Origin of the sequence: Myxococcus virescens (assembly GCF_900101905.1) — a bacterium.
In the GTDB taxonomy this organism is placed as follows: domain Bacteria; phylum Myxococcota; class Myxococcia; order Myxococcales; family Myxococcaceae; genus Myxococcus; species Myxococcus virescens.
In genome coordinates this window covers 57,672-114,691 of the sequence record NZ_FNAJ01000011.1, presented here as the reverse complement: position 1 = coordinate 114,691, position 57,020 = coordinate 57,672, and the positions used below count along the sequence as shown (strand labels likewise).

49 protein-coding genes (1 of these 49 only partly in view) are annotated in these 57,020 nt (G+C 68.8%); 26 read left to right on the top strand and 23 right to left on the bottom strand.

Translation table 11 applies throughout. The annotated features are described in order from the left end of the window. From BLU09_RS27105 to BLU09_RS27095, 3 genes are all read right to left on the bottom strand, one after another. Positions 1–884: the 5' portion of an MlaD family protein gene (locus tag BLU09_RS27105; protein ID WP_090492533.1), read on the bottom strand. It extends 646 nt beyond the left edge of the window; 884 of the gene's 1,530 nt are visible here — the first part of the coding sequence; the start codon lies at positions 882–884; the stop codon falls past the left edge of the window. Between the two features lie 107 nt (positions 885–991). Next, the gene (locus BLU09_RS27100) at positions 992–1,729 is read right to left on the bottom strand and encodes an ABC transporter ATP-binding protein (protein ID WP_090492531.1); all 738 of its coding nucleotides are present in this window, start codon (positions 1,727–1,729) and stop codon (positions 992–994) included. Between the two features lie 41 nt (positions 1,730–1,770). Continuing rightward, positions 1,771–2,586, bottom strand: a complete 816-nt coding sequence (locus BLU09_RS27095) for an MlaE family ABC transporter permease (RefSeq protein WP_090492530.1) — start codon at positions 2,584–2,586, stop codon at positions 1,771–1,773. Between the two features lie 165 nt (positions 2,587–2,751). On the opposite strand from BLU09_RS27095, the gene BLU09_RS27090 reads away from it, so the two are divergent. Then, a complete protein-coding gene (locus tag BLU09_RS27090; RefSeq protein WP_186817823.1) occupies positions 2,752–3,333 on the top strand; it encodes a hypothetical protein in 582 nt (193 codons plus the stop codon). Positions 3,334–3,368: 35 nt separating this feature from the next. Next, positions 3,369–4,895, top strand: coding sequence for a hypothetical protein (locus BLU09_RS27085; RefSeq protein WP_167371167.1), 1,527 nt, complete (start codon positions 3,369–3,371; stop codon positions 4,893–4,895). A gap of 14 nt (positions 4,896–4,909) precedes the next feature. Here the strand turns inward: BLU09_RS27085 and BLU09_RS27080 are convergent, their stop codons facing one another. The 5 genes from BLU09_RS27080 to BLU09_RS27060 are packed head-to-tail and all read right to left on the bottom strand — an operon-like array spanning position 4,910 to position 11,185. Beyond that, positions 4,910–5,614 carry an RluA family pseudouridine synthase gene (locus tag BLU09_RS27080; RefSeq protein ID WP_090492524.1) on the bottom strand — a complete coding sequence of 235 codons (705 nt, stop codon included), beginning with the start codon at positions 5,612–5,614 and terminating at the stop codon, positions 4,910–4,912. Next, the gene (locus BLU09_RS27075) at positions 5,611–7,050 is read right to left on the bottom strand and encodes a M16 family metallopeptidase (RefSeq protein WP_090492522.1); all 1,440 of its coding nucleotides are present in this window, start codon (positions 7,048–7,050) and stop codon (positions 5,611–5,613) included. The genes BLU09_RS27080 and BLU09_RS27075 overlap by 4 nt, the downstream gene beginning before the upstream one ends. 29 nt (positions 7,051–7,079) lie before the next feature. After that, positions 7,080–8,393, bottom strand: coding sequence for a M16 family metallopeptidase (locus tag BLU09_RS27070; protein ID WP_090492520.1), 1,314 nt, complete (start codon positions 8,391–8,393; stop codon positions 7,080–7,082). A gap of 27 nt (positions 8,394–8,420) precedes the next feature. Beyond that, positions 8,421–9,086: a response regulator gene (locus BLU09_RS27065; RefSeq protein WP_186817824.1), complete on the bottom strand. Its 666-nt coding sequence runs from the start codon at positions 9,084–9,086 to the stop codon at positions 8,421–8,423. A 2-nt stretch (positions 9,087–9,088) separates the two neighbouring features. Beyond that, positions 9,089–11,185, bottom strand: a complete 2,097-nt coding sequence (locus BLU09_RS27060) for a serine/threonine-protein kinase (protein WP_244172065.1) — start codon at positions 11,183–11,185, stop codon at positions 9,089–9,091. Between the two features lie 380 nt (positions 11,186–11,565). Here BLU09_RS27060 and BLU09_RS27050 point away from each other — a divergent pair, with 380 nt between their 5' ends. Together BLU09_RS27050 and BLU09_RS27045 are read left to right on the top strand one after the other, a co-directional pair. Continuing rightward, the gene (locus BLU09_RS27050; RefSeq protein WP_090492512.1) at positions 11,566–13,275 is read left to right on the top strand and encodes an HAD-IG family 5'-nucleotidase; all 1,710 of its coding nucleotides are present in this window, start codon (positions 11,566–11,568) and stop codon (positions 13,273–13,275) included. Positions 13,276–13,391: 116 nt separating this feature from the next. Further along, positions 13,392–13,988, top strand: a complete 597-nt coding sequence (locus tag BLU09_RS27045; RefSeq protein WP_186817825.1) for a Uma2 family endonuclease — start codon at positions 13,392–13,394, stop codon at positions 13,986–13,988. Positions 13,989–13,997: 9 nt separating this feature from the next. Here the strand turns inward: BLU09_RS27045 and BLU09_RS27040 are convergent, their stop codons facing one another. Then, positions 13,998–14,861, bottom strand: a complete 864-nt coding sequence (locus BLU09_RS27040; RefSeq protein ID WP_090492508.1) for a class I SAM-dependent methyltransferase — start codon at positions 14,859–14,861, stop codon at positions 13,998–14,000. Positions 14,862–15,065: 204 nt separating this feature from the next. On the opposite strand from BLU09_RS27040, the gene BLU09_RS27035 reads away from it, so the two are divergent. Beyond that, entirely contained in the window at positions 15,066–17,291 is a 2,226-nt protein-coding gene (locus BLU09_RS27035; protein WP_373284016.1) for a di-heme oxidoreductase family protein, read from the top strand. A gap of 61 nt (positions 17,292–17,352) precedes the next feature. Here the strand turns inward: BLU09_RS27035 and BLU09_RS27030 are convergent, their stop codons facing one another. The 4 genes from BLU09_RS27030 to BLU09_RS27015 all read right to left on the bottom strand — a co-directional run bounded on the left by BLU09_RS27030 (position 17,353) and on the right by BLU09_RS27015 (position 20,877). Continuing rightward, positions 17,353–19,521, bottom strand: coding sequence for a sensor domain-containing diguanylate cyclase (locus BLU09_RS27030; RefSeq protein ID WP_090492504.1), 2,169 nt, complete (start codon positions 19,519–19,521; stop codon positions 17,353–17,355). Next, positions 19,518–19,799 carry an FtsB family cell division protein gene (locus BLU09_RS27025; RefSeq protein WP_011553721.1) on the bottom strand — a complete coding sequence of 94 codons (282 nt, stop codon included), beginning with the start codon at positions 19,797–19,799 and terminating at the stop codon, positions 19,518–19,520. Before BLU09_RS27025 ends, BLU09_RS27030 begins: the two co-directional genes overlap by 4 nt. 74 nt (positions 19,800–19,873) lie before the next feature. Continuing rightward, positions 19,874–20,389, bottom strand: a complete 516-nt coding sequence (locus BLU09_RS27020) for a TlpA family protein disulfide reductase (RefSeq protein WP_011553720.1) — start codon at positions 20,387–20,389, stop codon at positions 19,874–19,876. Between the two features lie 5 nt (positions 20,390–20,394). Beyond that, complete coding sequence (locus BLU09_RS27015; protein WP_186817827.1) at positions 20,395–20,877, bottom strand: Fur family transcriptional regulator; 483 nt, start codon at positions 20,875–20,877, stop codon at positions 20,395–20,397. Positions 20,878–21,321: 444 nt separating this feature from the next. On the opposite strand from BLU09_RS27015, the gene BLU09_RS27010 reads away from it, so the two are divergent. From BLU09_RS27010 to BLU09_RS26995, 3 genes are all read left to right on the top strand, one after another. After that, complete coding sequence (locus BLU09_RS27010; protein WP_244172064.1) at positions 21,322–22,476, top strand: hypothetical protein; 1,155 nt, start codon at positions 21,322–21,324, stop codon at positions 22,474–22,476. A 29-nt stretch (positions 22,477–22,505) separates the two neighbouring features. Beyond that, complete coding sequence (locus tag BLU09_RS27005) at positions 22,506–22,823, top strand: FmdB family zinc ribbon protein (protein WP_090492499.1); 318 nt, start codon at positions 22,506–22,508, stop codon at positions 22,821–22,823. A gap of 325 nt (positions 22,824–23,148) precedes the next feature. Beyond that, positions 23,149–23,895, top strand: a complete 747-nt coding sequence (locus BLU09_RS26995; protein ID WP_090492495.1) for a hypothetical protein — start codon at positions 23,149–23,151, stop codon at positions 23,893–23,895. A gap of 21 nt (positions 23,896–23,916) precedes the next feature. Here the strand turns inward: BLU09_RS26995 and BLU09_RS26990 are convergent, their stop codons facing one another. Both BLU09_RS26990 and BLU09_RS26985 read right to left on the bottom strand, forming a co-directional pair. Beyond that, a complete protein-coding gene (locus BLU09_RS26990; RefSeq protein WP_011553715.1) occupies positions 23,917–24,645 on the bottom strand; it encodes a PHP-associated domain-containing protein in 729 nt (242 codons plus the stop codon). Between the two features lie 62 nt (positions 24,646–24,707). Beyond that, entirely contained in the window at positions 24,708–24,983 is a 276-nt protein-coding gene (locus BLU09_RS26985; RefSeq protein ID WP_090492493.1) for a hypothetical protein, read from the bottom strand. A 229-nt stretch (positions 24,984–25,212) separates the two neighbouring features. Here BLU09_RS26985 and BLU09_RS26980 point away from each other — a divergent pair, with 229 nt between their 5' ends. Next, positions 25,213–25,422, top strand: a complete 210-nt coding sequence (locus BLU09_RS26980; protein ID WP_011553713.1) for a hypothetical protein — start codon at positions 25,213–25,215, stop codon at positions 25,420–25,422. Positions 25,423–25,481: 59 nt separating this feature from the next. Here the strand turns inward: BLU09_RS26980 and BLU09_RS26975 are convergent, their stop codons facing one another. Both BLU09_RS26975 and BLU09_RS26970 read right to left on the bottom strand, forming a co-directional pair. Further along, entirely contained in the window at positions 25,482–27,635 is a 2,154-nt protein-coding gene (locus BLU09_RS26975; protein WP_186817829.1) for an alpha-amylase family glycosyl hydrolase, read from the bottom strand. A gap of 91 nt (positions 27,636–27,726) precedes the next feature. Then, on the bottom strand, positions 27,727–29,550 hold the full coding sequence (locus BLU09_RS26970) for a serine/threonine-protein kinase (RefSeq protein ID WP_244172063.1): 1,824 nt from the start codon (positions 29,548–29,550) through the stop codon (positions 27,727–27,729). A 155-nt stretch (positions 29,551–29,705) separates the two neighbouring features. Here BLU09_RS26970 and BLU09_RS26965 point away from each other — a divergent pair, with 155 nt between their 5' ends. Beyond that, the gene (locus BLU09_RS26965) at positions 29,706–31,091 is read left to right on the top strand and encodes a sigma 54-interacting transcriptional regulator (protein WP_090492487.1); all 1,386 of its coding nucleotides are present in this window, start codon (positions 29,706–29,708) and stop codon (positions 31,089–31,091) included. A gap of 135 nt (positions 31,092–31,226) precedes the next feature. Next, on the top strand, positions 31,227–32,156 hold the full coding sequence (locus BLU09_RS26960) for a DUF4382 domain-containing protein (protein WP_244172062.1): 930 nt from the start codon (positions 31,227–31,229) through the stop codon (positions 32,154–32,156). 162 nt (positions 32,157–32,318) lie between these two features. On the opposite strand, the gene BLU09_RS26955 is transcribed toward BLU09_RS26960, so the two are convergent. Then, the gene (locus BLU09_RS26955) at positions 32,319–33,278 is read right to left on the bottom strand and encodes a hypothetical protein (protein ID WP_090492483.1); all 960 of its coding nucleotides are present in this window, start codon (positions 33,276–33,278) and stop codon (positions 32,319–32,321) included. An 11-nt stretch (positions 33,279–33,289) separates the two neighbouring features. Beyond that, positions 33,290–33,988 carry a hypothetical protein gene (locus BLU09_RS26950; protein WP_090492481.1) on the bottom strand — a complete coding sequence of 233 codons (699 nt, stop codon included), beginning with the start codon at positions 33,986–33,988 and terminating at the stop codon, positions 33,290–33,292. 193 nt (positions 33,989–34,181) lie between these two features. Between BLU09_RS26950 and BLU09_RS26945 the strand changes: the two genes are divergently transcribed. Next, complete coding sequence (locus BLU09_RS26945; RefSeq protein WP_090492479.1) at positions 34,182–34,538, top strand: hypothetical protein; 357 nt, start codon at positions 34,182–34,184, stop codon at positions 34,536–34,538. A gap of 61 nt (positions 34,539–34,599) precedes the next feature. Then, positions 34,600–35,238 (top strand): pentapeptide repeat-containing protein, encoded by a 639-nt coding sequence (locus BLU09_RS26940; RefSeq protein ID WP_090492477.1) that lies wholly within the window; start codon positions 34,600–34,602, stop codon positions 35,236–35,238. Between the two features lie 16 nt (positions 35,239–35,254). Here the strand turns inward: BLU09_RS26940 and BLU09_RS26935 are convergent, their stop codons facing one another. Then, entirely contained in the window at positions 35,255–35,854 is a 600-nt protein-coding gene (locus BLU09_RS26935) for a sigma-70 family RNA polymerase sigma factor (RefSeq protein WP_090492475.1), read from the bottom strand. Between the two features lie 220 nt (positions 35,855–36,074). Here BLU09_RS26935 and BLU09_RS26930 point away from each other — a divergent pair, with 220 nt between their 5' ends. The 5 genes from BLU09_RS26930 (at position 36,075) to BLU09_RS26910 (ending at position 44,372) form a co-directional block, all read left to right on the top strand. Beyond that, complete coding sequence (locus tag BLU09_RS26930) at positions 36,075–38,072, top strand: alpha-1,4-glucan--maltose-1-phosphate maltosyltransferase (RefSeq protein WP_090492473.1); 1,998 nt, start codon at positions 36,075–36,077, stop codon at positions 38,070–38,072. A 16-nt stretch (positions 38,073–38,088) separates the two neighbouring features. Further along, complete coding sequence (gene treS, locus BLU09_RS26925) at positions 38,089–39,744, top strand: maltose alpha-D-glucosyltransferase (protein WP_090492471.1); 1,656 nt, start codon at positions 38,089–38,091, stop codon at positions 39,742–39,744. After that, on the top strand, positions 39,741–41,075 hold the full coding sequence (locus BLU09_RS26920) for a phosphotransferase (RefSeq protein ID WP_090492468.1): 1,335 nt from the start codon (positions 39,741–39,743) through the stop codon (positions 41,073–41,075). The genes treS and BLU09_RS26920 overlap by 4 nt, the downstream gene beginning before the upstream one ends. Next, positions 41,072–43,276 (top strand): 1,4-alpha-glucan branching protein GlgB, encoded by a 2,205-nt coding sequence (gene glgB / locus BLU09_RS26915; RefSeq protein WP_090492466.1) that lies wholly within the window; start codon positions 41,072–41,074, stop codon positions 43,274–43,276. Before BLU09_RS26920 ends, glgB begins: the two co-directional genes overlap by 4 nt. A gap of 886 nt (positions 43,277–44,162) precedes the next feature. Then, entirely contained in the window at positions 44,163–44,372 is a 210-nt protein-coding gene (locus tag BLU09_RS26910) for a hypothetical protein (RefSeq protein WP_090492464.1), read from the top strand. Positions 44,373–44,576: 204 nt separating this feature from the next. Here BLU09_RS26910 and BLU09_RS26905 read toward each other — a convergent pair whose 3' ends face one another. From BLU09_RS26905 to BLU09_RS26895, 3 genes are read right to left on the bottom strand one after another with little or no spacing between them, the layout of a single operon-like run. After that, positions 44,577–45,098, bottom strand: coding sequence for a gamma-glutamylcyclotransferase (locus tag BLU09_RS26905; RefSeq protein WP_090492462.1), 522 nt, complete (start codon positions 45,096–45,098; stop codon positions 44,577–44,579). A 20-nt stretch (positions 45,099–45,118) separates the two neighbouring features. After that, positions 45,119–45,715 carry a GbsR/MarR family transcriptional regulator gene (locus BLU09_RS26900; RefSeq protein ID WP_011553697.1) on the bottom strand — a complete coding sequence of 199 codons (597 nt, stop codon included), beginning with the start codon at positions 45,713–45,715 and terminating at the stop codon, positions 45,119–45,121. Beyond that, on the bottom strand, positions 45,712–46,710 hold the full coding sequence (locus tag BLU09_RS26895; protein WP_090492460.1) for a polyprenyl synthetase family protein: 999 nt from the start codon (positions 46,708–46,710) through the stop codon (positions 45,712–45,714). Before BLU09_RS26895 ends, BLU09_RS26900 begins: the two co-directional genes overlap by 4 nt. A gap of 206 nt (positions 46,711–46,916) precedes the next feature. On the opposite strand from BLU09_RS26895, the gene BLU09_RS26890 reads away from it, so the two are divergent. The 8 genes from BLU09_RS26890 (at position 46,917) to BLU09_RS26855 (ending at position 56,996) form a co-directional block, all read left to right on the top strand. Further along, positions 46,917–48,407 (top strand): MFS transporter, encoded by a 1,491-nt coding sequence (locus BLU09_RS26890; RefSeq protein WP_090492459.1) that lies wholly within the window; start codon positions 46,917–46,919, stop codon positions 48,405–48,407. Positions 48,408–48,665: 258 nt separating this feature from the next. After that, positions 48,666–50,669 carry a M36 family metallopeptidase gene (locus tag BLU09_RS26885; RefSeq protein ID WP_244172061.1) on the top strand — a complete coding sequence of 668 codons (2,004 nt, stop codon included), beginning with the start codon at positions 48,666–48,668 and terminating at the stop codon, positions 50,667–50,669. A gap of 95 nt (positions 50,670–50,764) precedes the next feature. Then, positions 50,765–51,274 (top strand): TlpA family protein disulfide reductase, encoded by a 510-nt coding sequence (locus BLU09_RS26880; RefSeq protein WP_090492454.1) that lies wholly within the window; start codon positions 50,765–50,767, stop codon positions 51,272–51,274. A gap of 34 nt (positions 51,275–51,308) precedes the next feature. Continuing rightward, complete coding sequence (locus tag BLU09_RS26875; RefSeq protein ID WP_090492452.1) at positions 51,309–51,611, top strand: hypothetical protein; 303 nt, start codon at positions 51,309–51,311, stop codon at positions 51,609–51,611. 154 nt (positions 51,612–51,765) lie between these two features. Beyond that, entirely contained in the window at positions 51,766–52,035 is a 270-nt protein-coding gene (locus tag BLU09_RS26870) for a hypothetical protein (RefSeq protein ID WP_090492451.1), read from the top strand. Then, a complete protein-coding gene (locus tag BLU09_RS26865; RefSeq protein ID WP_090492449.1) occupies positions 52,036–53,595 on the top strand; it encodes an efflux RND transporter periplasmic adaptor subunit in 1,560 nt (519 codons plus the stop codon). Between the two features lie 5 nt (positions 53,596–53,600). Then, complete coding sequence (locus BLU09_RS26860) at positions 53,601–56,684, top strand: efflux RND transporter permease subunit (RefSeq protein ID WP_090492447.1); 3,084 nt, start codon at positions 53,601–53,603, stop codon at positions 56,682–56,684. A 42-nt stretch (positions 56,685–56,726) separates the two neighbouring features. Further along, complete coding sequence (locus BLU09_RS26855; RefSeq protein ID WP_026114134.1) at positions 56,727–56,996, top strand: DUF2277 domain-containing protein; 270 nt, start codon at positions 56,727–56,729, stop codon at positions 56,994–56,996. The last annotated feature ends 24 nt before the right edge of the window (positions 56,997–57,020 follow it).

Below are 57,020 nucleotides of genomic sequence, written 5' to 3'. Positions count from 1 at the left end.
ACCGCCTCGTCCGCCAGCAGCACGCCGGCGGCGCCCTCCCCGTCCTTCACCTTGCGGGTGATCTCCTCCAGGTTGCCCAGCGTGCCGTCCAGCTTCTTGAGCGTCTCCTTGAGGCTGGCGACGGTCTCCTTCACGTCGCCTTCACCCGTGCCCACGATGTTCTTCACGCTGCCGAGCACCTGGCGCACGTCGCGGGTGATGAACTCGATGTTGTCGATGATGCGGGTGATTTCCGCCTGGTTGCCCTGGGTGATGCCGCGCACGTCCGCGGAGATGGCCTCGACGTTGCCGACGATGGTGTCCAGGCGGTCCGCGTTGCGCCGGACCGTGGCATCCACGGAGTCCGACAGCCGCACCAGGTTCTCCACGATGCGCTGGAGCGACCCCGCACCACGCTCACCGCCGAGCACTTCCCGCAGCGCCCCCGTCACTTCCTGGATGTCGGCGGTGATCTGCGACAGCGACTCGAAGACGGCCTCCATGCCCTGGGTGTCGACGACGCGCCGGATCTGCCCACCCGACTCCAGGCTGGGGGCGCCCTCCGTGCCGGGGTTCAGGTCCAGCAGGTAGTCACCCAGCAGCGATTCGGAGCGCTTGGTGACGACGGCGTCCTCGCGCAGGTCCACGTCGTTGCGGATCTTCAACCAGACCTTCGCCCGCGTCCCCTCGAGCGAGATGTCGTCGATTTCGCCCACCGGGATACCGGCGATCTGCACGCGCCCACGCACGGCGAGGCCGGACGCATCCCGGAAATAGGCCCACACCCTCGTGGATTCGCTGTCGCTCAAACCACCTTTGCGAGCGAACAGGACGAAGGTGACGAAAAAAGCCCCCGCCGCGATGACCAGCAGGCCCACACGGAAGGGCGTGACGAGCTTCTTCACCTGTTGTGACTCCGAGAGCGACCGGCCGGCGCGACTCTAACGTTTTGCATCCTGAGTGCCACATTTTCCTAGGGGGCCCCCCGCCCTCCCGCCGCTCCGAGCCCCGGTCAGTTCTTCCCGAACCAGGTCTCCAGGAACACCTTCACCGCGGGGTGATCCGCCTCGCGGAGCTGCTCCGGCGAACCGCTGGCCACGATGACGCCCTTGGAGAGGAAGGCAATCTGGTCCGCCACGTTGAAGGCGGAGGAGATGTCATGGCTGATGACCACGCTGGTGACGCCCAGCTCCTTCTGGGCGGCCAGGATCATCTCGTCCACATAGTCCGTGGTGATGGGGTCCAGGCCGGTGGTCGGTTCGTCGTAGAGCACCACCTTCGGGTCCATGACGATGGCCCGCGCCAGGCCCACCCGCTTGCGCATGCCGCCGGACAGGTCCGCGGGGAACCGGTCCTCGACCTCCTTCTTCAGACCCATCAGGTCCAACCGCGCGCGGACCTTCTGGCGGATGACGTCCTCCGGATCCTTCGTGTGCTCCCGCAGCGGGAAGGCCACGTTCTCGAAGACGGTCATCGAGTCGAACAGCGCGGCGGCCTGGAACACCATGCCGAACTTGTTGCGCACCTTCTGGAGCGCCTCGACGCCCATGGGGACGATGTCCTCCCCGTCGATGATGACCTGGCCGCGGTCCGGCTTGAGCAGGCCAATCATGTGCTTCATCAGCACCGTCTTGCCGGAGCCGGAGCCGCCCAGGATGACGCAGGTGCTGCCGGCTGGCACGGTGAGGTTGATGCCGGTGAGCACCTTGTGGTCGCCGAATGTCTTGTGCAGGTCGACCACCTGGATCATCGGCGTGCCGGACGCCGGAGCGTTGGAAGCCGGGGGCGACATCAGAAGAAGAGGACGCCCAGGATGAAGTCGAGGATGAAGATGGACAGGGCGCTGGCCACCATCGCCTCCGTGGTGGCCTGCCCCACGCCCTTGGCGCCGCCCGAGGCGTTGAAGCCCTTGAAGCAGCAGATGAGGGACACCGACAGGCCGAACACGGCGCCCTTGAGCAGGCCCTGGAAGATGTCCTCGGGCGCCAGCCACTGCTGCGTCCGGGAGAGGAAGGTCCCGGGGGAGATGCCCAGGCCCCCGACGGCCACCACGTAGGCCCCGCCCATGCCCATGGTGTTGAAGAGCATGGTGAGCGCCGGCACCATGAAGAGGCCGGCCAGCACCCGGGGAACCAACAGGTACTGCACCGGGTTGACGGCCATGGTCTCCAGCGCGTCCACCTGCTCGGTGACGCGCATGGTGCCCAGCTCGGTGCACATGGCGGAGCCTGCGCGCATGGTCACCATCAGCGCGGAGAACACGGCCGCCAGCTCGCGGGTGAGCGTCAGCGCCACCGTGGGGCCCACCAGGCTCTCCGCGTCGAAGAGCTGAAAGGCGGTGGACGTCTGTAGCGCGAAGACCATGCCGGTGAACGTGCCGGTGAGCGATACGATGAAGATGGACCCCACGCCCACGAAGTCCAACTGGGCGAAGAGGTTGACCAGCCGGAAGGGGCGCCGCACGCTCCAGCGGAACACGGCCAGCCCCATGGTGATGATTCCGCCCAGGGTGCTGACAATGTCGATGAGGCCCTGGCCAAAGCTCGTGACGGCCTGGGTGATGGGCCCGGGCTCGCGTGCCGGCTTGCTGGGGGTCTGCGTGGTCATGCGTTCGGGGCTACTCTTTATGGCGGCCCGGAGGCCGGCACAAGGCCCGGGGAGGCAAGCGACGAAGACACTTCCTCCCTTGGAAGCGATGCCGTTATGTTCCGCGCCCCTTTACTCCCATGCCCGGCGGCGTCCCCTGCCGGGCAGAGAAACAGACGAACGAACATGGCAACTCATAAGGTCGGCGGCGAGGTGGATGCGCTTTGTACCCGCTGCAAGCTCACCCTCGCGCACACCATCCTGGCGATGGTGGGAACGAAGATTGCTCGGGTGCGCTGCAACACGTGTGGCGGAGACCACGCCTATCGCGCGGCGCCCGGTGCGACGGATCGCCCCTCGTCCAGCACCACCCGCACCCCGCGCTCGTCCTCCAGCAGCAGCTCGAGCGCGTCCGCGAAGGCGGAGAAGGTCATCATCTCCTTCGAGGAGCAGCTCGCTGGAAAGGATGTCGCCAACGCGCCCCGCTACAGCCCGAAGGACACGTACAAGGTGGATCAGGTCATCCAGCATCCCACCTTCGGCACGGGTTACGTGTCGGCCGTTCGCGGCGACAAGGTGGACATCACCTTCCGCACCGACACCAAGACGCTGGTGCACGGCCGTGGTGGCGGCCCGGTGGAGAAGCCGGTCTTCAACCCGCCCAACCGGCAGGTGACCGGACCCGCGGACAAGCCCCTGCCCGTCAGTGACAGCGCCGAGCCGGCGCCCGCTGACGGCGCCGAGCCGCCCCCCGCGTCGGAGGATTGACCAGGGCCGCACATTCATCAGGAGGGGCACGGACGATGACACTGCGCGCGCTGCCCCTCCTGATGGTCCTCGCCATGCCGGTGGCGGGGTTGGCGGCCACACCTGACGTCACCGTGTCCTGGTCGCCCGAGCGCATCGTGCTCGGCACCGATGCCCCGGTGACGTTGAAGGTCCGGGTCCCCGCCGGCACGGGAACCCTCCACGCCGCGGCATCCACGGGCACCTTCGACTCGAACCGCGTGGAGCGTGGTGCGGTCCGCCTCTTCCAGTGGCGGCCTCCTTCCGTTCGTTATCCCCAGGTGGCCGTCCTCCTCTTCTGGACGGACGCTCCCACCGCGGACGCGCCGCCCCCGGTGACGGTGGTGCGGCTGCCGCTGGTGGGACTCATGGAGCTCGATGTCGCCACGGCGGCGGGCGCGCACGTCGAGGTGGAGGTCGCGAATCGTCGCTTCGGCCCTGTTCGAGCGAACGCCCGGGGACAGGCCCGCGTGCCTGTCGAAGTCCCTCCTGGCGTCCGGCAGGCGCGAGTGCTGGCCACGCGAGGGACGCTTCGCACTGATGCAGCCGTTCCACTGGACCCGCCGCCGGACTCGCCGCTGGCCGCGGCACTCACGCCGCCTTCCCTGCCCTCGGTGGAGGGAGGCTGGCTACTGATGGCGGGCGAAGCGCCCCTGCACGCCAGTGACGTCGACGTGGTGGCGGAAGGCGCGGCGGTCGCCCTTCCCCATGAGGACATGCCGACATCAGCGGTGGTGGCCCCGACCTCCGAGGCCCCGCGGACGACGGGGCCTCCGTCAGATGCAGCAACGCGGACGGCACCCGCGAGAAGCAGCTCCACTCCGCCAGCACAGGAGCTTCCGACGGAAGATGCGCCCCACTCGGCCGACGTCGGAGCCAATGCCCAGGACGTGCTGCGTGTTCGCGTCGTTCCCGCTTCCGGAGCCAGGCGGGTGAAGGTGCGCGTCCGCCACCGGGACCAGGCGCACGCATCACACACCGAGGCCGGCGTCACCGTGCGGTCCACGCCCGTCACCGCGCCCGCATCCGAGGCGGTCGACACCTGGCGGAGTTCGTTCTTCCTGCTCGCGGGAGGCGTCATCGCGAGTAGCGCCAACACGGGTCCATCGGGCGGAGTGGGCGTCTCGGTCCTCACGCCTTGGTGGAGGCACCGCATCGCGGCGGAGCTGGAAGTCGGAGCCCGCACCGCCATGTACGGTGGCCCGGTCGAGGCGCTCGGAGCGGTCCGCTCGCAGGTGCTGGCCTTGCCCCTGCTGCTCTCCGCTCGCGCGGAGCTCTTCCGCCGTGGCGCGTTCTCCCTCCACGGGCGGGCAGGCGCCGGTCCCGTCCCCTTCCACCACTACCTCTCCAGCGAACTCCAGGGCGAAGTGAAAGAGAGCAGGGTCTCCGGCATGGGCTTCGTCTCCCTCCAAGCGGCCCATCGCTTCGGCCGCTGGAGCGCGTTGGCGGAGGCGCGAGGCGCCTGGGCGCCGGTGCACACGCCCTGGCTGGACAGTCAGCTCGGCGGGCTCGCGATGTACCTGGGAATGAGGTTCGAACCGTGAACCGGCCCTGCGCTTCAAAGTGAAGTGACGGACGCCCGCAGCAACTCGCGGGCACGGGCCATGTCCTCGGGCACGGGCGCCTCCACGGCGCGTGCCTCGACCCCTGCCAGGGCAGGCCACCCCACACGCGCGGCATGAAGCGGCGTGCGTGACAGCACCACCGAGTCCCCTTCCCCGCCCAGGTCCTTCTCCGTCAGCGGCGCCTCGCGGCCGTACTGATGGTCCACCAGCAGCGGGTGCCCCAGGGACAGCAGGTGCACGCGAATCTGGTGCGTCCGCCCCGTGAGCGGCTCGGCCTCCACCAGGGACGCACGCTCGAAGGTCTCCACGGGCCGCACGCGGGTGCGCGAGGCCTTGGCTTCCGTATCCCCAGGCCGAGCCACCCGCATGCGCCCCTTCCTGCCCGCCACCAGGGGCGCATCCACCATGTGCGGCGCTTCGACCCGGCCCTCCACCAGCGCCACGTAGCGCTTGCGCACCTTCCCCGTCTCGAAGGCGCCCGACAGGGCCCGGTGCACCGCGGCGTCGAGTGCGAACACGAGGGCCCCCGAGGTGTCCCGATCCAACCGGTGCACCACGAAGATTTTCTGGCGCCGCTGCGTCTCCAGCAACTCCCGCAGCGAGGGGCCGCCTTCGCGCCCGGGAATGACGAGCATCCCGGGCGGCTTGTCCACGACGAGCACGCCGCCGCCCTCGAAGAGGATGCGGACGTCCGTCACTCGTACTCCGACGCCGGCACCACGGTGATGGGGCCCAGGCCCTTGAGCTGCTTCTTCACCACGTCCGCCTTGCCCAGCACCACCACGGCGGGCGCCTGCGCGAAGCAGTACTTCTTGGCGGCGGCCACGACTTGCTTCGGCGTCACCGCGCGCAGCCGGTCCCGGAACCGCTCCACCCAGTCATCCCCCAGCCCGTGCAGGCGGGCCTCGGCGATGCTTCCGGCAATGGACTCGTTCGTCTCCGTCCGCAGCGGGTACAGGCCGGCGAGGTAGGCCTGGGCATCCGCCAGCTCGCGGGGCTTGAGCCCCTTCTCCCGGACGCCGCCAATCTCCGCCAGCGCCACGTCGATGATTTCGCGCGTGGACTCCGTCTTCGTGAAGGTGGACAGCGCGAAGACGCCGGCCGCGTTCATCGAGTCGAACCACGAGCTGACGCCGTACGTGAGGCCGCGGTTGACGCGAATCTCGTTCATCAGGCGCGAGGTGAACCCACCGCCCAGGGCGATGTTCATCGCCGTGGCGGGGAAATAGTCCTCGTGGCCCATGCGCATGCCGGGGCCGCCCAGCCGCACCTGCGACTGCGTCTGGTCCGGCTTGTCCACGATGATGACCCGCCCACCCAGGGCAATGCGCTCCGGCGCGGGAATGGCCACGGGCGCATCCGGCCCGCCCGTCCAATCAGCGAAGGCGTCTTCCGCCGCGGCAGCCACACGCTGCGGGTCCACCGCGCCCACCACGATGAGCATGGACACCTTGGGGCCCATGCGCTCCTGGTGGAAGCGCACCACGTCATCGCGCGTGAAGGTCTTCACGGTCTTCGACGAACCGCCCACGTCGTGGCCGTAGGGGTGGTTGCCCCAGAGCGCGCGGACCATGGCGCGGTCGGCGATGATGGACGGGTCGTCCAGGTCATTGGCGAACTGCGCCAGCTCGCGCTCGCGCGCATCGTCCACTTCGGACTGCGGGAACGTGGGCTCGCGCACCAACTGGCCCAGGATGTCGAGCATCTGCGCGAAGTGCTCGGACGGCGTGGTGAGGGCCACCGACAGCGTGTCTTCACTCACACCCACGCCCAGGCTGGCACCGACGAACTCCACCGCTTCGTCGATGGCCTGCGCGTTCAGCCGGCGGGTGCCCCGGCGCAGCAGCCGGGCGGTGAAGTCCGCCAGGCCGTGCTTGCCATCCGGGTCGGTGGCGCTGCCCGCGCGAATCACCAGCCGCACGGACACCATGGGCAGGGGGCCGCGCTCGGCGGCGATGACCTTCAGGCCACTGGACGTGGTGCTTTCGTGCAGCGTGGGAAGCGTGAGGGCGCTCGTCGTGGCGCGGGCCGCGCCGCGCTTCGGCGAAGCCTTGCGAGCGACGGGGGCCTTGCCGCCGGCGCGCTTCGCCGGACGTGCGGGGGACTTTCGGGAGGGGCTCTTGCGAGAAGCCATATCGGGAGGTTTCCTTGTACGGACCGGGCTCAGGCTTCGGTGGGCGCGGGAACCAGCGTCACCACGGAGCGGCGCTCGGGCGCGAAGTACTTCGCGGCCACAGCCTTGACCTGGTCGTTGGTGATGGAGGCGTAGGTGGAGGGCAGCGTCAGCAACCGGCGCCAGTCGCCGAGCAACGCCTCGTAGTGGCCCAGGGCATGCGCCCGGCCGCTGTTCGTGGCCAGCTCGCGCAGGTGGTCCGAGCGCAGGTTGTTCTGCGCCTTCTGCAGCTCGCGCTCGGTGATGCCCTCGCGCGCGATCTTCTCCAGTTCGGCGTACAGCGCGGCCTCCACCTTCTTCGGGTCGGAGTCCGGCTTCAGGGCCAGGTAGAAGAGGATGGTGCCCGGGTCGATGCGCCAGCTCCAGTCGAGCATCAGCGACACGGCCAGCTTCTGCTCGTACACCAGCGAGCGGATCAGCCGGCTCCCCTCCCCCTTCGTCAGCACGTACTGGATGACGTCCAGCACGAAGGTGTCGTCATCGCGCGCGGCCGGCCCCCGGAAGCCCAGCATCAGCGCGGGGGACTGTGCGGGGTGGCGGACCTCGGCGCGGCGCTCGCCCTTCTGCTCGGGCTCCGAGTTGAGCACCGCCGCGGGCGCGGGGCCCTTGGGGATGTTCCCGTAGTATTTGCGTACCAGCGCCAGCGTCTTCTTCGGGTCGATGGCCCCGACGATGTAGAGCACCGCGTTGTTGGGCGCGTAGTAGGTGCGGAAGTAGTCCTGGCAGTCCTCGCGGCGGATGGCCTCGATGTCCGCCATCCATCCAATGACAGGCCAGCGGTAGGGATGCGCCTTGTAGACGAGCGTGCCCAGCTCCTCGTCCATGAGGCCGAAGATGTCGTTGTCCACGCGGACGCGGCGCTCTTCCTTCACCACCTCGCGCTCGCTGGTGAGCGTCGCCTGGGAGATGCGCAGCGAGCGCATCCGGTCCGACTCCAGGTCCAGCACCGTCTCTAGCGCGTCGGCGGAGAAGTCGTCGTAGTACACCGTCAGGTCGGTGGACGTGTACGCGTTCGAGCGGCCGCCGTTGGACTCCAGCGTCTTGTCGAACATCTTGGGGCCGTACTTCTTCGCCCCGTTGAACATCATGTGCTCGAACAGGTGGCTGATGCCGGTGATGCCGGGCCGCTCGTTGCGGCTGCCGACCTGGAACACGGTGTAGAGACTGACGACAGGCGCCTGGTGGTTGGCGAGCAGCCGCACCTGGAGGCCGTTGGGAAGCGTGGCCTCGTGGACGTCGAACAGGGACTCGAGTGCGGGGTCCGCCACGCGAGTGGGTACTTTGCTCGGGGAAGCCTTGGACATAGGACCCCGAACCTAACCAGAGCGTGGCTATAGATCCACGACACCCGCACGCAAGGCCATCACCACGGCCTCCACGTGAGAGTTGACGCCCATCTTCCGGTAGATATGCGACAGGTGCGTGCGCACCGTCCGCCGCTCCAGCGTCATCACGTGCCCCACCTCGGCGTTGGACAGGCCCTTGGCCACGTAGCGCAGCACCTCGAACTCCAGCGGCGTGAGCGACCAGGGGTTCTCCGGCTTCTTCTCCGCCTGGGTGGACTTCGCCTGAACGGACTGAAAGTAGTTCCAGAAGCGCTTGGCGATGATGGGCTCCAAGACGGTCCCGCCCTCCATCACCTCCTGGATGCCGGAGCGGATCTTCTCCGGTCCCACCCGCTTCACCAGGTAGCCGGAGGCCCCGGCCTGGATGGCCTCATACACCTTCGTCTCGTCGTCGAAGGACGTGAGGATGAGGATCTCCACCTCCGGGGCGCGGCGCTTCACCCGCTGGGTCACCTGGATGCCGTTGATGCCGGGCAACTCCAGGTCCAGGAGGACGAGCTGGGGGCGGAGTTGGACGATGTCCTCCACCGCGGCCTCCCCTTCCTGGGAAGTACCGACCACCTCCAGTTCGGGGAAGGTGGCCAGCACCTTCACCAGATTCTTCAGGAGCTGGGGTTGATCCTCGACGACGAAGATGCGGGTCGGGTCCATGGTCACCGCCTCGGAGACGTGAACGAGTCCACCAGGACCTTGAGGTGCTGCCCCCGCTTGATGCGCAGGTCCAGCTCCTTGGGCTCACCGGTGGCGACGGACACCAGCTTGATGCGCCGGGTGCCCGCCTTGACGGGGTATCGGTTGAGGGGCGTACGACGGCTCAGCCGCGTGCCGTCGACGTAGACGCTCGCCGGCACATTGGTGGTGATGGTGACATACGCGCGCTGAGACTTCGGGGGAGGCTTCGGCTCGGGGGCCGCATCCTCCTCGCCCCCTCGCGACGCGGCTTCTGGAGCGGGCGGCGGCGGACGCGCCGGCACCGGCGGCGACGGCGGCGCGATGGGCATGGCGGGCGGTGGGCCCACGGGGGTGGCCTCGACCTGCGCCTCCCGCGGGGCCTCCTCCGGCGCGGGTGCGGAATCACCACCGAGCTGCCACGCGGCCACCAGGAAGGTGACCAACCCCACCCCGGCGATGGCCGCCGCGATGCCCAACCGGCGTCCATATCGGTGCTGGGCCACGGACAACCGCTGCTCCGCGCTCACCAGGCGCCGGTGCACGTCGGACGTCGAAGGCAACGCCGGATCGGACGGCGGCATCGCGATGTCGTCACGCGCTCGCGCCGAGGCTGGCTGCACCGCGGGCAACACGTCCGGAATCGTCTTGGGCCCCTTGGCCTCCACGGGGGCGCGGCGGATCCGGGCGCCGCGGCGACCTGGCGCGGAGACGGAGACCGAGCCCTCGTCATCCGCGGACGGCTCGGGCGCGGAGAAGTCCTCCACGACCTTGAGGCGCGGGTTTCTCCCGATGCGGGTGTGGCCGCTCCCTCCCCCCACCGACGACTGCTGGCGGCGAGGCTTCGGCGGAGCCGCGCCGGGCGGCGCTTCCCACCCCTGCTCCAGCGGTCCGGCGGGAGCGGGCCCGGTGTCCTCTCCTGGCGCGGAGGTGGAGTCGGAGGCGGACGCGCGCGAGGGTGCCCGCACCCGCGTGGCCACGTCCGCCACGTCCCGCTCGTACAACTCCGGGCGGTACTCCTCGAACGCGGGCTCGGAGGCCTGCTGCGTCTCCGCGTTGGCCTCGTCCTCGGTCAGCGCGCGGCTGTATGGGGCTCGCTGAACCACGGACTTCTCGAGCTCCTCCGCGCGCAGGTCGTCCATCTCCGCGCCGGAGATGGGCTCCAGCGTGAAGGGCTCCTTGAACGGCGGGGGCCCCGAGCTGACGAGGCTCATCTCGTTGGGGAACAGCTCCCGCACGAAGCGGCGGACGTCGTCCGCCGAGGGCATGCCGCCGCTGGCCGTGAGCTGATTGCGAAGCGACGTGGCGAACTCGCCACAGGAGCGGAAGCGGCGCTGGGGCGTAGGCTCCAGTGCGCGGAGGATGATCGGGTCCAACCGTGAATTGATGCGCCGGTCCACGCGGCTGGGCGGCGGCAACGCCTCGCTGCGCCGCGTGGACACCCCGCCGCTGCCGGGCACCACGGGCTCACGCTGGGTGAGCAGCTCGTAGGCGATGGCGCCGAGCGAGTAGATGTCCGACTGCGCGGAGTGCGGCTCGCCCCGCGTGACCTCCGGCGCGCGGTACGTGCCGCGGCCCCGGTGGCCAAACGACTTGCGCAGCTGGGGCACGGCCATGAGGGCGCGCAGCGCGCCGAAGTCGCACACCGCGGGCAGGCCGTCATGCGACAGCACCACGTTGCCCGGGGTGATGGCGCCGTGCACCACGCCCGCCTCGTGCGCCTGATGCAGGGCCTCCAGGAGCTGGATGATGATGTGGAGCGCCACGGTGGGCGGCAGCACCACGTCCTTGGAGTGCAGGCGCTGGAGCGCGGTGCCCAGGGTGAAGCCGTCCACGTCCTCGCGGACCACGGCCAGGCGCTGGCGGATGACGCCCAGGTCCACGACGTGGAGGATGCCCGGGTGCCGCACGGGCTGGAGCAGCCGCGTCGTCTCCGCCAGGTCATGGGCGTAGGCCGGATCGGACGTCCTGGGGTGGAAGAGCTTCACCACCACGGGGATGCCGGGAAGCTCGATGCCCTGATACAGCTCGGCCAGCTCCCCGCCTTCCACCTTGCCCGTCAGCCGGTACGTGGCGGTCATCGCTTCTTTCGCGCCGGACGTCGCCGCATGACGGCGGAAAAGACGAAACCACACCACACGCACGACTCACCGCGGCGGCCACGCGGCAGCTCCAGCGTGCACCCCGGGCAGCGGGGACGGGCCCGGGCCGGACGCTCGGCCGCACGCTGGGCGGTTCTTCGCGCGGCGGGCTCGGTGGCGGCGACTTTCAGACGCAACCGGGCCTCCAGGCGGCGAACCCGATCTTCGAGCGCGGCGATCCGGGCGGACAGGCGAGCTTGAACCGCCTCGGGGGCCTCCGAGGGCTGTCGTCGGGTGGGCGAGCGCATCGCAGACCCCGAAGCGTGCCATGCCGGCTCCAAACCCCGCAAGGTAAGAGCCGGGCCACCCACACGCGTGTTATGTGTCTGAGTCCCTTGGCACCATCACTTTCCCCGTTCCGTCCCATCCCGGGTGGGCCCGCGTCGGACCCGCTTCACGGGAGCTTCCGTTCTCCCCTCAATCGAGCCCGCGCCGAGGACGCCGCGCAGCGAGCCGATGGTCTGCTCGCCGACGAGGAGCTCACGCGGCTGCTCACGTCCCCCCGCGAGCGCCGGGTGGTGGTGCAGCGGGCGCGGGACATCTTCGTCAACCGCAACCTGCGCATGGCCAGTGTCGAGCTGTTCGGCTTCGACATGGATTACACGTTGGCCATCTATCACATGCGCCGGCTGGAGCAGCTGTCGTTCGACATGACGCTGGCGAAGCTGGTGAGTGAGTACGGCTATCCGCCGGTGGTGGGCGGGCTGCTGTACGACCATCACTTCGTGATGCGCGGGCTGGCGGTGGACCGCGTCAACGGCAACATCCTGAAGATGGACCGCTTCGGCCACGTGGGCCGCGCGTACCACGGGCTGCGCCCGCTGAAGCGCGAGATCTCGCGCGAGCTGTACCGGAACAAGCGCGTGCGGCTGCGCAACCCGCAGTTCGCGTGGAACGACACGTTGTTCGCGCTGCCGGAGACGTGCCTGTTCGCGGGCATCATCGAGTTGCTGGAGTCGCTGGGGCACACGGTCCAGTACGGCAAGCTGTACGACGACATCCGGGAGGCCATCGACACGGTGCACCGGGACAACTCGCTCAAGCGCGAGGTGCGCAAGGACCTGGCGCGCTACGTGTTCCTGGACCCGGAGCTGGGGCCGGCGTTGCACAAGCTGCGCTCGGGTGGGAAGCGGCTGTTCCTGCTGACGAACTCCGCGTGGGACTACACGGACGCGGTGATGAAGTACCTCCTGGACGGGCAGCTCGCGGAGTACCCGAGCTGGAGGAACTACTTCGACGTGGTGGTGACGTCGGCGGGCAAGCCGGGCTTCTTCACCGACTCGCACCCCTTCCTGGAGCTGGATGCCTCCACGGAGGAGGGCCGCGTGGTGGGCGAGGCCACTTCGCTGGAGCGCGGCAAGGTGTACTCGGGCGGCAACCTGGCGCGCTTCGAGGAGCTGACGGGCTTCCGGGGCGAGAACATCCTGTACGTGGGCGACCACATCTACGGCGACATCCTGAAGTCGAAGAAGTCGTCGCTGTGGCGCACGTGCATGGTGGTCCAGGAGATTGAGGACGAAATCACGTACACGGCGACGCGGCAGGAGGAGATTGGAACGCTGTCGCAGGTGGAGGTGCTCCGCGAGCGCCTGGACGACGAGGTGAACCACCACAAGACGCTGCTCAACATCCTGGATCGGCGGCTGGAGCGAGAACAGCTGGCACCGGACGAGCGGCTGGGCGTGGAGGAACTCCGCAAGCAGACGAAGGCGGAGCTGGACCGGATGCGGCGGGCCTTGAAAGAGGCCAACGAGGTCGCGGACACGCTCGAGCAGGACGTGGAGGAAGGCTTCAATCCGTACTGGGGCCTGCTCTTCAAGGAAGGCAACGAGAACAGCCGCTTTGGCTACCAGGTGGAGCAGTACGCCTGTCTGTACACGAGCCGGGTGTCGAACTTCCTGCACCATTCGCCCATGCAGTACTACCGCTCACCGCGGGACAAGATGGCCCACGAGCAGGCCGGAGCCCTGTCCGCCCGGCTGTCCCCGATGGGCAGCGAAGGCCCTCCGAAGGGCGCAGGGAACGAGTAGGCCTCATACGACGTGTCAGACCCTCCCGTAGGATGGGAACCTGTCAGGTAGTCACCCCTGGAGGTCGGGTGCTACCTTGAGGACCTCACAGGTTCCATTCACGGCGAGGTGTGGGCATGAGCAGGGGCAAGAATCGGAAACCAGCGACCTACGAGGACATCGAGCAGCTTCCGGTCGGCTGGGTCGGAGAAATCGTCGATGACTCGCTGTACGCCTCGCCCAGGCCCGCCTACGGGCACCTGCGCGCTGCCGCCCGGCTGACGAGCCTCCTCGCGCATGCCTTCGAACTCTCACATGAGGGGCCTGGGAGCTGGTGGTTCCTGGTGGAACCTGAACTCCATCTGGCTCGCGATGTGGTGGTGCCCGACATGGCCGGGTGGCGCCGCGAGAGGCTGCCAGAGCCCCCAGACCCCGAGCTGCCCTGGATCAGCACTGCGCCAGATTGGCTGTGCGAAGTCCTGTCCCCCTCCACGCGAAGCCTGGACCGGGTCCGAAAGATGCCGCTGTACTTCCGCGAAGGCGTTGCGAGCATGTGGCTCATCGACCCCGTGCGCCAGTCCCTGGAGGTCTACCGGCGTGGGACCACGAGCTGGGTCCGGAGCCAGTTGTTCACGGGGAACGTCACCGTGAACGCGGAGCCGTTCGAGGTCCTCCCCTTGGACCTGGGCCTGTTGTGGACGCCGCGAATGGGAGGCACCACCGCGCAGCCGTGATAACGGCCCTCACGGCTCGACGGAGGGCCCCACGCGGCCCCAGATGACGTCGGTGAAGCGCGAGCCGGGCTCGTCCTCCAGGCCCAGCTTGCGAAGGTCGTCCGTGTACTTCGCGCCCTTCACCACCACCCACCGCCGCGCCACGCGCCGGGCTTCCTCCAGCGTCGCCTGCGTCAGCGGCGCGTGCTCCGCGAAGCGGCGCAGCATGTCGAACGCCGGCTGTGACTTGCGCGGCTTCGCGAACATCGGATCGAAGAAGACAACGTCGAACGCGCGCGACGGCAACGTCTTCAGGTACTCGCGCGCATCCGCGTGCACCACTTCGATGGGCCCTGAGTCCTCGCCCAGCGCATAGCGCCGCAGCCCCTCCCCCGCCACCACCCCCAGCGCCAGGCTCCGCTCCAGCCCCACCACGCGCCCCGAGGGCCCCACCGCCAGCGACGCCACCATCGCGTCCTGCGCCAGCCCCAGCGTGCAGTCCAGCACCGAGTCCCCGGCGCGAAGCTCCGCCACCCGAACGAAGGCATCCGGCTCCCCCGCCCGCAGCCGCATCCGCCGCAGGTGCGCCATGCCCGCGTGGAACCCGAACGACCCCTCCGCGTCCCACAGCGTCACGCCGTCACCGCCCACCACCAAGAGCGCCGCCGCCTTCGTCCCCAGCCACGGCGCCACGCTCTCCTTCGCGCGCCGAGCCAGGAAGGGCACACCCCACCGCGCCGCCACGGCCCGCGCCTCGCGCACCAGCGCCGCGTCCACCTTCGTGCTCGTCGTCACCGCCAGCGGTACCAGGGTCACCCTCCTGCCTCGCATCCACCATGCCCGCAGCGAAGGAGCAACGGATTCCGCCATCCACGACGCTCCGCGTCGCGCCACAACGGGCCCATCGCGTCAACCGAGGAAGGCCCTGCCAGACTCCGTCTCGGACCCGACAGGATTAGTACGAATTAACGAACTCCATAGGAATTCGCGCTCTCGTGCCTCAGAATCGGACTTCCTTCGGACGATGGAGAATCTCCCCAATCCGCGCCCGGAGTGGTTCGCTTGGAGAGGACAACGATGGACAACAGAGCAGCAGGAATGGCCGTTGTCGTACTGGTCGCAACCCTCTTGGTGGGCGACGCGTTCGCAGCCACCTTTGGAGTCACGCCGTCGGGCTCGTCCGCCGTCTTCTACGTCGACACCAACGCCTGGGCGGACATCCACTACGTCCGCAACAATCAGGGGCAGCTCAACTATCGAATGGGCATCGTCAACGGCCGGAACCAGTACACGGTGACCGGCCTGTCCGCGGGCGAAACCATCGACTACGCCTTCACGTACTGGGACGTGTCCTGCAACTGCGCCCGTGACACGGCGTGGACGCGCTACACGCACTCCGACACGAACCCGCCTCCGCCCCCGCCGGATGCAGGCACGGACGCGGGCACGCCGCCGCCGCCCACGGACGCGGGCACGCCCCCCATGGGCCCCATCGTCCCGCTGTACACCACGTCCACGCCGCTGGAGCCCGCCACGGTCCAGGAGACGGCCTCCGCCATCATCACCCGCGTGGGCGACCGGGTCCGGGATCGCCACGCGCGCGAGGACATGTTCCAGGCGTACGACCACTACCTGCCCCTCTACTTCCAGGCGCGCACGCACTACATCGAGATCGTCGACGAGGTCGCCAAGGGCGGCAACCGCATCACGGTGAACCTGCACACCGTCTATCCCTACGAGCGCCCTGACTTCCGCGCCTTCTTCCGCGGGCTCGGCACCGTGGCGGAGTACTTCCACAACGCCCAGTTCACCCCGGTGAACGACCGTCACTTCACGTCCAGCGTCAACTTCAACGCCAAGGAAGGCCGCGCCATCCGCGTGGGCGACCGAATGGAGCTGGAGGTGGGCGTCTTCCTTCGTCAACCGGTGGAAGGCCGTTTCAACTACTACGCCACCACGTACCTCTACATGGTCGGCTCGGGCGGCGTGGTGCCCTTCGACGTCACGGGTTCCATCCGGGACTCCATCCCCATGCCGCAGGCGGGCTGGAGCGGTGGCCGCACCACGCTGAGCTCGCCGCAGTCCAACGAACCCGACAACCGCTTCCTGCAGATGGCCAACAACCTGGCGCCGGTCAGCGCGCAGCCCTTCGTGGAAGGCCGCCGCATCCACCACACGCACTTCGGTGATGGCAGCCACTCCGAGCCGGGGAACCCCGCGCTCACGCAGCACCAGGGCAAGCTGGGCCCAAACTACGTCGCCCCGTCCTGCGTCGCCTGCCACGTGCAGAATGGCCGCGCCCTGCCTCCGGGCAACAACACGACGTTGACGAGCTACGTGGTGAAGGTGGGTCAGGCCAATGGCGCCGCCGACCCGTTCCTTGGCTACCGGCTGCAGCCGCGCCGCACCAGCGGCACGCCCGAGGGCGAGGCCCGCATCACCGGGTGGACCGTCAGCTCCGGCACCTACGGGGACGGCACCCGGTTCGAGCTGCGCCGGCCCAACTACGGCTTCACCAACAACACGCCCACGAACTACTCGGCGCGCATCACCCCGCAGCTGGTGGGCATGGGCCTGCTGGAGGCCATCCCCGAGTCGGCCATCGCCGCGCTGGCGGACCCCAACGACAGCAACGGTGACGGCATCTCCGGCCGCATGCACCCGGTGCGCGACCCGCAGACGGGCGTGACGCGCCTGGGCCGCTTCGGCTGGAAGGCCAGCACCGCCACGGTCCGCCACCAGGTGGCCGAGGCCCTCAACAGCGACATCGGCGTCACCACCTCCGTGTTCCCGTCGCTGGACTGCGGCCCGTCGCAGCAGGGTTGCACCGGCACCAGCACCGAGCTGGACAACACGGAGCTGGACAAGCTCACGCGCTACATCTCCCTGCTAGGCGTGCCGGCGCGCCGCGACCTGAGCGACGCCACGGCGCTGCGCGGTGAGACGCTGTTCAACAACGCGGGCTGCGCGCTGTGCCACGTGGCCACCCTGACGACCAGCGAGTTCCACCCGCACGCGGAGCTGCGCGGCCAGACGATCCGCCCCTACACGGACCTGCTGCTGCACGACATGGGCGCGGGGTTGGCGGACAACCTGCCGGACGGTCAGGCCACCGGCGCGGAGTGGCGCACGCCCCCGCTCTGGGGCATCGGCCTGACCGCGGGCGTCAGCGGCGGCGAGGCCTACCTGCACGACGGCCGCGCTCGCAATCTGGCCGAGGCCATCCTCTGGCACGGCGGCGAGGGCCTGGCGGCGCGCAACAACTTCGCCAACATGAACAGCGCGGACCGCAACGCGCTGCTGGCGTTCCTGCGCTCGCTGTAATCCGCTGAAGGCAACGCCCGGGGGCCGCGCGTCATGGGCGGCCCCCGGCTGCATCAAGGACTCAGGACGCGTTCGCCGCCTTCAGCTGCTTGCGCCCCCCCTGCATGATGTCCACGGTGACGGACTGGTTCCGGCCGTTGCGCTTCGAGTGGTAGAGGCACTGGTCGGCCAGGTCGATGAGCTGCTGCTTCTCCATGGCGCTGTCGGGGAAGGTGGCGATGCCCAGCGACATGGTGATCTTCAGCGGCCCCATCTCCGTCTGGAAGGTCTCCGCCTTCACGGCCTCGCGGATGCGCTCGGAGATGGTGAAGGCGCCCTTGGCATCCGTCTCCGGCATGATGATGACGAACTCCTCGCCGCCGTAGCGGGCGACGATGTCCGTATCGCGCGCCATCGTCTTGATGATGCGGGCCACGCCCTTGAGCACCTGGTCGCCCGTCGGGTGGCCGTAGGTGTCGTTGACGCTCTTGAAGTGGTCCACGTCCGTGAGAATGAGCGAGAACTTGCGCTGGTAGCGCCGGGACTGGGCCAGCACCTCGTCCGCCTTCGCCTGGAAGGTGCGGTGGTTGTACAGGCCGGTGAGGCCGTCCGTGGTGGCCATGCGCTCCATCTGCTCGTAGAGCTGCGCGCGCAGCACCGCCTGAGCGGCCTGGATGGCGATGACCTCAATCATCCGCAGCACGTCCTGCTCGAACGCGGCCTTCTTGCGCGAGCCGGCCACCAGCGTGCCCAGGATGCGGTCCCCCGCCACCAGCGGGAAGATCTTCAGCGCCCCCAGGCCGCGAATCTGCGTCTCGTCGTCGAAGATGATCTGCCGGTCCATGGCCTTGATGTCGCGGCCCGGCAGCGGCGCCCCGTAGCGGACCACGTTGGCCACCAGCCCGTTGTTGTCCTCGAAGCTCTGGCCGGACAGCGCCTGGCCCTGCGCCGTCACGCCGGACATGCGCACCACGCGGTGCATGCGCTTGCCGTCGACCTCGGACACCAGCGTCACCGCGCAGAAGTCCAGGCCCGCCAGCTGCCGGGTGCTCTCCAGCACGGCCACGAACACCTGGTCGGGGCTGCCCGCGCGGTTGAGCTCCTCGATGGCGCGGAAGAACCGGTCCTTCTCGTCGCGTGTCTTGCGGATGTAGCTCATCACCCGCTCCACCTCGATGGAGCGCAGCACCTCGCCGGCAATGGTGGAGAGCAGCTTTTCGTCCTGGTCGCTGAAGGGCTCGTTCGCCAGCCGGTCCGCCACCAGCACGCCGCGCACCAGGCCACTGGCCTCCAGGATGGGCACCGCGAGCAGCGCCTGCACCGCGGGGCCGCTGCCCTCGTAGTGCGTCACGCCCTTGAGCCCGTTCGGCGAGTTCATCCGCACCGGGGCGCGGCGCTTGAGCACGCCGCCGATGATGCCCTCACCCGCGTTGAAGCGCTCGCGCTGCACGCGCTCGGAGCCGGAGCGGCAGTCGTACAGCTTGAGGCTCCGGTCATCCGACGTGAGCAGGAACGCGGCGCAGGTGTACGTGCGCAGCCCCGTCTCCGCGATTTCGAGCGCGGCCTGCACGGCGCCTTCGATCTCCTTCACCGAGGCCACCAGCCACTTCTCGTCCGAGCTCATCCCGCTGAAGCTGTCCTGCGTACCGGACGACACCAGCCGGAAGGTGCGCGCCCGCTCCTCCACCTCGCGGATGCGCTTTTGCACCGCGTCGCTCTCCGCCCGGCGCGCGGCGGCGATGCGTGCCGCCAGCACCAGGTGGTAGAGGCCGGAGAACAGGGCCAGGAAGGCCGCGTGCGTCAGGTAGCCCGTGGCGTTGGGCACCGGACCGCCCAGGGTCACCAGCGCGTCGTACACCAGCGCCACGCCCAGCAGCGTGAGGCCCGCGTTGCGCGGCAGGAAGGCCACCAGGAACGCCATCAGCAGGTAGACGATGGGGAACAAGTCCCCGCCGCCAATGGCCACCACGACGAAGGCCGCGGAGAGGAGCGTGCCGCCCAGGTCCAGGTCATCGCGCAGATCGACGACGGCGCCCACCGCGCCACGCATGGCCCGGCGCCAGGCGGCCACGGCGATGCCCACCAGGAGGCAGCCCACCAGGGCCGCCTCGGTCCACCCCAGGGTGTTCAGCCCCCGGAAGCCGCCGCGCGCCAGGTGGATGAACGTGGCGAGCGAGGCCGCGGCGGGAATGGACCGGACCGCGAGACGCAGCAACCTTCCGGGAGACGGAAACTCGGGAAGCGACGTCATGGGGACTCCAGGTGGAAGACGAGCTCGCCCGGCTTCACGAAGCCGAGCTCCTCACGCACGGCGCGCTCCAGCGCGGCCGGGTCCTTGCGCAATGCGGCAATCTCATTGCGCAGGGCCTCATTCTGAGCGGACAGGGAGCGGTTGCGGGCCTGCACCGACTCCACGTCCTGCCGGAGCGAGAGGTAGCGGCGGAAGCCCTTCGCGTCCACGACGGACACGAGGCTCAGGGCCGCAGCCACCCCTACCGCCACCAACAGGAACTTTCGCCTCGCCGTCATGAACGCGGAGGACCGTACCAGTGGCCCCCTGCCCCGCAAGATTTCCGCTCCAGGCCTGTAGCAATGCCGGGGAGCTACTCGGGCTGGGCCAGGAGCTTCTCCACGGCCTTCGCCATATCGGCGTGGGATTCCACGCCATGCCAGCCGGCCACGGCCCGGCCCCGGCGGTCCAACAGCACGGTGGTGGGCAGGCCCTGGATGGCCCCGAAGGCGCTGTGGCCTTCAATCATCGCCTGGTTCGCGACCAGCACCGGGTAGCGCAGCGCATAGTGGTCCGCGAAAGGGGCCAGGACCTTCTCCCCTTCCAGGTCCATGCCCACCGCCACCACCTGGAAGCCCCGGGGGCCGTAGTCCTTCTGGAGCGCCTCCAGCGTGGGCATCTCCGCCAGGCACGGGAAGCACCACGTCGCGAAGAACGAGACGAGCACCACCTTCCCGTCCAGCGCGCGCACGTCATGCGGCGTGGGCCCGACCGACGGCAGCGCCAGCGCGTTGAGGAAGGCGTACCCCGCGTCCACCGGCCGGGTGCCCCGGCAGCCGGCCAGCGCCACCAGCGCCACGACGGCACCCCGTAGCAGCACGCGGGACATGGCGATCAGGCCTCCGAGGCGGCCGGCCCGGCCCGCTGACAGTCACGACACAGGCCGTACAGCTCCATCTTGTGCGACGTCACCTTGAAGCCGTGCTTGCGGGCCACGGCGTCCTGGAGCGCCTCGATGCGCTCGTTCTCGAACTCGATGATGGTGCCGCAGCGCGTACAGACCAGGTGGTCATGGTGGTCGCGACCCGCGGCCGCCTCGTAGCGCGTCTGCCCGTCCCCGAAGTTGCGCGCGTGGGCCAGGCCGCACTCGCTGAGCAGCTTCATGGTCCGGTACACGGTGGCGACGGACACCTTGGTGTCCTGTTCACGCACCTTGTTCCACAGCTCCTCCACCGACAGGTGGCCTCCCACCGCGAAGAACGTGTCGATGATGAGGCTGCGCTGCCGCGTGCTCTTCAGGCCGTGCTGGGCCATGTAGCGGGCAAGCACCTCGTCCTTGTCCGGGTCGTCGTGGTGATGGCTGTGACTGTTGCTCATGTAAAAAACCCTTCAAAGTCGCCGCGGGTCCGCGCCATGCCTCGGGCGCACTTGGGTGGAGGCCCGCGCTGCCTCGCCCTCCGCTCTTGTTGTAACCAATTCGGCCAACTCTCGCGACCCGGCCATTTCCCAACAAAGGCGCCCCGCCGGAGAAGAAAACGTCACCGGCAGGTGTTGGCCTCCGGACGCGGCGGGCCTGATACTCCGGTCCCATCCTCCCCGCAACGCCTGGCGTGCGGCCCTGGGGAGCGCCTCCCCTCCCGTCCGCTCGCCCCCGCGACTTGCATTCGCCGTAGGCTGTTTAGATTGGAATCGGACTGGCTCATTGACACCTGTCTGTGGGCGAAGATAGAGGCATCCGCCCTCGTAAACGAGCATTTTTCCGCGACATTCATGAACAGTCCCTGGCAGAGAAGACGACAGCCCGACGACGTCCCCACCCCCGTGGCGGTTGCCGTCTCGGACTTCTGCCGGCGCGCGAAGGCACCCGCCCCGGCACCCGAGGTCCGCGAGGCGCTGGCCCTCCTCGCCGAGGCTGATGATTTCCGCGTCCGCGCACTGACGGACGGCGAACCCGAGGCGTCCCCTCTGGGGCCCTTCGCCGTCGTGGACATCCTCAACGGCACCCAGGCCTCCGTGGCCGCACAGCGTCAGGCGTGCGGCTTCTACGAGGTCGCCCGCGAGCTGGCGCACGTGCGCGATCAGAAGACGCCACCGCCCGCTCCGGCTCCCGCCGAGCCCCCCCTCACCTTCGCCCCGCCGCCCGCCGCGGACGCGTCCGCCGGGAAGAAGGGCGGCAAGGCCGCGAAGGAGGACCTGGAGGCCACCGTCAAGGAGCGCATCGCCCCGCGAAAGCGCGCCCCCACGGAGGACACCCTGGGCTCGCCCGCCGACTTCGCCGAGGAGCCCGCCCTCTCGCGCAGGGACCTGCCGCGCCCCCGGGGCCGCTTCACCCGCGTGGAGGCGCCGCGCGCGTCCTTCATGGAGCTGACGCGCCTGACCGGCAAGCCCATCGTGGAGGCCGCCATGGAGGCCGCCGACCACCGCTTCGCGCTGCTGCGGGCCCTGTCCCAGCGCTTCAATGGCGCGCGGGGCGAGCTGACGCAGGTGGATCTGGAGAACGTGCTCCGGGACCACGGGCTGATGGATGCGATGGTGGAGAAGGAGCGCCGCCAGGTGCTGGACGGCTTCACCACCCAGCGGGGCGCCGCCGGCCGCGTGGCCTGGGCCCTGGGCCTGAGCCCGTCGGAGCTGCAGCGACTGGTCTCTCTCCTGTCGCTGACGGAGGACGTGGAGGCCCTGCGCGAGCGCTTCCGCCGCGAGGCCCTGGCCACGCCCCACCTGACGCACCGGTTGGACCTGCTCGGGCGCGAGAAGTACCTGACCGACCTGGGCATCCAGAAGAAGTTCGCCGACACGCTCCGCAAGGAACTGGAGCGGCTCGTCGGCGACGTCCTGCACGATGCCGGAGACCTGCACGAACTGGCGGATGCCGTTGCCCGCAAGCACGGCGCCCCGTCCGAGCTCGTCTTCCGCGCCTTCGAGCGATTGGGACTGGCGGACGGACTGCGCAAGCAGCTGCTGGCCGGCTCCCGCTGACTCAACACCCTGACGAGGCACTGAGAACCATGCCCATCTACGAGTACTCCTGCCAGAGCTGTGGAAAGATGATCGACGTGCTGCAGAAGATCTCCGACCCCGCCCCTGCCACGTGCAGCGCGTGCGGCGCCGAGGGGTCGATGACCAAGGTCGTCAGCCGCTCGAGCTTCGTCCTCAAGGGCGGGGGCTGGTACTCCGACCTGTACAGCTCCACCAAGAAGGACGGCGGCAGCTCCTCGTCGAGCAGCAGCGCCTCCTCGTCGTCGAGCGCGTCCTCGCCGGCCAGCAGCGCGCCCAGCACGCCCGCTCCGGCCCCCGCGCCGGCGGCCTCGGGCGACAAGAAGTAGCCCCCCGGCCCGCGCCCACCCGGGCCGGGCCCGCCGAAAATTCGCTCCGGGCATGGGAGCGGCGCACACTCACGCCCCGTGCCCTTCCCCCCCTCCAAGCGTCCTCCCCGTCACTGCGCGCTGTGTGGCCATCCAGAGCTGACGGACACCCGCGGGCTCGGCCGTTTCCTGCTCGTCGCGGATCCTCATGGCCGCGGCCCCATCTGCCCGCCCCAGCGCGGATGCCGCGGCGGCAAGCGCGAGGCGATGGAGCCATCCCCGCTGACGCAGCCAGCCCGGTGAGCTAATCAGGACACCTGCCGCGCCCTGTCCCCGCGGAGGTGCCATGCCGCTCGCCTCATTCCGAATCCTATCCCTGTCCCTGCTGACCGTGCTTGGCGCGGGCTGTGCGTCCCAGACGCGCATGCCGCCCGAGGCGCGGGCCTCCCTCAACCAGACGCTCTCCGGCCCGGAGGCGGAGCAGTACCTCCGCGTCTCCAGCAACGTCACGCCGCTCTTCGGTGACGCCTCCAAGCGCCTGCTGACGCCCTACGCCCCCGAGGACGTCCGGCTCCTCGACGACACGAAGGGCGCCCCCATCAACCCAGGCGCCGTGGAGCGCGTGCTCCCCGCCGGGACGAAGCTGCGCATCACCCGCGTGGAGTTCCCCACCTCCTGGGTCATCACCGAGCGCGTCCTCTACAGCCCACGCGCCTGGCCCTGGGTGTACCTCACGGAAGCCGGCGCACCCGCCAACGCGCCGCCGCTCATCCTGGTGATGCCGCCCAACCTGGACCGTCCGGAGGACTTCCGCACGGAGCTGGAGAAGTACCTGTCCGCGAGGGACTTGAAGCCCACGCTGGACGCGCTGCCGCCCGCGGTGCAGGAGGCCGTGCGTGAGAAGCGACTGGTGGCCAACATGTCCATGGACGCGGCCCGCATGGCCTGGGGCCCGCCGGAGACGGTGCGGCGCTCCCTGGAAGGCACGTCCAGGCTCGAGGAGTGGAGCTATCCCGGGGGCCGCCGCCGCGCCTTCTTCACGGACGGACGCCTCGCGCGCGCCGAGGAGGGCGGCAACCCGGTCGTCCCCTGAGCGGACTTCGGCGAGCGCCGGCTAGCGACGGCGGCGCTTGCCACCACCACCCCGGCCGCCACCACCGGACTTGCGCGCGGCCTGGGCCTCTCCCGGGCGCGTCAGCCGGGGAAGGTCGCCGGCCATCACCGGCCAGAAATCACCCTTCTGCAGCTCGGCCACCAGTTCGGCCTGCGTCTGCACCGGCCGCTTGAAGAGCGTGGCGCCCCGGCCGACCTCGTCGAGCGAACCCCGGGCGTCACTGCCTCCCACACAGGGAAGCTTCAGCGCCGCGGCGGCCTCCACGGCCAGGTCGTTGGAGGTCTGCTTCACCCGGGCGTTGTAGCCCTCCACGGCGCTCAGCACGCCGAGGGAGCGGATGAAGTCCATGGCCGGATTCTGCGAGTCCCGGTCATAGGGCCGCGCGGCGACGATGGCGGCGCCCAGGGCCTTCACCTTGGGAAGACACTCGGCGGCGCTCCACGGCTTCTCGCGGTTGCTGCCCCACATCTGCACCGGCTCCGGGGCCAGCTCCGGCTTCGGGAAGAAGCACAGGTACTGTCCACGATCCGTCACCAGCTCCAGCCCGACGAAGACCTTGAGCTTCGACTTCGCGCCAATCTCGAAGAGCTCGTCGCAGCCGTCCTGGGTGTTCGTCTCGGTGAAGGCCACACCGTCCAGGCCGAACAAGGCGGCCCGCTCCAGCACGGCGCGAGGGTCCAGCTCGCAACCCTTGGACAGGTGGGAATGGGCGTGCATGTCGATGAGCATGGGCGCTGCTCCCTAACAGGCTCCCCCGAGCCCTGTCGAGCCTGCAACGCCCTGCCCGCGGCTCAGGCGAACGCGTAGGACTGGAAGGTACCCTGGGTGGCCTGGGTGTTCTTCTCCTCGTAGGTGCGGATGAGGTACCCCATCAGCATCAGCGAGGACGTGTTCTCCAGCACCCGGGACGGGTCCTTGGAGATGAGGTTCGCACTGTAATTGAGGAAGAACTGGGCCAGCTCCTCACCTGCCTCCTTGACGATGAGCGCATTCAGCGCGGAGGGCTCCATCGTCCGGATGGTGTTGATGAAGTCTACGGCCAGGTCCTTCTTGGTCTTCATGTCCACGGGCCTTCCCCCTTCCCCACTCCGCCACCACTCGCGGCCCTCTGCCACGAGCGCCCCACGCAATCCGGTGCGACCCGAGCAACATAGGCACGGGCGGGAGACTGCAAACCCCCAGGCATGGACGATCAACATCCCCACAACAGGGAAGCCGGGTTTTTGACACCCCGGAACGACGCGTGCGATAACTTCCTATTGTCCTGAATCAGCACCGCACAAGGAGTGGCAGGCGATGTTCACGGGCGTGAAGGTCTTCTCCGCCACCAAGGCGAAGGAGCGCGAGGAGCTGGGTGAGAACGTCACCCGCTGGCTGAAGAGCAACTCCGACCTGGAGATTGTGGACCGGGTCGTGTGTCAGTCGTCCGACAACGAATTCCACTGCTACACGCTCGTGCTTTTCTACAAGCACGGCAAGAGCGAGCAGGCGGCCCCTCAGTCCTGAGTGGGATGCACCGGCGGAAGGGGGACGGCCCACCCCTCCACCGGAACATCCCCGCCCTGTTACTCCTGGTGGGGCACGTAGACAGCGACACCGCGCGGCGGGACGACCAGCACCGTCTCCGTGCCGGCAAGCTGCAGCGTCTGCCCGGAGAAGATGTCCACGTAGGTGCCGCTGCTCGCGGCCAGGCCTCCCATCAACTCCAACACCAGTGAGCGCTGCACGGCGCTCCGGTTGATGGCCACCAGAGCCCCCTTCCCGTCCGGCAGATCGCGCTGGAACACGTAGAGGTCGTCCTCCACGCGCAGGGTCCGCCGCGCGCCCGTCTGCAGCGCCTCGTGCGCCCGGCGCGCCTGCCCCAGCTTCCGCACGAAGTCGAGCAAGTCCCGCTCCTGCGGAGCAAGCGCGCTGCCGAAGCGCATGAAGCGGCGGTTGTCCGGATCAGCCGCGCCCGGCAGGCCGACCTCGTCGCCGTAATACACCAGCGGCACGCCCGGCTGCGTCAGCACGAAGGCGAAGGCGTACTTCATCTTCTCGAAGGCGGCCGGATCCGTCACCACCGTGGACGGGCGGTTGGGGCCGAAGGGATCACTCCCTTCCCCGTGCAGTTGCCCCGCGGCCTGGGAGATGAAGCGCGCCACGTCGTGGTTGCCCAGGAAGGGCGAATTGAGCGTTCCCGGCACATAGGCCTCCTCGTTGGCGCGCACGGCGTCGTCCACACGCTGCAAGCCCTTGCCGTCCGCGAAGGCCTCGCGCACGGGCCAGTACAGGGGGAAGTCGAACTGGCCGTCCAGCTCTTGCGGGCTGATGTAACGGGCAATCTGTGAGCGCCCATCCGTGAAAACGTACGTCTCGCCCACCAGGTAGAACTCGGTGCCCGTCATCGCGGTGATGTCATTCAGCTTCCCGCGGATGGTGCGCCCGGCCACCTGCTCCATGTGCTTCACCGCGTCCATGCGGAAGCCGTCGAAGTCCGCCTGCTCCAGCCACCAGAGCGTGTCCGCGGCGAACTGGTCCACGAAGTCCGACGAGCGCCAGTTGAAATCCGGCAGGTAGTCCGTGAACTTGCAGGTGAGGCGCTTGGCTTCCCAGTCGCAGTCCTGCGTGCCACACACGCAACTGGCGGCGGTGTTGAACCAGCCATCCCGCGCGTGGTTCGCCCAATACGGGTGCTCCTCGTGGACATGGTTGAGCACCAGGTCGGCGATGACGCGGATGCCCCGCTTGTGCGCTGCCGCCGTGAGCGCGCGCAACTCCTCCAGCGAGCCGAAGCGGTGCTGCGTCTCGCGGGGCTTCGACGGCCAGTAGCCGTGATAGCCGGTGTAGTACTTGCCGCCGGTGCCGACGAAGCGCCCCTCGGGGTTCTGATCCACGGGGGAGATCCACAGCGTGCGGATGCCCAGCGCGTCGAAGTACCCCTCCTCCAGCTTCTGGGTGATGCCCGCGAAGTCCCCGCCAAGATAGTTGGCGATGGGGTCCACGTCCGCCACTGGCGCGTCGTTCTCCAGCCGACCATTGTGGAAGCGGTCCGTGAAGGCGAAGTACATCAGCCCCGAGTCCCAGCGGAAGCGCTCCGGCTCCACCCAGAATGGCAGGTAGAGCGACGCCGCCTCGCGGCCCTGGCGGTCCTTGGCCACCACCTTCACGTGGTGCTTGCCCTGCTCCAGGCCCTGCACGTTCAGGCGGAAGCGGCCGGTGGCGGCGTCATAGGCGTCCGGCTGGGGCGTGCCGTCCAGCGACAGCACCATGCCATCGACCGCCGGGCCAGCCTTGTCCGTCCCATCGAGGTAGGAGACGGCCACGTCCAGCGAGCCCTCGGGCGTCACCGTGAAGCGGTTCAGCTCCAGCACGGGCTGGCGGCAGTCCGGGACGATGACGCGCGAATACTCCTCCGCGCGAACCCAGCGCGAGTACGGGTTCTCCGGATCCATCTCCAGCTGGTCGCCCACCACGAAACGGTAGCCGTAGGCGCGCGGCTCCAACCCTTCCAGGCGGAGCGTGAACACGCCGTCACCCCGGTCGGTCATGGGCTGAGCCGGGGAGGCGAAGTTGTTCCATTCCCCCATGACCTGAACGGTGCCCGCCACGGACCGCTGCGGTGCGTAGGTCAACGTCACGTCGCAGGTCCGGACTGGGATGGAGTCAGACTCACCACATGCGGCTGCCATCAGCAGCGCAGGGAGCGTCAGGCGTCGAGGAAGGCGGAAACGCTTCATGCGAGCCCCCTTGTACGGGAGGCTCGCTCGCTTTTCCAAGCCCCCGGCGGGGAGCCGGGTGATTCCATGCGTCGAATCGTGGACGCCCGACCTAGCGGGCTTCGTATTCCTGCAGAATGCGCAGGACAGTGCTCGCGAGCGGATGGTCCGACGGGGCCAGTTCCAGGAAGCGGTGGTAGTTGCGAGCCCCCTCGTCGATTCGCCCCAGCTTCACCTCCACGGCCCCCAGCAGCAGGTAGCACTCGGCGTTGCCGGGCTCGAGCCGGGCGCACTCACGGGCGGCGTTCCGCGCGTCGGTGTACTTCCCCTCACGCTGGAGGGCCCGCCCGGCGGTGAGCACCCGGTGCGCGGGCCCCACCGTCACCGGCGACACCGCCAGGACATTGCCCGCCTCGCCCAGCAACGCCGCATGGGCCTGCCGCGTCTGTCCTCGAGCGCCCGTGCCAGCCGCGTGAACGACCTTGCCGCTCCGCGCTCCGGAGACCGGACGCGCCACGCTGGAACGCCCGGCCGCGACCTCGACTGCGTCATCCGGCGTGTCGGCGCTTCCCGACACCTCGTCGTCATCCGCGTTCTCGACCATGGCCTCGGAGGCCCGCGAAGGCCCCTCCTCCGCGGCCGGGGGTTTCGAGGGCACGGCCACGGGTGGGGCGGGAGGCAACGCGGGTGGAATGATCCGCTGCGCCACGGGCGGCCCGAGCGCGCGCGCCTCTTCCTTGGCGGCAGCCAGCAAGTCGGAGCCCACCTGCGTCACCGCCACCCCGGCGAGCACCGCTGCCACCACCAGGCCGACACCGGCCACCCACTGGGAGCTGCTGCTGCCTTCGGCGAACAGGCCCACCCGCGTCGCACGCGGCGCGGGAGCCTCCTTCTCCGCGTCGTCCACCTCGACGGGCCCGCTCTCCTCGGTGCGGTCGTCCGGCTCCAGGCCCAGCGCTGGCACACCGTGCTGCGTGGGTGCGGGCAGCGGGGGCGCCTCGCGCCAGATGGACATCTCCTCCGAGAAGGAGGCCGGCACACGGGCATCCATCCCGAGCGCCTCCAGGTCCGGGCGGTACAGCTCCCGCAGCAGGTACCCCACGGACATGGGCGAAAAGCGCGGGGTGGTCGAGTAGAGGAACCCGGCCAGGGCATCCCCGAGCGCATGGGCGGACTCGAAACGAGAATCCTTCTGGAGCGCGAGCGCCTGCTGGATGATGGAGTCCAGCGCCACCGGGACGTCGGACCGTACCTGTCGCGGCGAGGGCAGCGGCTGGCCGCTGTTCAACCGCCGCAACACCGTGTGGACCTGGCCCTCCAGCGGCAGCCGGCCGCAGAGCATCTGGAACAGCACCACGCCGGTGGCCCAGACGTCCGTGCGGGCATCCACCGCCTCCCCCCGCGCCTGCTCCGGCGAGAAGAACAGGTACTTCCCCTTCACCACGCCGGGCTCGGTGTTGAAGCTGCGCAGGGAGCGCGCCTTCGCGATGCCGAAATCGACGATTTTGACCTGCCCCTCGTAGCCGATGAGGACGTTGTCGGGGGAGATGTCGCGATGGACGATGCCCAGCGGCTCGCCCTTCTCGTCACTGCGAGTATGGGCGTAGTGCAGGCCGCGGCACATCTCCATGGCGATGAAGACGGCGATGGGCACCGGCAGAGCGTGGAAGCCGGAGCGCAGCGCCCGCTTCAGGATGCGGTTCAGCGGATGGCCTTCCACCAGCTCCATGGCCAGGAAGTACTGCCCGTCCACCTTCCCGAAGTCGAAGACCTGGGCAATGGCCCCGTGCGACAGCGTGGCGGAGATGCGCGCCTCGCTGATGAACATGGACACGAACGCTTCGTCGTTGGCGTACTCCGGGAGCACCTTCTTGATGAGCACGGACTTGGTGACGCCCGCCGCCCCCCGGAGCCGGGCGCGCCACGTCTCCGCCATGCCGCCCTGGCCGACCCGCTCTTGAAGTTCATACCGGCCGAATCGTTCTCGTGGCGCACTTGCCATCGCGGGTGACACCCCCTTTCAAACTTTACCGTATTACCCGGGAATGCGGAGGCAAACCCCTGCAAAGCGGCTGTGATATCGTCCGCGCCGTGGCGAGTCTGGGAGATGAGGACGGGGACGACGAGTTGGTCCGCACCGATGCGTTGCCGGCCATTCGTGTCCAACGGGTACGTACCCGGTTGGTGGTGTTGTCGGGTCCGGACGCTGGCCGCGACTGGCCGCTGATGCCGGGACGCTATCGCGTGGGGTCGGGCCGGGATGCGGACATTCTCCTGTCGGACCGGGCGGTGTCGCGCCAGCACCTCATCCTGGAGGTGAACGAGAGTGGCGTGCGCGCGGTGGACCCGGGCTCGCGCAATGGGTCCTATTGCGAAGGCATGCGCTTCCAGGAGCTGGAGGTGCGCACGGGCGCGGTCCTCAAGCTGGGCACCACCGAGCTGAAGCTGATGCCGGAGAGCGAGCGGCCCCGGGCGCGCCCCCTGTCCGCGCGCAGCGCCTTTGGCTCACTGGTGGGAAACAGCCGCCGCATGCGGGAGCTCTTCACGCTGCTGGAGAGGCTGTCGGCGGGTGAGTCGGACGTGCTCATCCAGGGTGAGACGGGCACGGGCAAGGAGCTGTGCGCGGAGGCCATCCACACGCACAGCCCTCGGGCCCGGGGGCCTTTCGTCATCGCCGACCTGGCGGGCATCGCCCCCTCACTGCTGGAGAGCGAACTCTTCGGACACGTGAAAGGCGCCTTCACGGGCGCGCACGCCGACCGCGCGGGCGCCTTCGAGCGCGCCCACGGCGGCACGCTCTTCCTGGACGAAGTCGGCGAACTGCCGCTGGAAGTCCAACCCCGCCTGCTGCGCGCGCTGGAGCGCCGACAGGTGAAGCGCGTGGGCTCCAACGACTACCGCACCTTCGACGTGCGCGTCGTCGCGGCCACGCACCAGGACCTGGAGGGCTCGGTGCAGGCCGGGCGCTTCCGTGGTGACCTCTTCCACCGGCTCGCGGTGCTCCGCGTCGGCCTTCCGCCGCTGCGGGAGCGATTGGAAGACGTGCCGCTGCTCGTCGATACGGTGCTGCAGCGGATGGGGCGCCCGCCCAGCGCGCTGTCGGACCAGACGCGCGCCCTGCTCGCCCAGTACCCGTGGCCGGGCAACGTGCGCGAGCTGCGCAACGTGGTGGACCGGGTGGTGAACCTGGGCGACGAGGCCCTGCCGGACATCCCGGACCTGCCTTCCCCCCCCGAGGACCCCACCACCCTGCCGCCGCCTTCGGACGACCCGGAGAGCACGCGCCCCATCTCCCTGGACCTCCCCTTCAAGGAAGCCAAGGACCGCATCATCGAAGGCTTCGAACGCGACTACCTGCGCGCCCTCATCGACCGCTGCGAGGGCAACGTGTCCCGCGCGGCCCGTGAGGCGGGCATCGACCGCGTGTACCTGCGCAAGCTGCTGCGCAAGCACGGTCTGGACACGTCACCGGCGTAAGTGGGTGTGGGCCTCCAGGCCCCCTGCTTTCGCGGCGACATCTGCAGGGTCGCGTGGCCGGATGTTTCCGGGCCGGGTCATTACGTGTCGAACGGCCCGGTATTCCAGCGGGCCCTATTCTGGGACGTGCCGACCATGACGATTCGCTCGCGCCTACGCTCGACCCTGTTGGCCCTGCTACCCATCGCCCTGCTCCCGCTGATGGCGTGTGGTGGCAACGAGGGCAAGGTCACCCTGCTTCTGACCGACGCACCAGGAGACGACATCCGCACTGCTGTCGTCACCATCTCCGAAATCTATCTGAAAGGCGGCGACGGCGAAGGTGGCCGCGTGGTGCTGCGCGATACCCCCGCCACCGTGAGCTTGCTGGAGCTCGCCAACTCCACGTCCGAGCTGGTGTCTGACGCGGTGGTCCCCAATGGCGACTACTCCGAGCTCCGCTTCGTCATCACCGGTGGCTACATCGAGGTGGCGAATGCGGACGGCGCGTCGACCGTGTTCGCGTCGTCAGCCGACTACGCCGGCCTGCCCGCGGGCACGCAGGTGGACGGCCAGCTTCACATGCCCAGCTTCGGCACGTCCGGGCTGAAGGTGAAGTTCTCCGAGAAGCTGACCATCGAAGGCGAGCAGAAGGTGCTGCTCGTGGACTTCGACGTCGGCCAGAGCTTTGGCAAGGAAGCCGGCAACGCGGGCAAGTGGGTGATGCATCCGGTCATCAAGGCCGCCGAGGTGACGGCCTCCGGCAGCATCCGCGTGACGGCGGACACGGCCCCGACGGTGACACTGCCCGTGGTGGACGGCCACCAGGTGACGCTGGGCGACTTCAACGCGGTGATGACGAACGACGCGGGCAGCAGTGAGCGGCTGGCGCTGACCGACGAGGACGGCGACGGCACCTACGAGGCGGTCTTCAAGTTCCTCATCCCGGGCACCTTCACGGTGCACCTCGAGCCGCCCTCCTACGTCAGCGCCTCCACCACGCCCGACCAGCCGGTGACGGTGGAAGTGGGTTCGGGCCGCGACGTGGCGAATCACTTCACGATTACGGGGGCGACCCAGCAGTAGCGCGGGCGCGACCTGCACACGGTTACGTGGGGACTGGCGCGGGGTCGGTTCCCAGGGCGAGGCGTCGGGGCAAGTTCCCCGGCGCCTCGTTTTTTTGTGTCACCCAGGCACCGAGTGCGCACACCCCGGCCCTGACGCGGACGGCGCCGCGTCGAAGGCCGCTCAGTAGACGACGAGCGCCTGCGGCGCGTGGTAGCTGACGATGGTCAGCACCGGGATGCGCGGCGCTTCCTCATCCGTCTCCGCGCCGCCCGACGTGAGGCGGACACCGTCGAAGCGCGCGAGGATGACGTAGTCGCGCCGGGTCTCCAGGAACGGGTCGGCGCTCGCCAGACGACCGAGTGCCTCGCGGCCCGTCTCGTCGGAGATGTTCTCCACGAAGCGCCGCGTGGTGTTGCGGCCGGAGCGCTCGGACGTGCTCACCGTGCCCCCGACCCGCCCTGGCCCCGTGAGCACGGACTGCCCGGCCAGGTCACCCGAGTACGAGGTAACGGAGTCGATGCGCTCGCCATGACCCACGACCTCGTCCGTCTGGACGGAGCTGAGGGCCTGCTCCACCAGCCACACCGTGGAGCGCTCACCTTCCGAGCGCTGGTCCGCGACCTGCGCGCGCAGCAGCACGTAGCGGCCCTTGTACGTGTCCGGCCGGTCCATGGCGGAGGCCAACGAGAAGATGGGGATCTGCTTCTCCTGGAGGTAACGCAGCTCGCCCGTCACGCTGCCACCGCGCTGGGCCACCACGCGGGCAATGAGCTTCGCGCCTTCGGGACGCACGCTCAGGTCCTGCGCCCAGGCGCGGCCCAACAGCGCGTTGAGCTGGGTGAAGGGCGTGTGCTCGATGCAGGCCTTTAGGCCATCCCACGCCTCATCCCGCGAAGCGCCCTGGAGGCGCCGCGCGGCGGCTTCACACACGGCCGGGTTGGCGTACCGGGCGGCGAACGCCTTGGGGTCCGAGGTGGGGCTGGGCGCGGGCGGCTCCGGCGGAGGCCTGGCGACGAACACCTCCTCCTTCGGATGAGGCGCGTCCTCCGACCACGTCACGTGGGAATGCGAGGCGCCGCAGCCGGCGGCGAACGTGCCCATCAGGGCCCAGGAGGACAGCTTCCAGGAAGGACGGCGCATGGGCGGAACTCCTAGAGGGAAGCGGAGCCAGGGCTGGCGGAACGGTTGCGCTGCTGGACGGTGGGCGCGGGGTGCGCTCCGGAGCGAGGCAGCGGCAGGACGACGGCGCACGCATCCGCGCACCTGTCACTCAGGCACGCCTGCGTCTGGGGCGCGGTGGCCTGCTGGGCGACCTCGGCATAGCAGCGGTCCGCGGTGCCCGGGCAGTTGGCGCGGGCGGCGCACTCGCAGCACGGCGAGGCCACCGTGGCCATGAACTGCACCTCTTGAAGGACGTTGGCCAGCGCGCGGTAGCAGGACCGAGCGCCGGGAGCGAAGCGGCCCTTGGCATCCACCACGAACGACGTGCCTTCCAGTCCGCACTGGTCCACGGCGGTGATGTAGCGCCGCTCACAAAGCGCGGTGAGCGTCGCGTCCGGGCGGCCCTCGCGGATGTTGCCCACCGCCTCCGTGCACAGCGCGCGGGCCACGTCCTGGAGGATCTTCTTGTTGGACGCGTCCTGCGAATCGCTGGGCGCGCCCGCGGACAGGTCCGCCTCGAACACGCATTCCTTCCCAGCACGCAGGGTGTCCACGGTGCAGGACCACGCGGTGGGGGACTCATCCGCGACAGGGGGCGCCGCGAGCGCTTCAGGCGGAATCGCTGGCGCGCTGGAGTCCGGCGCCGAGCCCAACAGGAAAAGGGAGACGAGGATCGCCTTCATGGACATGACAGGTTAGGACGGCGCCTCGCCGGGCACAAACCGTCCCGCCACAACTGTTCCGCGAACCGTGGCGTGCTCCCCTTCCCTACCTCCTCCGCGCCGAACCGACGTCCACCTCCGAACGAAGCGGAGGCCTCGGAGTCCTGGAGCATCCGCCCCGGGGCACGCATGATGGCGCCGGTTTCCTTGCAAGGGGTGGATGGTGGGACGTGCGGACGACGCGGCGTGGCGGCCATATGAAGACGGGGGCTCCATCGGGTGGGTGGGGACCCAGGGCGGCACCATCGCGCGGGATGAGGACTTCGGCGGCCTGGCGCGGCTCACCTACGAGTTGGATGACACCCGCTCCTTCCACGCCATCGCCTGCTCCGTCACCGGTTGGCTCCTCTACCACCGCTTCTTCGACAACGCGGCGGCAGCCACCGCCGCCTTCGAGGAGATGAAGCCCGCCTTGGAGGCGCTCCTCACGCAGCTTCCCGAAGGAGGGCCAACGTCTCCCGCGAACACCCGCCTCGCGGGGCCTCTGCTGGCGGCCTTCACCGTCCGTCATGGATAGAGAATCCAGAGCGAAATGACCTGGCCCGCGAGCGCCATCTGGCGTTAGTGACGGGCCCGCCATGGCCTCCCAGCGCATCCACGAAGAAGACAGCTTCGAGAACGAAACCTTCACCGACCTGAACCTCCAGGAGACGGACCTGGGCGGGAAGGAGTTCTACCGCTGCACGTTCCGCAACTGCACCCTGCAGGAGAGCCGCTGGACGAGGACTCGAATGGAGTCCTGCGTCTTCACCGGTTGCGACCTCACGCGAGCCCGGTTCACGGAGACGTCCCTGCGCGACGTGCGCTTCGAGAGCTCCAAGCTGATGGGCATCGACTGGACGGACGTGGGCACCTTCCCCGAAGTCACCTTCGACGGCTCCAACCTGCGCTACTGCACCTTCGCGGGGCTCAGCCTGCGGAAGACGGCGTTCCTGCGCTGCACGGCGCTGGAGATGAACTTCATCGACACGGACCTGTCCGAGTCGGACTTCAGCGATTCGGATATCACCGGCAGCAACTTCCGCGGCTGCACGCTCACGAAGGCGGACTTCGGAACCGCGCAGGGCGTGTTCATCGACCCCGCGCGTAACCGGGTGAAGGCCACGCGCATCCCCGTGGAGGCCGCGGTGAACTTCGTCCAGACGCTCGGGCTCGTGGTGTCCGGCTACGGTGAGGGCCCAAAGGCGAAGACGGAGCGCAAGAAGGGCCGTTCCTGACCGACCGGCATGGGGGCTAGGCGTGGGGGCGCAGCATCTCCAACAACGCCCCCAGCTTCTCCAACGCGAGCCGCGCACGGGTCTTCACCGTGCCCAAGGGGTCTCCGGTGCGCTCGGCAATCTCCCGCTGGGAGAGGCCCTCGAAGTAGGCAAGCTCCACCACCGCCCGCTGGTCCGGAGGAAGCTGGGCCAGCGCCGCCATCACGCGAGCACGTGCCTCCCCCTGGCTGACCGCTTCGTCCGGCGCGGCGGGCGCGGCGCTGACCGGAGGCTCCTGCTGCACGGCCCCCTCCACCACGCGGGCCGCCGTTCCCTGCGCCCGCAGCCGGTCGATGGCGCGCGTGCGCACAATCGTCGTCACCCAGGCCTCCAGGCCGCCGCGTTCGGGATTGAACTCTCGGGCACGCCGCCAGACCTCCAGGAAGGTCTCCTGCAACACCTCTTCCGCGTCAGCGTGGGTCGGTAGCAACCGCAACGCGATGGCGAAACACCGTCCGCCGCAGCGCGCATAGACGTCGCGCATGGCCTGCGGGCTCCCCATGGCGACTTGCCGGAGGAGGGCCCGGTCCAGCGCTGGGTCGCTTGCTCGGGGCACAGCGGAGGAAGGAGGCGCCATGTTCGTCCCGGATAGCTCAAACGGCAGGGCAGTTCCCAGCTTCAAGTATCGGCAGGCGGGCACCCGGGCGCGCTGTGCCTTCCAGGGTGGGCAGTGCCCGCCCCCATCCTTAACGTTGACGAGCCAACGCGGCTGGCACGGAAGGCGTCCAGCATCGACAACAGCCGCGATTCGCCGCGAGGCAATCACAACCCAAGACCTATAAGGGCCGCCAGCCACCATGACTGAACGACTCGGAAGCGTATTCATCGAGGGAGTCAGCCCCGAGCTGGACGCTGGACGTCACGCCGTGAAGCGCGTCGTGGGAGAGAGGTGCACCGTCAAGGCCGATGTCTTCAAGGAAGGCCATGACGTCCTCGTCGCCGTCATCCGCTGGCGCCAGGTGACGCCCAGGGCGCAGCAGACCGACTGGGAGGAAGTGCCCATGCGCTTCCTCGGCAATGACCGGTGGGAAGGCGAATTCCCCCTGACGCGGAACGGCCGCTACGAGTACACGATTGAGGCCTGGCCAGACCTCTTCCGGACCTGGACGTCCGAGCTGAAGCGCAAGGTCGACGCGGGCCGCGACGTGCGCAGCGAGTTGCTGGAAGGCGCCGCACTGCTGGAAGGCGCCGCCGCCCGTGCCCGCACGGCGAAGCAGTTGGACGACGCGCGCGTGCTGGACGAAGCGGCCGTCCGGCTGCGACAGCCCCCCTCCCCTGACCTCCTCGCCGTGGCCCTGGCCCCCGAGCTGGCCGACGTGGCCTCGACCCATCCAGACCGTTCACTGGCTCGCCGCTACGACAAGGTCTTGGAGGTCTTCGCGGACCGGGAGAAGGCCCGCTTCAGCGCATGGTACGAATTCTTCCCGCGTTCGGCGAAGCGCGACGGCGTCACCCACGCCACCTTCCGCGACGCGGAAGGCTGGCTGCCGTATATCCAGCAGCTCGGCTTCGACACCGTCTACCTCCCGCCCATCCACCCCATTGGCCGCACGGCGCGTAAGGGCAAGAACAACAGCCTCAGCGCGGCGCCTGACGACGTGGGCAGCCCCTGGGCCATTGGCGCCTCGGAAGGCGGCCACAAGGCCGTGCACCCGAAGCTGGGGACGCTGGAGGACTTCCGGCACTTCGTGGAGACGGCGCAGGCCCACGGCATCGAGGTGGCGCTGGACCTGGCCTTCCAGTGCTCGCCGGACCACCCGTACGTGAAGGAGCATCCGGAGTGGTTCCAGCACCGGCCGGACGGCACCATCAAGACGGCGGAGAACCCGCCCAAGCGCTACGAGGACATCGTCAACTTCGACTGGATGGGCCCTGCCCGTGAGTCGCTCTGGGCGGAGCTGGAATCCGTCGTCCTCCACTGGGTGAAGCAGGGGGTGAACACGTTCCGCGTGGACAACCCGCACACCAAGCCCACGCAATTCTGGGCCTGGCTCATCCGACGCGTGCAGGAAGCCCATCCCCAGGTCCTCTTCCTGTCCGAGGCCTTCACCCGCCCCAAGGTGATGAAGGCCCTGGGCAAGGTGGGCTTCACCCAGTCGTACACCTACTTCACCTGGCGCAACTTCAAGGGCGAGCTCCAGGAGTACCTGGAGGAAATCACCCAGCCGCCGGTGTCCGACTACTTCCGCGGCAACCTCTGGCCCAATACGCCGGACATCCTCCCGGAGTTCCTCCAGAACGCGGGGCCCGGTGCCTTCCGTCTGCGCGCGGCGCTGGCCGGTACGCTCTCCTCCGTGTGGGGCATGTACTGCGGCTACGAGCTGTGCGAAGGCCGCCCCATCCCGGGCAAGGAGGAGTACACCGATTCGGAGAAGTACCAACTGGTCGCGTGGGACCTGGACCGGCCCGGCAACATCCGGGATTGGATTGCGCGCCTCAACGCCGCGCGCCGCACACACCCCGCGCTGCACCAGTACGGGACGCTGCGCTTCTTCTCGTCGAACAACGACCGAGTCCTCTTCTACGGCAAGCGCACGCCAGACGGCGGCAGCACGGTGCTGATGGCGGTGAGCCTGGACCCGTATGCCGCCCAGGAGGCGCTGCTGCACGTGCCGCTGGAGTGGCTGGGCGCGCGCCCTGACGAGACGTATCAGGTGCACGAGTTGATGTCGGACCAGCGCTCGCTATGGCAGGGTCCGGACGTGCAGGTGCGCCTGACGCCCGAGCAGCCCGCGGCCCTCTGGGCCGTTCACCGGTTCCGCCGCACCGAGAACGCGTTCGACTACTACGAGTGACAACCCGAGAGGCGTAATGGACCTGGATCCCCTCTGGTACAAGAAAGCCCTTATCTACGAGCTGCACCTGCGTGCCTTCCATGACTCCAATGGCGACGGCCACGGGGACATCCCCGGTCTGATTGAGAAGCTTCCGTACCTCCAGGACCTGGGCATCAACTGCCTCTGGTTGCTGCCCCACTACCCTTCGCCGCTGCGCGATGACGGCTACGACATCGCGGACTTCTACGGCGTCCACCCGGACTACGGCACGCTCGCGGACTTCCAGCGGCTGGTGGATGAGGCGCACAAGCGCGACATCCGCGTCATCACCGAGCTGGTGGTGAACCACACCAGTGACCAGCACCCCTGGTTCCAGGAAGCGCGCAGCGACCCCAACAGCCCCAAGCGCAACTGGTACGTCTGGAGCGACACCGACGAGCAGTACAAGGGCGCGCGCATCATCTTCCTGGACACGGAGCGCTCCAACTGGACGTGGGATCCGGTGGCCAAGCAGTACTTCTGGCACCGCTTCTTCAGCCACCAGCCGGACCTCAACTACGACAACCCCGAAGTGCAGGAAGCCATGCTGGACGTCATGCGCTTCTGGCTCAACATGGGCGTGGACGGGTTCCGCTGCGACGCCGTGCCCTACCTCTTCGAGCGCGAAGGCACCAACTGCGAGAACCTCCCGGAGACGCACGCCTTCCTCAAGCGCCTGCGGAAGACCATCGACTCCGAATACAAGGGGAAGATGCTGCTGGCGGAGGCGAACCAGTGGCCCGCCGACGTGCGCGTGTACTTCGGCGACGGCGACGAGTTCCACATGGGCTTCCACTTTCCGGTGATGCCCCGCCTCTACATGGCGGTGCGCCGCGAGGACCGCACGCCCATCGTCGAAATCATGCAGCAGACGCCGGACATCCCGGACAACTGCCAGTGGGCCATCTTCCTGCGCAACCATGACGAGCTGACGCTGGAGATGGTGACGGACGAGGACCGGGACTACATGTACCGGGAATACGCCACCGACCCGCGCATGCGCATCAACCTGGGCATTCGCCGCCGGCTGGCGCCGCTGATGGACAACGGCCGCCGGCGCATCGAGCTGATGCACAGCCTGCTCTTCACCCTGCCCGGCACGCCCGTCCTCTATTACGGCGACGAGATTGGCATGGGCGACAACATCTACCTCGGCGACCGCAACGGCGTGCGCACGCCCATGCAATGGACGGGAGACCGCAACGCGGGCTTCAGCCGCGCGGACTACGCACGCCTGTACGCGCCCGTCATCGCCGACCCGGTGTACGGTTATCAGTCCATCAACGTGGAAGCCCAGGAGCGGGTGAAGTCCAGCCTCCTGCACTGGGTGAAGCGGATGATTCGCATCCGCCAGCGCTACCCCGTCTTCTCGTTGGGGAACCTGCGCTTCCTCCAGACGGACAATCGCAAGGTGCTGGCCTTCATCCGTGAATGGGAGGGCCAGACGGTTCTGGTGGTGTGCAACCTATCGCGCTTCGCCCAGCCCGCGGTGCTCGACATGCGTGAGTGGGAGGGCGCCGTGCCGGTGGAGCTGATTGGAGAAACCCCCTTCCCGCGGGTGAGTGAGATTCCGTATCAGCTCTCCATGGGCCCCTTCATGTTCCTGTGGTTCCGGCTGGACAGGTCCCAGCAGATGAGGAGCCTCGAATGACAACCCTCGACTTGACCAAGCTCCCTGAGTACCTCAAGCACCAGCGCTGGTTCAGCGGCAAGGCCTGGCCCATCAAGCACGTCACGGTGATGGACCACGCCGCCGTCGAATCGGGCGGCTGCTCCTTCAGCCTCGCCGTGGTGGAGGTCATCTACGAACTGGGCAGCCCGGAGCGCTACCTGTTGCCCGTCCATCCCTCCACCGAAGGCGTGCGAGACGCGCTGGAGAGCGATGAATGCCTGCGCGGCCTCTTCGACCTCATCCGAACCGGAGGCCAGGTGGCGTCCGCGTCCGGCCGCGTGCAAGGCGAATGGATTGGCGGGCAGGACGGCTTGCTCGCGCTCCCCGCGTCACCGGAGGTGCGGCGGCTGCAGGTGGAACAGAGCAACACCTCGGTGGTGCTGGGTGAGCAGGTCATCCTGAAGATCATCCGCAAGCTGGAAGCCGGCGTGAACCCGGAGCATGAGGTGGGCCGCTTCCTCGCGACCAAGACGTCGTTCCGAGCCACGCCTACGCTGTTGGGCGCGCTGCATCTGGAAGGGGCGGCGGGCGCGACGCTCGCGGTGGCCCACCGCTTCGTGCCGGACGCGACGGACGGCTGGAAGTACACGCTGGACCGGCTGCGCCAGGAGCGCGCCGTGGGTCCGCGCTTCCAGTCGGAGATGCGCGACCTGGGCTCGCGTCTGGGCGAGCTCCACCTGGCGTTCGCCTCGGCGACCGACGAAGACCCGGCCTTCACGCCGGAGCCGCTGTTGCAAGAGGACCTCCAGCGCTGGAGCGCCTCCATCGTCGGGGAGCTGGGCGTGACGCTGGCGGACGCCAGCCGGCAGAACCCGGAGCTGGAGAACCGGCGCGAGGACCTCATCGAGCACGCGAAGCGCTTGGCGCAGGTGCCGCCCTCCGGCCAGAAGATTCGCATCCACGGCGACCTCCACCTGGGGCAGGTGCTGCGCGCCAACAACCAGTGGCTCATCTTCGACTTCGAAGGCGAGCCCGCGCGCTCCTTCACCGCCCGCCGGGAGAAGTACAGCGCGCTGCGCGACGTGGCGGGGATGATCCGCTCGTTCGACTACGCGGAGGCGACGGTGGCGCTGGAGGGTGGCACACCCCACGAGCGCATCAGCACCATCCGCGACGCCTTCGTGGAAGGGTACCGGCAGGTGACGCGCGGCGCGCCCTTCCTGCCCGCGGACGACGACAGCTTCGACGTGATGCTGCGTGCGTTCGAGTTGGAGAAACTCCTCTACGAAGTGCGATACGAAATGCAGAACCGGCCCGACTGGGTGCGCATCCCCCTCCAGGCCCTCTTGCGTATGGAGGCATCCAAGTGAGGAAGCCAGCCGACAAGGCCCAGGTCGACGCGGAGCTTCAGCGCGTCGTGGAGCTGAGGCATCCGGAGCCGCACTCTGTCCTGGGCATCCACCCGGATGGGGATGGCGTGGTGATTCGCGCCTTCCGCCCGGACGCCGTGGCCATCCACGTGCTGCCAGAATCCGGCGGTCGCGTCGCGATGACGCACCGGCTGGGCGGCGTCTACGAGGCCCGCATCAACGGCAAGGACCAGACGTTCAACTACTTGCTGGAGGTGGAGTACCCCGGCAAGCGCGTCTTCACGATTCGAGACCCGTACAGCTTCCTCCCCACCCTGGGGGAGATGGACCTGTATTACGCCGGTGAAGGCCGCCACGAGCGCCTCTGGGAGCGCATGGGCGCGCACCTGCTGCACCACCACGGTGTGCGCGGCACATCGTTCGCGGTGTGGGCCCCCACGGCGGCGGGCGTGTCCGTGGTCGGTGACTTCAACGGCTGGGACGGCCGGCTGCACTCCATGCGCCGCATGGGCTCCTCCGGCATCTGGGAGCTCTTCGTCCCCGAGGTGGGCGAAGGCACCCGGTACAAGTTCGAGATTCGCCCCGGCCAGGGCGGGCCCAACGTCCTCAAGGCGGACCCCTTCGCCTTTCGCACCGAGGTCCCCCCCGCCACGGCCTCCGTGGTGCACGACCTGGCCCGCTACACCTGGGGCGACGCGGCGTGGCTGGAGCAACGCGCGCAGCGGCGGGACGTCCATCACCAGCCGTGGAGCGTGTACGAGGTCCACCTGGGCAGTTGGCGCCGGGTGGTGGAGGACGGCGACCGGCCCATGACGTACCGGGAGTTGGCCCCGGCGCTGGCCGAGTACATCAAGTTCACCGGCTTCACCCACGTCGAGCTGCTCCCCGTGGCCGAGCACCCCTACGGCGGCTCCTGGGGCTACCAGGTGGGTGGCTACTACGCTCCCACCGCGCGCTTCGGCCACCCGGATGACCTGCGCTTCTTCATCGACCACATGCACCAGGAAGGCATCGGGGTGCTCGTGGACTGGGTGCCCGGACACTTCCCGCGCGACCTGCACGCCCTGGGACAGTTCGACGGCACGGCCCTGTATGAGCATGCGGACCCGCGCAAGGGCGCGCAGCCGGACTGGGGCACGCTGGTCTTCAACTTCGGCCGCAATGAGGTGCGCAACTTCCTCATCGCCAATGCGTTGTTCTGGATCGAGGAGTACCACATCGACGGACTGCGCGTGGACGCGGTGGCGTCGATGCTCTACCTCGATTACAGCCGCAAGCAGGGTGAGTGGATTCCCAACCGCTGGGGCGGCCGGGAGAACGAAGAGGCCATCCATTTCCTGCGCGAGCTGAACGAAACGGTCCACCGCAAGCACCCGGGCGTCGTCGTCATCGCCGAGGAGTCCACGGCCTGGCCCAAGGTGTCCGCGCCGGTGTCCGAAGGCGGGCTGGGGTTCGACTACAAGTGGAACATGGGGTGGATGCACGACACGCTGTCGTACTTCTCCAAAGACCCCATCTACCGGCAGTACCACCACAACCAGCTCACCTTCGGCCTGCTGTACGCGTTCAGCGAGCAGTTCATGCTGCCGCTGAGCCATGACGAGGTGGTGCACGGCAAGGGCAGCCTGTACGGGCGCATGCCGGGCGACCCGTGGCAGAAGCGCGCCAACCTGCGCGCCCTGTTCGCGTGGATGTGGGCGCACCCAGGCAAGAAGCTCGTCTTCATGGGCGGCGAGTTCGGCCAGCCCGCCGAGTGGAACCACGACAAGAGCCTGGACTGGCACCTGACGCACGACCCGGGGCACCACGGCATCCTTCAGCTGGTCTCGGACCTGAACCGCATCTACCGGGACATGCCCGCGCTTCACGATGCGGACGGCGAGCCCATGGGCTTCCAGTGGCTCCAGCCGGACTCAGCCGCGTACAACGTGTTCGCGTTCGTGCGGCGCGCGCGTCAGCCAGGACGACATGTGGTGTGTATCGCCAACCTGTCGCCAACGGTGCGGGAGAACTACCGCGTGGGCTTCCCGTTCCAGGGCCGCTACGTGGAGTTGCTCAACACGGACGCCGAGCAGTACGGCGGCTCCAACCTGGGCAACATGGGCCAGATTCACACCGAGCCCACGGGCTGGGATGGCCAGCCGGCTTCGGCCACCCTCACCCTGCCCCCGTTGTCCGTGTTGTGGTTCACGCCGGGCTGAGTCAATGCCTCGACGCAGGGGCGTTCGCCGCAGCATCACCGCGGACTCCCCTGCCCGTCCCCTCAAAGACAAACACCAATCACAGACAAATCAATCACAGACACAAGTAAATACACATTGAATTCACTGGGCATCCAGTCAGCGAACGGGAACCAGCCAGGCGCTGACCGAGCAGGCCCGTAGACTCGACACATGGGGTGCCAAAAATCACTGAACATCCAGTCAGCCGAAGACGGCGATCAGCCATGCGGCATCACTGAACGCACGGACATGTAGGCATTGCTGTTTCAGGCGGCACCCGAATCACTGAACATCCAGTCAGCCACAAGCCTCAATCAGGTCGATACGCACCACTGAACGCGCTGTCATGTAGGCATTTGCGACCAGGGCGCCAGCCAGCTCACTGAACATATCAACAGTGAACAGGCCGCGATCAGAACCCCGCGCAACACTGAACACACGCCCATGTGAGCATTGGTGCAATCGAGGGCACTCGCCCCACTGAACACGTCATCAGTAAATGGAGAGCAACCAGGGCCCGGCGTGCCACTGAGACCCACCTACAGCGGCACCGCGATCATGAGTCCCAAAATGCCTGATAGCTCGTTCATGTAGGCACGGCCCAACCGACCACCGCACGCCCCACTGAACATCCAGACAGGCAATCCATCCCGATCAGCCACGTCAGGCCCCTGCCCTGATGTTCATGTAGGAACGAAGGTCTCAGGCCGCCCTGAAAATACCTGATGGTTCGTATATGTAGGCACTCCCCCGCCAGACTCCGACACATCCGCCCGCAGACCAGGCGAGCAGGCGACGCCGCTTGCTCCCTCCTCCATCCGACCCCAGCCTACTTCTGGGCGATCGACTCACCAGGAGGACGGGGATGACGAAGAAGAGGATCATTGAAGGGTACGGCGGGACCAGTGAGCAGCGTCAGCGCCACCTTCAAAACGACAACTTCTCGGAGCGGGCGCCTCGAACGCCGGACGAGACGGAGGCGGTGCGCAGCACGCCCGACAAGGATGGGCGCGAGATCACCATCCATCCCCTGGACTCCGAGGACTCGGACGACCTGTGGCACGGCAAGCCGTGAGCCGAGCCCAGGGGCTGGGTCTCAGCGCATGAACAGGAAGTAGAGCACCGCGCTCAGGGCGATCGACACCAGGATGCTGCCGATACAGCCGAGCCGGTTCGAGAAGAAGAAGAACATACGCGCTGCCCAAGCTGTGCACTCCCAGCGAGGAGGGAAAGCGCCTCGCTGGATTTTGTCCGAGGGCTTACGGAACGCCCTCGTGGGCTACTCGCCGCGCTTCAGCCGCTCCACGTAGGCCGCTGGCAGGCCCGCGGCCTGGGCACCGCGCACCAGCGCGTCCACGAAACGGGTGCTGACCGGACCGTCCGCCGACGCACGCCGCGGATTCGTGACGAACGCCGTGGCCTCCAGCTCCTGCCCATCCACGCGCACACGCACCGGCCGCTCCACGCACATGCTCGTCACGAAGCCTTCCTTGTGCTGGATGATGGGCCAGTCCTGGCCGCGAATCTCGAACAGGCGGCCGTACACCTTCTGGCCCGCGGAATCCGTCAGCCCCGCGACGCGCCCACCCCACCAGCGCGACGGGAAGTCATAGACCAGATCCACATCCACGGCCTCGGCCAGCCGCCCCTCGGGCAGCTCGAAGAAGTCGTAGCTGTGCTGGGACCGCCACTCCTCGAACGCGGCGCGGTCCAGGATGGTCGAGTATGCGAAGTACAGGCGCGTGGCCGACGGGTCCGCGCCCGCACGCGCCTTCATCACCTGATCATAGTGCGAATCCATGTCCGCCCCTTTGACTGAGACTACTTCGAGCCCCGGCGCGCACCGGTGGCCTCGTCCCGGAAGACGGACAGCACACCGGACACATCCAGCCGGGACGTCTTGATGAACAGCCGCAGCGCGCGCTCCACGTGCTCGGCCAGCGTGGCCATCTTCTCCAGTCGCTGAAGCCGGTCCGGAGGCAGCCCCGACTGGGTCTCCGCCAGCCGCCGGGCCTCCGCCAGGTCGGCGCGGATGCGCGCGACGAAGCCCGCCTCGCGCTCCTCGATGACGTGCGTCACCATCCGGACCAGGTCGTTCTCCGCGCCGTAACGCCAGACGGTGTCCTGGGGCAGGCGCACGCGCTGGATGACGCCCCAGCGCTCCAGGTCGCGCAGCAGCATGGAGACCCCGCCCTTGGACAGGTCCAGCTCGCGCTCGATTTCTCCCGCCGTCAGGGGCTCACCGCGCAGGTACAGCAGGGCCCAGACCCGCCCCTGGTTGCGCTTGAACCCCCAGAACTCAATGACATTGCCCACCGCGTCCACCGCGATGGCTTCCCAGGGCGCCAGCCGGCCATCCGCTGGCGGCGCCTCCGAGGCAGGGCTCCCGGGTCCCCCCGTCCACAGGTAGCCTTTCATGCAGCGCGCCCCTGGACTTGTTCGGCGATGCCGGCCGACAGCTTCCGCGCCCAGCTCACCAGCTCCGCGCCCGCGGGCTCCTTGGCGAAGTGGCCCAGCTTGTCGAGCGCCGCCTCGATTTCGACGTTCATCCGCGCCATGGAGGCATCCACGGCGCCCGTGGCCTCGATGGCCGCGCCAATCTCCTTCGTGCGATCGGGCGTGATCGCCGAGAACGCCCACGCGTCCTTCAGCTTGCGCCGCAGCGACTCATCCTTGGCCACCGCCAGGAGGATGGGCATGGACGGCGTGCGCGAGTGCACGTCCGCGTAACGCGGCTTGCCCACGTCCGTGCCCAGGATGTCGCGAATGTCGTCGGCAATCTGGAACGCCACGCCCAGGTGACGCCCGAAGCCGTCAAAACGTTCCACCGCCTCGGGGTGCTCCGCCAGCGTCGCCGCCGCGTTGCCACACCAGCCGAACAGCGAGCCCGTCTTGCCCTCGGCGATGAAGCGCAGCCGGTTGAGCGGCAGGTCCAGGTCGCCGCGAGCCTCTACCTCCGCGATGGCGGCGCGGGTCATCTCGGAGACGACCGACAGCGCGCTGCGCGTCAGCCGCGCGTCCAGCTGGGACAGCTGGTACAGGCCCGTGGACAGGATGAGGTCACCGCTCATCACCGCGACGATGTTGCCCCAGCGCGCGTTCACCGTGGGCCGACCCCGGCGGAACATGCCCGCGTCCACCACGTCGTCGTGCAGCAGGCTGGCGGAATGGATGAGCTCCGCGGCCACGGCCACGTCCACCAGCCGCTCCGCCGGAACGCCCACCGCGCCGCCGAACAGCCGCGCCAGCATGGGGCGCGCGCGCTTGCTGCCGCTGCCCAGGCACAGGTGGCGGGCCGCCTCCATCAGCGTGTCGCCCTTCACGTCCGGACCGGCATCGCCATCCACCAGGGTGCTGCCAAGCCGCTGCTCCACCGCCCCCAGAAAATCCGTCAGCTCCCGAGCCAGATCCATAGTGCGCCGTCTCCTCGTCCGTTCATATAGTTCAAGACCGCTTGAACTGCACCTGATTCCAGCGCTGCCCAGCAGCCAGGCGCGAACGGGTGCCGGAGCATGTGGGACAGCCGCGCCGCTCCCGCCTGGAGAGCGGCCGAGCACCCTGGGGCCCACCGGGGGTGGATTGAGAGGGCCCAGCGGAGCGTGCGACAGAGAGCGGACCTGTGACCCGCGCAGCCTCCCGTCGACAGCTCCTCCGCAGCTTCAGCTTCGCCTCCCTTGCTTCCGCGGTTCCGCTGTTCCGCCCCGGTGCGTCCCTGCCTGGATCGACGGCGCCGCTCCTGGGGGCACCGCCCGCGGACGGGCCCGGACCGATGGTCCGCCCCCATCAGGGACGGTTGCGCCGGACGCTGGGCGTCTCCGTGGTGGAGGGCATGTTCTCGGAGGTCTTCACCGCGTGCGCGGGCGCGACGGTGCTCACCGCCTGGGCCATCGCGCTGAAGCTGGGGCCCTTCCTCGTCGGCGTGATGACGGCCCTGCCCTTCTTCGCGCAGTTCGTGCAGTTCCCCGCGGCCTGGCTGACGGGCCTCTTCGGTCACCGGCGCGTGGCCCTCACCGCGGTGTGCCTGTCCCGCGTGGTGATGTTCCCCCTGGCGGTGCTGCCCTGGCTGGGCCTGCCCTTCGAATCCCAGCAGCGCCTGCTGTTGACGGTGGCCGGCGTCTCCGCCGCGTTGAGCGTGGTGGGCAACAACGCCTGGGTGGCGTGGATGGGGGAACTGGTGCCCCGCGCCGTCCGGGGCCGCTTCTTCGGACGCCGCACCGCGCTCACCACGCTGGCGGGCACGCTGGCCTCCCTCGGCGCGGGCCTCCTGATGGACCGGCTGCGCCCCGCGGACGGCGTGGGCGTGGCCCTGCCGCTGCTCGCGTTGGGGGCGTGCGTCATGGGCATCGTCACCACCCTGTTCATGGCCTCGCAGCACGACCCGGCGCCCCCGGGCACCACCCCGCCCCTGGAGCTCAAGGGCGCGCTGGTCCCTTTCAAGGATGGCAACGCGCGCCGGGTGCTCACCTACCAGGTGGCCTGGAACGCGGCGGTGGGGGTGTCCGCGCCCTTCTTCGCGCTGCACAGCCTCCAGAACCTCGAGATGACCTTCGTCATCATGGCGCTGCATGCCGCGTCAGTGGCGGGCGTCCGCATCCTGGCGGCGCCACTCTGGGGCCGCGCGATTGACCGCTGCGGCGCCCAGCCCGTGTTGATGGCGTGCTCACTGGGCATCGCCGCCATCCCCGCCCTGTGGCTGCTGCCCTCCGCGGGGACGCTGTGGCCCCTGCTTTTCGACGTGCTCCTCGCCGGGGCGCTGTGGAGCGGCCACGGTCTGGCCATCTTCGAGCTGCCCCTGACGGTCGCCCCCCGAAAGAACCGCCCCTTCTATCTGGCGGCCTTCGCCACCGCCGGCGGCCTGGCCTATACCGCCGCGGCCGCGCTGGGAGGCGCCATCGCCGCCGCCCTGCCCACCCAGTTCACCCTGGGCGGCCACGTCTGGGTGAACCTGCACGTGCTCTTCGTGCTGTCCTCGGTGGCCCGCCTGGGCGCGGCCCTGTTGACGGCGCGCATCCCCGAGCCCGGCGCCCACCCCGTGCGCTCCGTGAGAGCGCTGCTGTCGCGCCTGCTCCCGCGGCCAATTCCTGCTCACCGCGCAGCGTTGGATGATTGACATTCGAAAGACGCAACAGCGTCATTGCTTGTCATACTGCGGGACTGTGCAAATCCATTGCACACAACCGCAGAATTCCAGATTAGCTGGCGATTTGCCATTTTCACTCAAAGTGTGATTTCTGCCGCTCCAGCACCGTAGCTCCCAGAGGAGCGCGGTCAACCCGCAGTGCAGGAGCACGACATGTCCTCAGGTCCTTACCGAAGGCGCCTTTTTCATGCGGTGTTTCTCGTGGGAACCCTCACGGGTTCCGCTGCAATGGCAGTCCATTCAGAGGAAGGCATTCGTAATTACGATGCGCGTGATGCCTACAACGCGCAGGCACGGTTTGGCATCTCGTCTGCCCAGACGTCCAGCCAGGCCGCGCTGCGGCAGGCCGTGCCGGAACTGATGGTGGAGTTCGACGAGTCCAACGGCCTGGTGCGCTCGCTCACCAATCCGGTGGGTGCGCTCTCCGGCCCGCGCAGCGGGGACCCGATGGCCATTGGCCTGGACTTCGTGCAGAAGCACCGGGACGCGCTCGGGCTGGGGCTCAACGACCTGGCGAACCTCGAGGTGACGGACCGCGTCTATTCGAAGGTGAGCGGCATCACCAACCTGTACCTGCGCCAGACGTACCGGGGCCTGCCCGTCTACAACGGCCAGCTCCAGATCAACGTGGACCGCGACGGCCGCGTGCTCAGCGTGCATAGCGACTTCCTCCCGGCCCTGGAGTCCTCACTCGCTGGCACCACGCCGCGCCTGAGCGCCGCGGACGCGGTGGTGGGCGTGGCGAAGCACCTGGGCGTCCGCCTCTCCGCGGCGCCGCAGTCCCTGAAGGCCGAGCCCGGCGCGCGTCAGCGCACGCGCGTGGCGGTGGAGGGCCTGTCCACCGAGCCCATCGACGCGGAGCTGGCGGTGCTGCCGGTCCGCCGTGGCGAGGCCCGGCTGGTGTGGCGCTTCCAGGTCCACACCCTGGACAACGACCACGCCTACGACGTCACGGTGGACGCGTCCACGGGCGAGGTCTGGACCCGCTTCGACTGGGTGGCGGCGGATGATGCCTACCGCGTCTATCCCCTGCCGGTGGAGAGCCCCAACCACACCACGCCGCTGCCGCCGTCGGATGGGCGTGTGCTGGTCTCCAACCCTGCCAACGCCACGGCGTCGCCCTACGGCTGGCACGATACGAACGGCGCGGCCGGCGCGGAGTACACCACCCTCCGCGGCAACAACGTCCACGCCTACGAGGACACCAACAACGATGGCCTGCCGCCCGCCGTGCAGCCCAACTGCACCGCGCTCATCCACTGCGACTTCCCCATCACCCTCACGAGCGCGCCCTCCACGTACATCCCCGCGGCCGTCACCAACCTGTTTTACTGGAACAACATCATCCACGACGTCCAGTACCAGTACGGCTTCGATGAGGCGTCCGGTAACTTCCAGGTCAACAACTACGGCCGGGGCGGCATCGGCAACGACGACGTCCGCGCGGAGGCGCAGGACGGCGGCGGCATGAACAACGCCAACTTCATGACCCCGCCGGATGGCCAGCGGCCGCGCATGCAGATGTACCGCTGGAACACGGTGACGCCGAACAAGGACGGAGACCTGGACACCGGCATCATCGTCCACGAGTACGGCCACGGCATCTCCAACCGCCTCGTGGGCGGCCCCAGCAATGTGTCCTGCTTGTCGAACCGCCAGCAGCCGGGCGAGGGCATCAGCGACTTCCTGTCGCTCTTCTACACCGCGAAGGCGACGGACACCGGCGCGCAGGGCCGCGGCGTGGGCACCTACGCCCTGAACCAGCCCACCACGGGCGTGGGCATCCGTCCCCAGCGCTACAGCACCAGCAGCGCCGTCAACACCTGGACCTACGCCAGCATCAACGGCATGGCGGTTCCGCACGGCGTGGGTGCCGTGTTCGCCCAGGGCATGTGGGAGGCCTACTGGGCCCTGGTCAACCACCACGGCTTCAGCGCCAACCTGTACGACGCCACGGGCACCGCGGGTAACCAGCGCATGATGCTGTACTTCACCCAGGGCCTGAAGAACACGCCGTGCAGCCCCACCTTCACCCAGGTGCGTGACGGCATCATCACCGCGGCCACCACCCTGCACGGTGGCGAGGACGTCTGCCGCCTGTGGACGGCCTTCGCCGCGTTCGGCCTGGGCACCAACGCCGTGTCCAGCGGCTCCAGCGGCACGACGCCCACCAACGGCTTCGCGGTGCCCGCCGCCTGCGCTGCCTTCAGCGCGACGGCAGCCAAGCTCTAGTCGTTGAACCCCACCGGGCCGGAGCTCCCTCGTGGGCTCCGGCCTGCTCCCAGGCGCGCATGGCAGGCGCCGCGTCTTGAGGTATCACCCTCAGGATGCGCACGCCTACCGCCTTGAGCCTGCTCCTGCTCGGCCTGTCGCCGCTGACCTGGGCATGCAAGAGCGAGCCCCCACCGGCCTATGTCCGGCTCCAGGGGACCGCGCCCACCGTCGCGGACGCGCCGCCCTCCCGCGCCTTGCTCATCGTGTTCTGGGCGTCGTGGTGTCCGCCCTGCCGGCAGGAGACACCCCAGCTCGTCGCCCTGGCCCAAGCGCCCCCCGAGGACCTCCAGGTCGTCGTCTTCAGCCATGACGAGACGCCCCAGGCGGTGGAGTCCTTCTTCAAGGGGCCTCCCCCCGCGCCGCTCCACCTGCGCCTCGACGTGGACAAACGAGCCGGTGACGCGTTCGGCGTGGACCAGCTCCCCGTCAGCGTCCTCCTGGTCGACGGCCGCCAAGTCGCCCGCTTCTCGGGCCCGCGGGAATGGGATGCCGGCGCGATGCGCCGTCTGCTGGAGCGCCTGATACGCGAACCCCCACCCTCAGCGCCTCGCCCGCTGGATTGACACCGCCAAGCCCCATTTAATAAGCCGGTCCCGGATGCAGTCCCTCCTGCGATTTCTCGCCGTGCTCCTCGTCCTGATGACGGGTGGCGTCTTCCAGACGCTGGCCCTGGCGTCGGACGTGCACGACGAATGCGCGGAAGAGGCATCCGACGAGTGCGAGGACTGCTCGCCCAACTGTGTGCTGTGCGTGTGCTGCCCGCTGAGAGCCGCCCCCGCTCCCGCGGCGCCCACCGCGCGTCTCATCCCGCCGCCCCGGCCGCTGCCCATCCCCTCGCGCGTGGATGAGCCCACGCTCTCCGGCGTGGGGACAGACATCTTCCAGCCGCCCAGAGCCTGACACCGCCCTTCACGGGAGACGTGTGTCTTGCGAGCGCCGTGGCCGGGCGTGCGCGAACGTCCTCCCGCTCCGCCCAAGCCCTGTCCAACCTTCCCGCGCGCCTTCGCGCGGGCCACCACCGCCGTGGGCACACGCCCCGGCAGGAGCGCCTCACATGCACTCGCTGCGTACGCTGTCCGTCGTCCTGTCCCTGTTCGCCGCCCCCGTCCTGGCCGACGAGAGCAAGCCCGCCCAGCCGCCCCAGACGGCCGGGGCCCAGAAGCCGCGCTGCGAGCACGGCGTCCAGAAGAGCCTCTGTGCCCGCTGCAACCCGAAGCTGGCTCCCGTCTTCAAGGCCAAGGGTGACTGGTGCCCCGAGCACGCGCGGCCCGAATCCCAGTGCGTCCTCTGCAACCCGGAGCTCTCCAAGAAGGGCGTGAAGTAGATGCGTGCCTCCCGAGTCGGCCCCAGCGTCCTGGCGGTGCTGCTGGCACTGAGCGCCGCCAGTTGCAGCCAACAAGCGAGTCCCCCCACGGCGAAGGCGCCTTCACCGCCAGCCGCCTCGGGAGGCACGTCCACCCCGTCCGAGGTCGCGCTCTGTGAGCACCGCGTCCCCGCGGAGCTGTGCACCCGGTGCAACCCCGACCTCATCGACGTCTTCAAGGACCAGGACGACTGGTGCGGTGAGCACGGCGTCCCCGAATCCCAGTGCTTCCAATGCAACCCGGGCCTCACCTTCACCACGCGCGACACCGCCCCCAAGGATTGGTGCAAGGAGCACGCGGTCCCCGAATCCCGCTGCACCCAATGCAACCCGTCGCTGGTCGCGAAGTTCATCGAGGCCGGTGACTACTGCCGGGAGCACGGCTTCCCGGAGTCCGTCTGCCCGTACTGCCACCCAGAGTTGGTGAAGGCCGCGGGCGCCCAGCCCCCCACCTTCCCCGAGCCGGGCACACGCGTCCGCCTCGCGTCCGCCGAGACGGCCCGCGAGGCTGGCATCCAGACACGTCGCGCGGTGAAGCGGCCCTTTGCCCGGACCCTGGACGTCGTCGGGCAGCTCGACTTCAACCAGAACCGGCTGGCGCAGCTGTCCGCCCGCAGCGAGGCGCTGATAACGGACGTCCGCGTGGACGTCGGCGACGAGGTGAAGGCGGGCCAACCACTGGTGCTCGTCACCTCGGGGGCCGTGGGCGCGGACCAGGGACGGCTGTCGGCGGCGCAGACGCGGCTGACGGTGGCGCGCTCGGCGCTCGAGCGCGAGCAGCAGCTGGCCACGAGCGGAATCCGCGCACGAAAACACGTGGAGACCGCCCAGGCGGAGGTCGCGGCGGCCGAGGCCGAGCGCAATGCCGCCCGCGCGGCGCTCTCCGCCGCGGGCGCCAACGGCCAGGGCCCGCAGGGGACCTATGCCTTGTCGGCACCCTTCGCGGGGACGGTGGTGGCGCGAGACGCCGTCGCCGGACGCCATGCATCCGCTGGGCAGCCGCTCATCCAGGTGGCGGACCTGAGCACCATGTGGGCCCTGCTGGAGATTCCGGAGGCGGACGCGTTCCAGGTTCGCGCGGGACAGCGCGTCACCCTCACCTTCGAAAGCATGCCCGGCCAGACGCGTGATGCCACGCTCACCCGCGTGGGCGCGTCGGTGGACCGGACCTCCCGCACGGTACGCGCCCGGGTCGAACTGCCCAACCCCGACGGCACCCTCAAGGCCGGACTCTTCCTCAGGGCCCGGGTGCAGGTCGCTCCGGAGCATGAGGCGGTGCTGGTTCCCCACGCGGCCATCCAACGCGCGGAAGGCCAGACGCTGGTCTTCGTGCGCAAGCAACCGGGGCTCTACGAGCCCGTCGCGGTGGAGCTGGGCGCCAGCACGCGCGAGGAGGTGGAAATCGTCAAGGGCCTCTCGGCGGGGGTGGAGGTCGTCACCACCGGCGCCTTCCTGCTCAAGACGGAGATTCTCAAGGACGCCATCGGCGCGGGCTGCTGCGAGACGGCGGGAGGCGAGTAGCCGCCATGCTCACCCGGGTCATCGAATGGTCGTTGTCCCACCGCTGGGCCGTCCTCCTGGGAACGGGGGCCCTCGTCATTTCGGGCCTGCTCGCCTTCCGGGCGCTGCCCATCGACGCCATCCCGGACACGACGCCCACGCAAGTGCAGGTCAACACCGTCGCACCGGCGCTCACGCCCAACGAAGTGGAGCGCCAGCTCACCGTCCCCGTGGAGCAGGCGCTCGCGGGCCTGCCTCGCGTCAGCGAGCTGCGCTCCATCTCCAAGTTCGGCCTCTCCCAGGTCACCCTCCAGTTCGAAGACGGAACCGACCTGTGGTTCGCGCGGCAGCAGGTATCCGAACGGCTGAGCCGGGTGCAGCTACCCGCGGGCATCGCGCCCCCGACGCTCGGACCCGTCGCCACCGGCCTGGGCGAGGTCTTCCACTATCTCGTCAAGAGCCAGACGAAGAGCCTCGAGGCGCTGCGCACCTTGCACGACTGGGTCATCGCGCCCCAGCTGCGCAGCGTGCCGGGCGTGGCGGAGGTGAATGCCTGGGGCGGCGCGGAGAAGCAGTGGCACGTCATCGTCGACCCTCGCCGCCTGCAGCAGTTCAACCTGTCCCTCGGAGACATCTACCGGGCGCTGGAGGAGAACAACGCCAACGTCGGGGGCGGCGTGCTCGAGCGGGGCGGCACGGCGACGCTCGTGCTCGGGGTGGGAGTGCTCGCGGACGGCAACGCCATCGAGGACGTGGTCATCGCGGCGCACCACGGCGTCCCCGTGCGAATCCGGGACGTGGCGCGCGTCGAGGTGGGCCATGAAATCCGGCGCGGCGCCACCACCGCGGATGGCGAGGGCGAGGCCGTGCTGGGCCTGGGCTTCATGCTGGTAGGCGAAAACTCCCACACGGTGACGAAGGCGCTCGCCCAGCGGCTGGAGGACATCCAGCGGACGCTGCCGGAGGACGTGCGCGTGGAGCCCGTCTATGAGCGCACCGAGCTGGTGGACCACGTGCTGCGCACCGTCCGGACCAACCTGCTGGAAGGCGCGTTGCTCGTCATCGCGGTGCTCTTCATCTTCCTGGGTAACTGGCGCGCCGGCCTCATCGTGGCGGCGGCCATTCCGCTGTCGCTCCTGTTCGCCTTCAACGCGATGCTGCGCTTCGGCATCGCCGGCACGCTCATGTCGCTGGGCGCCATCGACTTCGGGCTCGTCGTCGACTCCTCCGTCATCATGGTGGAGAACGCGGAGCGGCGACTCTCCGAGGCCCGGGACGGACGCTCCCTGCTGGAGGTGGTGCGGGATGCCGCCGTCGAGGTCCGCAAGCCCACGCTCTTCGGCGAGCTCATCATCATGGTGGTCTACCTGCCCATCCTCGCGCTCGAAGGCGTGGAGGGGAAGTTGTTCCGCCCCATGGCCCTCACGGTCATCTTCGCGCTCCTGGGCAGTGCGCTGCTCTCCATGACGCTGATGCCAGTGCTGGCCTCCTTCGCACTGAAGCGAGGCGGCGGCCCTCACCATGAGCCACGGCTCATGCGCTGGCTCCAACGAATCTACCGGCCCGTCCTCGAATGGGCGCTGGCCCACGCGCGGGTCACCCTGACCACCGCCGCGCTCCTCATCGTGGGAGCCACCCTCGCCGCCACGCGCCTTGGCAGCGAGTTCGTCCCCCGCCTGTCCGAAGGCACGCTCGTCATCAACACCGTGCGGCTGGCGGAGGTCTCCCTCTCCGAATCCATCCGCTATGGCAGCCAGATCGAGCGGGTGCTGCTGTCCCGGTTCCCAGACGAGGTGCGACGCGTCTGGACCCGGACCGGCACCGCGGAGGTGGCCACGGACCCCATGGGCGTCGAGCTCTCCGACGTCTTCATCACCCTCGAGCCCCGGGAGCAGTGGAAGCGGGCGACCACCCAGGAGGAGCTGGTGAACGAGATGAAGGCCGAACTGGCGGACCTCCCAGGCATGCGCATGGCCTTCCTCCAGCCCATTGAAATGCGCGTCAACGAGATGATCGCGGGCGTGCGAAGCGACGTCGGCATCAAGCTCTTCGGGGATGACCTCGACGTGCTCAAGGCCAAGGCCCGTGAGTTGGAGCCCTTGGTGAAGGCGATTCCCGGTGCCGCCGACGTCACCGTGGAGCAGGTGACGGGCCAGCCCGTGCTGGAAGTCACGGTGGACCGGGCGGCGGTGGCCCGTTACGGGATTCCCGCCCGCTCCGTCCTCGACGTCGTGGAAGCAGTGGGCACGCGCATCGTCGGGGAAGTGCGCGAAGGCGAGCGCCGCTTCGACCTGGCCGTGCGCCTCTCCGAGGAGTACCGCGAGGAGCCCACGCGGCTCGCCACCATCCCCGTGGCCGCGCCCGGCGGCGAGCGTGTCCCTCTGGGACGGCTGACGACCATGAAGGAGACGTCCGGCCCCACCACCATCCAGCGCGAGTGGGGCAAGCGGCGGCTGGTGGTCCAGGCCAACGTGCGAGAACGCGACCTCGGCGGTTTCGTCGCGGAGGTCCGCCGCACACTCGATGAGAAGCTGGAGCTGCCCGCGGGCTACTACATCCGCTACGGCGGTCAGTTCGAACACCTCGAACGCGCACAGACGCGCCTGCTCATCGTGGTGCCGGTCGCGCTGGCACTCATCTTCCTGCTGCTCTACCTCACCTATCAGCGCGTCCTGGACGCCGTGCGCATCTTCGCGGGCGTCCCCTTCGCGCTCGTGGGCGGCGTGCTCGCGCTTCTGCTGCGAGGACTGCCTTTCTCCATCTCCGCCGCCGTGGGCTTCATTGCCCTGTCCGGCGTCTCGGTCCTGGGGGACATGGTGCTCGTCTCACGGGTTCGCGCCTTGCTGGAGCAAGGTCAGACCCTGGGTGAAGCCATCCGTCATGCGGCCGTGTCCCGGCTGCGGCCCGTGCTGATGACCGCCGCGGTGGCCGCCATCGGCTTCGTGCCCATGGCGCTCAACACTGGCGTCGGCGCGGAGGTCCAGCGGCCCCTGGCCACCGTCGTCATTGGAGGCGTCCTGTCGTCCACCCTGCTCACCCTCGTGGTGCTCCCAGTCCTCTACTCGGTCTTCGGTGCCGGGAAGGACACGCCCATGACGAGGACTCCGTGATGCGCAATGGCCTGTTTTCCGGACTCGCTCTACCCTGAGGGCATGTGCCGGAACATCAAGCCCCTGTTCAACTTCGCGCCTCCCGCCACCGATGCCGACATCCGCGCGGCGGCGCTTCAGTTCGTCCGCAAGATTGCCGGGACGCGGACGCCGTCGAAGCAGAACACCGACGCCTTCGAGGTCGCCGTCGAGGAGATCTTCCAGAGCTCGAAGCGCATGCTCGACGGGCTGGTGGCCACCACGCCGCCCAAGGACAGGGCCCGCTTCGAGGCCATGAAGCGCCTGCGCTACAAGAAGGCGGAGTCCCGCTGACGGAAGTGACTCGCCGTCCCCCGG

Coding starts and splice junctions, on each gene's coding strand:
- BLU09_RS27100 (WP_090492531.1), bottom strand. CDS start 1,729: ATGATCCAGGTGGTCGACCTGCACAAGACATTCGGCGACCACAAGGTG.
- BLU09_RS27095 (WP_090492530.1), bottom strand. CDS start 2,586: ATGACCACGCAGACCCCCAGCAAGCCGGCACGCGAGCCCGGGCCCATC.
- BLU09_RS27090 (WP_186817823.1), top strand. CDS start 2,752: ATGGCAACTCATAAGGTCGGCGGCGAGGTGGATGCGCTTTGTACCCGC.
- BLU09_RS27085 (WP_167371167.1), top strand. CDS start 3,369: ATGACACTGCGCGCGCTGCCCCTCCTGATGGTCCTCGCCATGCCGGTG.
- BLU09_RS27075 (WP_090492522.1), bottom strand. CDS start 7,050: ATGGCTTCTCGCAAGAGCCCCTCCCGAAAGTCCCCCGCACGTCCGGCG.
- BLU09_RS27070 (WP_090492520.1), bottom strand. CDS start 8,393: ATGTCCAAGGCTTCCCCGAGCAAAGTACCCACTCGCGTGGCGGACCCC.
- BLU09_RS27065 (WP_186817824.1), bottom strand. CDS start 9,086: ATGGACCCGACCCGCATCTTCGTCGTCGAGGATCAACCCCAGCTCCTG.
- BLU09_RS27060 (WP_244172065.1), bottom strand. CDS start 11,185: ATGACCGCCACGTACCGGCTGACGGGCAAGGTGGAAGGCGGGGAGCTG.
- BLU09_RS27050 (WP_090492512.1), top strand. CDS start 11,566: ATGTGTCTGAGTCCCTTGGCACCATCACTTTCCCCGTTCCGTCCCATC.
- BLU09_RS27045 (WP_186817825.1), top strand. CDS start 13,392: ATGAGCAGGGGCAAGAATCGGAAACCAGCGACCTACGAGGACATCGAG.
- BLU09_RS27035 (WP_373284016.1), top strand. CDS start 15,066: ATGGCCGTTGTCGTACTGGTCGCAACCCTCTTGGTGGGCGACGCGTTC.
- BLU09_RS27030 (WP_090492504.1), bottom strand. CDS start 19,521: ATGACGTCGCTTCCCGAGTTTCCGTCTCCCGGAAGGTTGCTGCGTCTC.
- BLU09_RS27025 (WP_011553721.1), bottom strand. CDS start 19,799: ATGACGGCGAGGCGAAAGTTCCTGTTGGTGGCGGTAGGGGTGGCTGCG.
- BLU09_RS27020 (WP_011553720.1), bottom strand. CDS start 20,389: ATGTCCCGCGTGCTGCTACGGGGTGCCGTCGTGGCGCTGGTGGCGCTG.
- BLU09_RS27015 (WP_186817827.1), bottom strand. CDS start 20,877: ATGAGCAACAGTCACAGCCATCACCACGACGACCCGGACAAGGACGAG.
- BLU09_RS27005 (WP_090492499.1), top strand. CDS start 22,506: ATGCCCATCTACGAGTACTCCTGCCAGAGCTGTGGAAAGATGATCGAC.
- BLU09_RS26995 (WP_090492495.1), top strand. CDS start 23,149: ATGCCGCTCGCCTCATTCCGAATCCTATCCCTGTCCCTGCTGACCGTG.
- BLU09_RS26990 (WP_011553715.1), bottom strand. CDS start 24,645: ATGCTCATCGACATGCACGCCCATTCCCACCTGTCCAAGGGTTGCGAG.
- BLU09_RS26980 (WP_011553713.1), top strand. CDS start 25,213: ATGTTCACGGGCGTGAAGGTCTTCTCCGCCACCAAGGCGAAGGAGCGC.
- BLU09_RS26975 (WP_186817829.1), bottom strand. CDS start 27,635: ATGAAGCGTTTCCGCCTTCCTCGACGCCTGACGCTCCCTGCGCTGCTG.
- BLU09_RS26970 (WP_244172063.1), bottom strand. CDS start 29,550: ATGGCGGAGACGTGGCGCGCCCGGCTCCGGGGGGCGGCGGGCGTCACC.
- BLU09_RS26960 (WP_244172062.1), top strand. CDS start 31,227: ATGACGATTCGCTCGCGCCTACGCTCGACCCTGTTGGCCCTGCTACCC.
- BLU09_RS26955 (WP_090492483.1), bottom strand. CDS start 33,278: ATGCGCCGTCCTTCCTGGAAGCTGTCCTCCTGGGCCCTGATGGGCACG.
- BLU09_RS26950 (WP_090492481.1), bottom strand. CDS start 33,988: ATGTCCATGAAGGCGATCCTCGTCTCCCTTTTCCTGTTGGGCTCGGCG.
- BLU09_RS26945 (WP_090492479.1), top strand. CDS start 34,182: ATGGTGGGACGTGCGGACGACGCGGCGTGGCGGCCATATGAAGACGGG.
- BLU09_RS26940 (WP_090492477.1), top strand. CDS start 34,600: ATGGCCTCCCAGCGCATCCACGAAGAAGACAGCTTCGAGAACGAAACC.
- BLU09_RS26935 (WP_090492475.1), bottom strand. CDS start 35,854: ATGGCGCCTCCTTCCTCCGCTGTGCCCCGAGCAAGCGACCCAGCGCTG.
- BLU09_RS26930 (WP_090492473.1), top strand. CDS start 36,075: ATGACTGAACGACTCGGAAGCGTATTCATCGAGGGAGTCAGCCCCGAG.
- treS (WP_090492471.1), top strand. CDS start 38,089: ATGGACCTGGATCCCCTCTGGTACAAGAAAGCCCTTATCTACGAGCTG.
- BLU09_RS26920 (WP_090492468.1), top strand. CDS start 39,741: ATGACAACCCTCGACTTGACCAAGCTCCCTGAGTACCTCAAGCACCAG.
- BLU09_RS26910 (WP_090492464.1), top strand. CDS start 44,163: ATGACGAAGAAGAGGATCATTGAAGGGTACGGCGGGACCAGTGAGCAG.
- BLU09_RS26905 (WP_090492462.1), bottom strand. CDS start 45,098: ATGGATTCGCACTATGATCAGGTGATGAAGGCGCGTGCGGGCGCGGAC.
- BLU09_RS26900 (WP_011553697.1), bottom strand. CDS start 45,715: ATGAAAGGCTACCTGTGGACGGGGGGACCCGGGAGCCCTGCCTCGGAG.
- BLU09_RS26895 (WP_090492460.1), bottom strand. CDS start 46,710: ATGGATCTGGCTCGGGAGCTGACGGATTTTCTGGGGGCGGTGGAGCAG.
- BLU09_RS26885 (WP_244172061.1), top strand. CDS start 48,666: ATGGCAGTCCATTCAGAGGAAGGCATTCGTAATTACGATGCGCGTGAT.
- BLU09_RS26880 (WP_090492454.1), top strand. CDS start 50,765: ATGCGCACGCCTACCGCCTTGAGCCTGCTCCTGCTCGGCCTGTCGCCG.
- BLU09_RS26875 (WP_090492452.1), top strand. CDS start 51,309: ATGCAGTCCCTCCTGCGATTTCTCGCCGTGCTCCTCGTCCTGATGACG.
- BLU09_RS26870 (WP_090492451.1), top strand. CDS start 51,766: ATGCACTCGCTGCGTACGCTGTCCGTCGTCCTGTCCCTGTTCGCCGCC.
- BLU09_RS26865 (WP_090492449.1), top strand. CDS start 52,036: ATGCGTGCCTCCCGAGTCGGCCCCAGCGTCCTGGCGGTGCTGCTGGCA.
- BLU09_RS26860 (WP_090492447.1), top strand. CDS start 53,601: ATGCTCACCCGGGTCATCGAATGGTCGTTGTCCCACCGCTGGGCCGTC.
- BLU09_RS26855 (WP_026114134.1), top strand. CDS start 56,727: ATGTGCCGGAACATCAAGCCCCTGTTCAACTTCGCGCCTCCCGCCACC.